Origin of the sequence: Pandoraea horticolens (assembly GCF_902459555.1) — a bacterium.
Classification (GTDB): Bacteria; Pseudomonadota; Gammaproteobacteria; order Burkholderiales; family Burkholderiaceae; genus Pandoraea; species Pandoraea horticolens.
On record NZ_CABPSM010000018.1, the window covers coordinates 1 to 54,695 of the forward strand.

The window sequence follows — 54,695 nt, forward strand, 5'->3', positions numbered from 1 at the left end:
GTCACGCCGTGGACTTTGACCACCTCGTCGGCAACCGACAGCGGGCAGTTACCGCCGCCATTCGCGCCGCGCCCGGCCGCCAGATCGACGATGACCGAGCCCGGCTTCATCGCCTTGACGGTGTCTTCACTGATGAGCGTTGGCGCGGCGCGCCCCGGAATCAGCGCGGTGGAGATCACGATGTCCGCCTGCGTGAGACGGGTGTGCACCAGTTGCGCCTGACGCGCGAGCCACGCGGCGGGCATCGGACGCGCATAGCCGCCCACGCCTTTGGCGATCTCGCGTTCTTCGTCGGTTTCAAAGGGAACGTCGATGAACTTGGCGCCGAGCGATTCGATCTGCTCGCGCACGGCCGGACGCACGTCCGATGCTTCGATCACCGCGCCCAGACGCTTGGCCGTGGCAATGGCCTGCAAGCCCGCAACGCCCGCGCCCAGCACAACCAGCCGGGCGGCCTTGACCGTGCCGGCGGCCGTCATGAGCATGGGCATGAAGCGTTGATAGAGATTGGCGGCGAGCATCACGGCCTTGTAGCCGGCGATGTTGGCTTGCGAGGACAGTACGTCCATGCTTTGCGCACGCGTGGTCCGCGGCGCGGCTTCCAAAGCGAAGCCGACGATGCCGGCCGCCGCCATGCGGGCGTTATTCTCGGCGTCGAAAGGGTTGAGCATGCCGACGACCGCGCTGCCGCGCGGGATCTGCGCCAGTTCGTCCGGCGACGGCGCCCGCACCTTGAGTACGAGTTCCGCACCCAGCGCGTCGGCGGGGCTGCCCAGCGTGGCGCCAGCGGCCTCGAAGGCGGTGTCGGGAACACTGGCGGCGTCTCCTGCACCGCGTCCGATAACGACCTGATGTCCCGACGCGACCAGCTTTTTCACCGTCTCGGGCGTGGCCGCGACACGGGATTCACCGGCAAGCGTCTCGGCGGGGATGCCGATTCTCATTGCGTCTCTCCTTGGGTTTGTGAACTGATCTCATCAGAGGCGATGAACCGCGGGCCAAGGAGCCGCAACACGCACGCCGCCGGGGCAGGCGCATTACCTGTTTCGCCGCTGATGACATTAGTCCTGCACAAACCACTGCATACGAACTACTGCACAAACCGGTGATGCGGTACTGCTACTGCGTGCTGCACATTGCTGGTGCTCGCAGCTTACCCGAAGATTACAAACGCGCCTATTGCACGAAACGACATAGGGATATGCAAATGTGAGCGGATCGTAAGCGTCTGGGCCGACCGACCGGTCGGTTGCCCGAATGCCCCGTCTCCTGCGCCAAACACCGTCAGACGGTAAAATAGCGGTTTTATCGGGGTAACGTCCTGGCGTATCAATGTGCGCGGGGGCCCGCGTCCCGCAAGGAAGCGCCATGAATGCACGCTGGAAGCCCAACGTGACGGTTGCAGCGGTTGTCGAACGTGACGGCCGTTTTCTGTTTGTCGAGGAGCAAAAGCGTGCGGGCCTGTTGATCAATCAACCGGCCGGCCATCTGGAGCCGGGCGAGTCGATCCTTGATGCGGTGCGTCGTGAGGTTCTCGAAGAGACGGCGCATCCGTTCGAGCCGCAGCATCTGCTGGGCATCTATCTGGCCCCCGGCCCGGACGACATCGCCTATCTGCGCTTCGCCTTCACCGGTACGCTGGGGGCGTTCGATGCGTCGCGCACGCTCGACGACGGGATCGTCGGCACGCTCTGGCTCACGCCGGACGAAGTGCGTGCCCAGCGCGTGCGGCACCGCTCACCCATTCTCGAGCGATGCGTGGACGATTACCTGCGGGGGGTGCGTTACGACCTCGCGATACTTCAGACCCATCCGGCCGTTGCCGGTGGGCAAGGCAACACATGAGTCAAAAACGCGTAGTAGTGGGCATGTCGGGCGGCGTGGATTCGTCGGTCACGGCATGGCTGCTCAAACAACAAGGCTACGACGTCGTCGGTCTGTTCATGAAGAACTGGGAAGACGATGACGACAGCGAATACTGTTCGACCCGGCAGGACTGGATCGACGTGGTGTCGGTCGCCGATCTGATCGGCATCGACGTTGAAGCCGTGAACTTCGCCGCCGAGTACAAAGACCGCGTGTTCGCAGAATTCCTGCGCGAGTATTCGGCCGGCCGCACGCCGAATCCGGACGTGCTGTGCAACGCCGAGATCAAGTTCAAGGCGTTTCTGGACCACGCGGTGGCGCTGGGCGGTGAAACCATCGCCACCGGCCACTATGCCCGCGTGCGCGAGCGCGAAGGGCGCTTCGAGCTGCTCAAGGCGTTCGATCACACGAAGGATCAGAGCTACTTCCTGCATCGACTGAATCAGAAGCAACTCTCGCGCACGATGTTCCCGCTCGGCGAAATACCGAAGACCAAGGTTCGCGAGATCGCCGCGCAGATCGGCCTGCCCAACGCGAAGAAAAAAGATTCGACGGGGATCTGCTTTATCGGCGAGCGCCCGTTCCGCGATTTCCTCAATCGCTATCTGCCGACCAAACCGGGGCCGATGAAGACGCCGGACGGCACGATCGTGGGCGAGCATGTGGGTCTGGCGTTCTACACGCTGGGGCAACGCAAGGGCATCGGGCTGGGCGGCAGCCGCGACGGCTCGGGCGAGCCGTGGTTCGTTGCGCGCAAGGACATGGCGAGCAATACACTGTATGTGGTTCAAGGGCACGACCATCCGTGGCTGCTCTCGAGCACGCTCGACGCCGAAGACCTGTCGTGGGTCGCGGGCGAGCCGCCGGCCGAAGGCATGCGCTGCGGTGCGAAGACGCGCTATCGTCAGGCCGACGCCGCATGCGAAGTCGTGCGTACCGGCGCGGGTGCGCTGACGCTCTCGTTCTCCGAGCCGCAGTGGGCCGTCACGCCGGGCCAGTCGGCCGTACTGTATGACGGCGAAATCTGTCTGGGCGGCGGCATCATCGCCGCCACGACGCCCGCCGTGCCAGGGCAGGCCGGTCCTCAGGCCGATACGCAGGCCGATACGCAGGCCGTGGCGGTCGCCAAACACACCATCCTCAACACGCACTGAAGCCGCCAGCGCTCGCCGGGGGCACACCCGGCAACGTGATCGGCGGGTGTCCCCCCAAGCAAGGAGGTTACATGTTTTCGCGCCGATTCCTGGCTCTCTGGCTCGTTGTGGCGTTGCTCGTAGCAGCGCTCGCGTTGGTGCTCTTCGACGGCTGGCATCCGTTCTGGCCGCTGCCGTTTGCGGCGCTGGTCGTTCTTGGGGTGTGGGACGTCGTTCAGCAGCGTCACGCCGTGCTGCGCAACTACCCATTGTGGGGACATCTCCGGTTTCTTTTCGAATTCATCCGGCCGGAGATTCGCCAGTATTTCGTGGAAGACGATACGTCCGAAACGCCGTTCTCGCGCGCCCAGCGCAGCATCGTCTACCAGCGAGCCAAGGGGGATGTCGACAGCCGGCCGTTCGGCACCGAGGTCGACGTCAAGGCGACCGGCTACGAATGGATTGCGCATTCGCTTGCCCCGACCGTTCTGAAGGATCACGACTTTCGCATCACCATTGGCCCGGACCGTGCGCAACCGTATTCGGCGTCGATCTTCAACGTCTCCGCGATGAGCTTCGGCGCGTTGTCGGCGAACGCGATTCGCGCCCTCAATCGCGGGGCGAAGCTCGGTAACTTCATTCACGACACCGGCGAGGGGTCTATCTCGCCGCACCACCGAGAGCAGGGCGGCGATCTGATCTGGGAAGTTGCTTCGGGCTACTTTGGCTGCCGTAACGACGACGGCACATTCAGTGCCGAAAAGTTCGCCGCCCAGGCGACAACACCTCAGGTGAAGATGATCGAGGTGAAGCTCTCGCAAGGCGCGAAACCGGGGCACGGTGGTGTGTTGCCCGCCGCGAAGATCACGCCGGAAATCTCCGCCACGCGTGGGGTGCCGATGGGGCAGGACTGCATTTCGCCGGCGCGCCACAGCGAGTTTTCGACACCGCTCGGTCTGCTGCAGTTCGTCGACCGTCTGCGCACGCTCTCCGGGGGCAAACCGACCGGTTTCAAGCTGTGCGTCGGCCATCCGTGGGAATTCTTCGGCATTGTGAAGGCGATGCTTGAAAGCGGCATCCTGCCCGACTTCATCGTCGTGGATGGCTCGGAAGGCGGCACCGGCGCCGCACCGCTGGAGTTCACCGATCACGTGGGCACGCCGTTGCAGGAAGGGCTGCTGCTCGTGCACAACACGCTCGTGGGCGCTGGGTTGCGCGACAAGATTCGCATCGGCGCATCGGGCAAGATCGTCACTGCATTCGATATCGCACGCACGCTCGCGATCGGCGCCGACTGGTGCAACTCGGCACGTGGCTTCATGTTTGCGATCGGCTGCATTCAATCGCAGAAATGCCACACCGACCGCTGTCCGACAGGCGTCGCAACGCAAGACGCGTTGCGTCAACGCGCACTCGTGGTGCCGGATAAGGCGCAACGTGTCCACCAGTTCCACTCGCATACGTTGCATGCGCTGCAAGAGTTGATTCAGGCGGCGGGGTTGTCGCATCCGTCGGACTTGCGCGCGCATCACATCGTCAAGCGGGTATCGGCCAATGAGATCCGTCTCATGTCGGAGTCTCTGAAGTATCTGGAGCCCGGCGATCTGCTGCGCGGACAGTTCCGATATCAGCTCTACGAGAAATTCTGGCCGATGGCACGCGCCGACAGCTTCTCCCCGGCTCAGGCGATGTGAGCTAACGGCGGCAGGACGCACCTCCCACGAAAACCCGACGCGATGTTGCGTCGGGTTTTTTTACGCTTCCCGACAGTTATCTTCCTAAAAGCGAAAACTCCGGTGCATGGCGGCTCACATTAAGGTGTCCACCGGATGATGCCCGCGCGCGTACTCGCCTATGGTGTGACCTTCGACTTTGTCATCCCGCCGACGAATTATCGTCAGAGGAGGAGCCTATGAGTACGGTGCGATTTCTGATCAGCCGCCACGACGTCAAACTGAATGTGAGCGGTCTCGTGCACACGCTGCCGGCAGGCAGCATGACCGCGACCAGTTCGGATGCGACGATGGACGCCCCAGGGCCTGTGGTGTCACACGACTTTCATGCCTGCGATCTGCAGGCGCTGTACCCGGATGTCGTCGATCTGCTCGATCGCCGCCCCCTTGGCGTCTTCCATCGGCAGGCGGCACGCACGCTGATCCTGGAGCCCAGCATGGTGGACGTGGCGATGACGCTGCAAAACGTCGACCGCATGGCGATGCTGCGTTTCTTCTACGTGTATTGCCTTTGTCGAGACCAGCGTTACTTCTCTGCGATGTTGCGCCAGACGATTGCGGGCAGCCATTCGTTGTTCGATTTCGTCGAAGCGAATTTCCACCGGCCGTGGCCGGTCGGGCGGCTCGCCGAAGAATTCGGCATGCCGCTGCGCAAGTTCCGCTACCTGTTCCAGCAGACGTACGGCATGCCCGCGAAGCAGTGGCTGCTCGAGCGGCGCCTTCGACTGGCGCGAGACCTGCTGCTTTCCACCCGTCATAAGGTGCTCGACATCGCGCTCGAGTGCGGCTTCACCAACCATGCGCATTTCACCGACACCTTCCGCAAACGTTTCGACTGCGCCCCGACCGAGATTCGTCTGGGCACGCCACCGCAGCGAGGCGGGCGTCGCGTTGCCATGCAGCGCGCCGACGCCTATGCGGCCATGCGCGCCGATCTGGTGGCGGGCCACGGGGCCGCGACCGAGGGAGGAGGCGTGCAATGAATGTCGAGGAGATCCATAACGGCATGTCCGAGGGCGTGCGGCGCATGTCGGACGAAGCCACGCAGGCAGTCCGCGCGCGGGAGGTCAACGACCCCCGGCACATGCTCGACGTGCAGTTCAAGTTGCAGCAATTCTCGACGATGGTCGGCCTGCATAGCTCGGCAATCAAGCTCATCAAGGACACGTTGATGGGCATCATCGCCAAAATCGCATGACGCACGCCGAACAGACGCAGACGCCGTGCGACGCCGTTGGCCAATGGCTGGACGCGCCGGTCAGGCAACGCATCGTCGAGTTGGCCATCGCGGGCGCGCATCACGGCATGCGGACGCAGGCGCGCACGATCCTGCGCGCCTTGCCGTCGCTCGTGACGGATCGCGAGACGCGTGCGTGGCTGCATGTGGCGCTTCTCATCGCACTTGACGATACCTGCGCCGCGCGTGCCCATCTGGCGGACGCCTCCGCCACGATGCATGACGACGATGCGGCGGCCGACGTGCTCGCCCGCTGGCTCGAGGCGATGGATGCGCGTCAGCCCGTCTCGTGCGGGAACGCTTCTTCCTCCCCTTCTCCGACTTTTCTGTCATGACGACTCCCTCGATCTCCGATATCGCGGCTCACGTCGCTGAGGTAGTGGCGCCTGCGAAGGCTGCCCCCCCGGTTCCCACTGCCGGCGACAGCGACGCCGTGCGTTTTGGCCAGGCGCTGGTGAGCGCGCCGTCGCTGCCGGAACATCACCTGCTCAGCGCGGCGGGCAAGCTGGCCGGCAACACGGAGCGTCTTGTTGAGCGCGTCGCGCTGGACGACCGCGTGCTGGACGATCCGATCCACATGCTTGCAGCGCAGCGCGTGCTGACCGAGCGCGTGCTGGCGCTGGAATTCGTCGCGAAGACGGCGGGCGCGGCGACGCAGGGTGTGAACAAGCTGGTTCACATGCAATGACGCACGGCATTCGCATCGCTAACGCGACGACGATGCTGGTGGCGTTCGCGAAGGCCGTGGCAACGAGGCGTCTCCTTGGCCGATGGTGGCTCGGTTGCGCGCTCGTGTTCACGCTGGCGGGGTGTAAGGTCGAATTGCATCGCGCGTTGAGCGAGACGGAGGCCAACCAGATGCTGGCGCTGTTGCTCGTCTCCGGATTGCAGGCGGACAAGCGTGCCGACGCCAATGGCATGACGGTTCGCATCGAGCGCGGCGATTTCGTGCGCGGTGTCGAAGTGCTTCGTCAGAACGGGTTGCCGCGTCAGAAGCGGGCTTCGGTCGAGGACGTGTTCCCGCCGGGACAACTGGTCAGCTCACCCGTACAGGAGCAGGCGAAGCTCACCTATCTCAAGGAACAACGGCTTGAGCGCATGCTGGCCGCGCTCGATGGCGTGATGGTGGCCGAGGTGTCCATCGCGCAGGTGCCGGTGGACTCGGCTGGGCGTTCGACCTTGCCGCCAGGTGTCGCTGTCTTCGTGAAGTACAGCCCCGAGGTCAACATGACGCAGCGCATGACCGACATTCGCAGTCTGGTGCATGACAGCGTGCCGGGTGTGTCGCCTGAGCGCATCAGCATCGTATTGCAGCCTTCGGACTATCGTCTGCCGCGTGCGGCCATCCATACCTCGTCGGGGGCGCAAGCCGCCGTATCGGCGCAGGGCGGACGGTGGCGCTCCGCGCTGGGATGGGGCACGTTGGCGGCGGCGAGCGTCGGCTTGATGGCTGCCGGGGCCATGGCGTGGCGACGGCGCGCCGCGTGGGTTCAGCGCTTGCGTGCCAGGGTAGCGAGGGCCTCGTGATCCGTATGCACAACGACACCGTCGCGCGACTCGCCCGTCTGATCTGGCAGCCCGGACTGCACATGGACGATGGCTGGTGGCGCGAGCTCGACATGTTGTCGTGGCGCGAAACCTATCGGCGGCACGCCGTCTGCCGCGCGCACATCGATCGCTTGTTGATTGCGCGCCGGGGATGGCCCGATCTGGCGACGCGCGACTGCGCACCGCCGGAGAGTGACGGCGCGCATGCCGTGTTGCGGCTGATGCCGAGCTTGCGACGGGTTTCGCTGGCCTACGGCTTGCGCGCGCTGGGGTGCCCGGACTACCTATTGCTGGGAGCCTACCGTCGCGCACTGTCGTCATGGCTCGATGCCTGGCAATGCGACCGCTTGCTGCTCACGCGACGTGAGTGGCCGGCGCGTTCCGCGTTTTCGCCCGGCGAGATCGTTGACGCGGCGCTGGCGACTGCCGTCGCATGTCTGGATGATGCCCCGGTGCCGCTGGCGGTGGATATGGCGACGGTCGGCAAAGCTGCACGGATCTTGTTGCCGCCACCGGCAGACGCGGGGCAGATGCCAAGCGGCATGCCGGCGACGGACGACATCTGGTCGCGGCTGGTCGCGTTGGAGAAGATGCTATGTATGTCATCGACTTTGCATTGACGTCTATTGAAACGATCGATGGCCCTGCGCCCGTGGGGCCGGTGATTTCCGGCGAGGCGCTTGATCGGCTTCGCGAGCAGGCGGGCGCGCGTGCCCGGTGGATGGCGCAGGCGCAGGCCGAACGCGCTGCGGCACTGGCGGAGCGCGAGCAGGCGAGCGCCGACGCGCAGATTCTGCGCGACGCGTGGCAGGAAGCCGCGCGTGAGCGCGCGCAGCAGGAGGCGGCGGCGCTGGCCGACGCGGCACATCGCGAGGCAGTCGCGAAGACCGTCGAATGGCTGATTGACGAGGCTTCGCTGGAGCGCGAGATCATTCGCTCACTGGAGCGCCGTGTCGCGGACGCCCTGACCGGTGCGCTGTCGAACTTCGTCGACACGCTGGACGTCGGCGAGCGCTTTGCGCAGCGAGTCGGGCGCGCACTACCGGGATTGGTCCGCGAGGGGGCGCTCGTGTTGCGCGTGCCGCCGGCGCATCTCGACGCCGTGGCCCTCGCCTTGCACAAGGCCGACATCGTACTTGCCTGCACGCCGGACCCAACGCTCGGCGCCCAGCAGGCCCGCCTCGAGAGCGAATGGGTCACCGTATGTCTGGATCTCGAGGCCGATCTGGCGGCGGTGATCGAGCGCTTGCACGTGAGTCCCAGTCTGGAGGTCGCTTATGGTTGAACGTCTGCCGTCGTCCGGCAGCACCCTCGTCCAGACGCCGCGAGAGAATCGACCGCTTGAGCGCATGCTTGCCGACGAGTGGCAAATGCTCGAAGGTGACGGGCGGCCGTCGCGCGCGGGCGGTACCGAGGCGCCGGGACATATTGCGCTGATCGAAGCGGCCATTGCGCAGAACGAAGAGGCGGCCTTCGCAGAGTCGCAGGAGAATCTCAGCTTCGCGCTGGGGGTGCGATTCCGCCGCACGGGCGAACGTGACGTGCGTGACGATAAACAGCGCGCACGCGCCTTGTTCGAGCAGCAGATGCACCGCTTCGCGCGCGTGAACGGTGCACAGTTCGAGACGCTGCGGGGGCAATTGCGCGATCTGCCCTTTGTGCCAGATCCTCACTTGTTGATTCGGCAGACGCAGATGTCGGCAGGGCACGCCGCGCTGGTCGTCGCCGCATGGCTCGCCGACGGCGGGCTCGATGCGGGGACTCGCAAGCGCCTGCGCAAAACGTTGGACGAACTGACGTCATCCGAGACATGGGCCATCGAAGCCTTCGCGGCGCTGGAGTGTGGCGGCGGCCAAAGCCCTGGCATGGCATTGCTGCAACAACTCAAGTCGCTTTTCCGCCAGTCTCGGGGGACACAGCGCTCGCTCACACAATGGTTCGACGAATGCAGGCGTTTTCCGCAGCGCCGCGCGCGGTTGCGTGCGCTCATGCAAGCGCTGGGGCTGGAGTTGGGCGCGCGGCAGGCCGACGCGGACACGCAACGCCTGGCCGCCGTCGTCGACGATCTGCGCCGGGTGGTGTTGTTCCTCACGCTGGAGTCGGCGTGCGAGCAGTCGGCGCAGGCCATGCGCTCGGCCGGTTGTCGCGCCTTCGAGACGGATACGATGATCGGGGAAGTCCTGACGTTGCTGGATCAACCCTGGGCCGGCGCAGAGTGGCTGGCGCAACGCGCAGCGTATCTGGGCATGGTGGCGGTCGACGCCCGCTACGCGCTCGCGCGTGAACTCACGCGGCTGATCAAGGCGGCACACGACGGCTGCTTTCGCGACGAGACGCAACGCGAGACGCTCGGTGAGGCGCTCGATGTCTGGCGCACGGAGATCGCTCAGGAAGGCGACGCGCCCTGACGGTGAAAAGAAGAGGGATGGAGAGAGGCGGGGGGAGGATTGGCGCACATCGAATGCGCCAAGACCTGCCGGAGATGGCGCTCAGGCGCGCAAATGCTCCCGGCAGAGTTTGATACGGTCGTAGAAATCGGTGAGCGCCTGTGCAAACGGTTCGGGTTCGGCAGCGGTTTTTTCTTTGACTTGCGCGTGAAGAATGAGGCGGTTGTCGCGCTCGCTCAACTGCACATGACCCGTGACGGCCCATTCGGCGGGTTCGATGAGGAACTGCAGAAGGCGCTCGCTGTTCGCGCGATGCAGCCGCGCAGCTTCGTCGGTGGCCACCACAGCGTGAATACTGCACGCATTGCCTTCCAGCGTTTCCACAATGATGTTGGGCGAGGCGTTGAACGTCAGCTCGATAGGTGAGTGATTGTCGACGGCATCGATCTTGCCGGGGTCGCAGCCGATCAACTTCAGAGCTTCGACGAGAGTTTGCGCTAGGTCGTAACTTGGCATGATGTACGTGGAGAGTGGAAAAAATCGACATGTACCCGAGCGAGCGTTATCCGGCATGGCCGGAATGCGACCCGTTCGCGCGGGCGCGCGCGATGCCGAAGGTTCCCACGAGCCGACGCCGCAGACTTTGGTCGCGCGGACCAGGTTGTGGCTTCTGCGCACGCTTGATCCGTTATCGGCGGCCATCGTGGCCATCACGGTTGTCCGTACGACGTGTCGTACCGCCGCGCCATGCGGTCGAGAATCGCTGCGGCGGCGTGAACGGCCTGCATCTGCGTTTGCGCCAGTGTGTGCTGTGCGGGCGTGAGCGGCCGGCGCAGCGCTTGCTGCAACGACCGCCGTGCGGCGTCGAGTTGCGTGCCGACCTCGCGGGCGACAGGCCCGGGGGATGCCGCGAGTTGGTCTTCAAGCCGGGTCAGACGAATCGCCATGCAGATTCTCCGAAGTCAGAGGTAAGTAGAAGAGCCGGTCGTGCGCGCGGATCGACACCCCGTCGGGATGGATGGCGAGCACGCGTGTGCCGCCGGGCAAGCGCACGCCTTGCGCGAGACGCGTGCCGTCGGCGAGCGTGAGTTGAGGTGCATCGGGCGATCCGCCGATGCTCACGAGCGGTGCAGAGAATCCCGTGTCGCCCAGAGTCGGTGTCGGTGCGGGCAGCGGTTCGATGCGTATGGGCATCGCGTCAGCCGTCGTATTCCATGCGTCGACGACACCCTTCAACGACGCCAGCCGTCCCGCCGTCAGCGCCCCCGTGAGCCGCCACCCGGTGCGATCGCGCGAGATGTCGATGCCGCGCAACTGGCCGGCGTCTCGCAATATCTTCACCAGTTGCTCGAAGCTCTGCGTGGCGCCTTGCGCGACCCGCCAGCCGTGAGGCAGGGACAGGGCGTCGAGCGCGTCGGACGCGGCGCGCCAGCGGGCGTCGGCGACAAAGGGCCCGCTGATGACGACTTCACCGCCGGGCGCTACATTCACCTGCGCGGTGCCAAAACCATGCAGGCGCAGCAACGTGCTCACCGTCTGCATCGAGTCTTCCGGACACCATGTCTCGTCACTCAGCGCCTTTCCTTGCCAACGCGCTTCAGCCCGCAAACGTGCCCGCGCACCTTCGTCGATGCAGCCCCCCGACAGGCGAACGGCATTGCCCATGGTATTCAACTCGACCTGGGGGGCAATGCGCGCCGCGAGGGTTTTCAAGGCATCGGGCTGAGGTGGCTGAGAGATGACGTTGGCAGTCCCCGTGCGCCAGATCGCCACGCCGGCCGCCACCATCAGCAGCGACATTCCCGTGACGGCGATCCACGCCGCCGGTGCGCGTGCGCGCGATGGGGCAACTGCCGGCGCGTGAGGCGAGGGCGTTGGCACCGCACGGCGCTCGGGACGCTTCGGCGTGGGAACTGGCGGGCTTTGTGTGCCGTTCGCGAGCCAGATGCCCAACCCCGCAAGATCAATCACCGCGTGTAACGGAAGTACGGGGGGGGCGAGCGCGTCGTCGCCGACGGGCGGGAGTGGCGCGAGCGGTGTGCCGTCCACCCAGACTGGCGCTGCGGTGACGAGTCGGACGCCGTCGTCGTCGACGTGAAGCTCGATCCGGGCGTCGTGCTCGAGCGCCATGGCGATGTCGGAATCGCCGTGCCCGATGGTCAGCGTGCCCGGCGGTAACGGCATGGGCCGTCCGGCGAGCGGGCCGTCGAGCAGCGTCAGCGTCAGCATCGTCATGCGCTCGGCACGTCGGCCGCCGGCTCGGCCTTGATCAGGAACAAACGCATGACACTGTCGTTCCGGTTGCTCGTCGAGCTGAACAGGCGGCCGATCAGCGGCAGATCTCCCAATAACGGAATCTTGCGCTCCTGCTCGTGTTGCGTGTCCTGCACGAAGCCGCCCAGCAGCAGGCTTTGCCCCGCCTGTAGCGTGGCGTGCGTCGAAATCGACGAGTTGCGGATCGACGGAACTTCGTTGCGGGAATCACGTTCGCTGCGCACTTCGCCGCCGTCTTCGATATTGAGCGTGAGCATCACTTGCTCGCGACCGGCGTCGTTCCCTTCGTTGGGAATGAGGCGTGGGGTGACGCGCAGCAGTGAGCCCGCCGTCACGCTTTCCAGTTTGGCCACTTTTTCGCCGGAGACCTTCGTGTAGAACGTCACGCTGCGATCGAGCACAGCCTGCATATTGTCGAGCGTGACGATGGACGGCCGGGACAGCACGCGCGCCTTGGAGTTTCGCTCCAGCGCGCTCAGATTGATCATGAACTTGTTGGTGTCGCCGACCACGGTCGTGAACGTGCCGCTGTCGCCGTCGTTCAACTGGCCGTTGAGCGACACGGCGCCGAACCCGCCAAGACGCGCGCTGCCGGAGAAGTCGACGCCAAGCTCGGCAATGTCGCTGGCGTTGACGTCGATGATCGCCACGGAGATGTCGACCAGCCGGGGCCGGATGTCGAGTTGAGCGATCAGGTCGCCATAAATGGGCATATTCTGCCGGCGCTCGCGCACGATGACTGCGTTGCGGCGCGGATCGGCAGAGAAGCGCGGTGTGCCGGTTCGCGTAGCGGGCACGGCGGAGATCGGTGCACCGGATGTTGCAAGTGTGGCCGCTGTGGCAACGAGCGGACCGGCGCCGAGAATCAGATCCTTCAGTACGCTGACGACGCCCGGCACCACCACTTCCTGGCCGCGATAAAAGTACCTTGTGTCGTCCGCAGTGGCGAATTTCAGGGGAAATATCTTGATGGTCTCTTCGCTTTCCTGCTGATCCCGGGCGCCGCGTTCGACGTATTCGGCGAGCATCGACACAGTTTCTATACAGGCCGGAACACCGGCGATCTCGAGCGCGTGTGTTGCCGGAATCGCCCGTGCGACGCAGTGCCGCGGGTGCAGCACGCCGGCATCGCGAAGGTGTCCGAGCAAGTCGCCGGGCGGCGCGTGACGCAGTGACATGACGCGTCGTGTCGCCTCGCTGGACTTATAGATGTTCAGCGTCTGGCCGTTGAAGTACCACGAAAGCCGATAACGTTCCGATAGCGCGTCGAGCGTCGCTTGGGCGGTGCCCGCAGGCAGCGTGCCAATGAAGCGGTCATCGACCTGTGCGCTCACCGCCGTCGGAATGCCGTGATGCGCGCCAAAGTCGCGTAACAACTCCGCAAGTGGCGTGCCAGCGCTCTGAAAGACGAACGGGCCGCCGCGCCACTCGGGCGCGACAGGCGACGTCAGTGGGGAGTGTTCTGCGAACGGCGCAGGCGATGACGCGATGGCCGACGAGTCAGGCAGCAGCCCGGCAAGCGGGGCGACGATGCATAGCGCAAAGCGCGCGAGATGAGACCGCATGGTCAGCAACGGCGCAGCGCGTGAAGGCGCCGGCTGGTGTCCGCGGCGCCGGTGGCGTGGGGCGCTGGCGATACAGACGATACAGACGATGCGGCCTGAGTCCACACGCCTTGCGAGGTCACCATCGTGCACGCCAGGAGCTGGCGTCGAAGTTGCGCCTCCACGCGTGCTGCTGCTTCGTCGCCGTCGAAGCGGTGAACCCACCAGAGGACGTCGTTCGCGATGCACAGACTGTCGTCGCGCAACGACGGTTGACCCGCGATTACGAGCGAGAGACGCATGAGCCAGCGTGAGAGCGCGGTGTCGCCGTCGAGCGCTGTCGTGAGCGACTGGGCGTGCTGCGCTCGCGGATCGTGCGGCAACGCTAGCGCTGTCGCCACGCAGTATCCGCCGCTGGCGGGGCAGGTCCAGCCGCGTTGGCCGTCGAGATCGAGCGCAGTGCGCGCACCTTGTACGTCGCGCGGGGCAATCCAGTCGAGCGCGGCAAGCGCAAATGGCAAACGCATAGGTATCTGAAGGAGGCAATGCAAGGGCACGGGAAACGAGGAGCGTACGGCGTCGAGGAAGTCTCGACGACGCGCGTCATCGCTTGGCGCCGCCGATCGATATGGCGCCGTCCAAGGATCGTCATTATCAAGCGTTGCGTTGGTGCCGCCATCCGGCACAGACCTGAAGTCGACGCCGGAGATCCCGGTTTGCGACGTTTTCCCACGTGTCTTGTCAGGCGATGACACAAGTTTCGAGCGACTGGCTCGGAATCCAAAGAAAGTGAACAAAAATCTGCATGAACGCTAATGACTAACAATCGAGGAGCTGCGAATGACGGGGTGTATCGGTGTCGTCGTTGTGGAGGATCACGAATTGCTGGCCGATGGTCTTTGCCATCTGATCGAGCAGGATCTCGGGTGGTGTGTGCTGGCAAGAGTTGTCAACGGACTTGACGTGTACCGGGCCTGCGTAGTGCATCGACCGGCCTTGATGGTGTTGGATCTGGGACTGCCCGGCATGGATGGGGTGGATGTGATCCGGCAATGCGCGCAGCGTTGGCCGGACTTGCGCATCGTGGTCAATTCCGCGAGCGACGACAGCGAGCGGGCGCGCCAGTCGCTGGAGGCCGGTGCGGTGGCGTTCGTGCTTAAAAGCAGCGCACGCGAGACGTTGATCCACGCGGCGTGTCAGGTGATACGCGGCGAGCGCTTTGTCGATCCCGCCGTGTTCGGTGGCGCGCACAATCCGGCGGGCTTGTCATATGCGCCGCGTCCGTGCGCCGTCGAGATGCCCGAGCGGTTGCTGACGTTGCGCGAGCGGCAGGTACTCAAGCTGGTAGCGGAAGGGCAACGCAACCGCGACATCGCGCAACTGTTGTCGATCAGTGTGAAGACGGTCGAGACGCACCGGCTGAACATGATGCGTAAGCTCGACGCACACAACGTGGCCGATATCGTGAATTGGGCGCATCGCCTGCGAATGATGTTGTGAGGCACGCCGCGAAAATCAGGTCTGCGCCGGATAGCCGCGGCCACCCTGAGTGGGCGACCATGCCCGCTGCCGCTTTCCGAATGCTCTCCAAGCCCGGCCATCCCAGCCAGCAAGATTCCAATGCCAGACCGCCGATGGACACCCAGACCCAACGCAAGCTCGAGCTGCTCTTCGAATTGCTGGCGCTGCCGCCGCAACGCGTCGCGCCGCGCATGCGGATTGCGCTGGCTCCCTGCGTGTTGATGACGGAGGTCGATGCCCACGGTGTGACGCTGGTGTTGACGCTGGCCCACCGCACTGAGCGCGCTCAGCGCTGGTTGCCCTCGCTGATGCAAACCTGCGCCCCGGAATGGAGTCTCGGTATCCCCGTGCGGGCCTGTGTGGCGCAGGGACGTCCGATGCTGATCGCCAGTCCGCCGGCAAGCGCGAATTTTCAGGCGGTCGAATGGTTGTCGTGCGTCACCCGGATGCGCCGGCTGCTCGAGCGAATCGACGCTCAGCAGCAACGGGAGACCCGTCCATGACGCGCCTGCTGGGGTGGCTTCGCCTTGCGGCCGGGCGGCAGGACATTGTTCTGGCCGCGCTGTTGCTGGTCACGGTCCTGATGATCATCATCCCGATGCCGCCATCGGTGATGGATCTGCTCATCGCACTCAATCTCGGCGTGTCGCTGCTGCTCCTGATGGTGGCGCTCTACATCAACGAGCCACTCGACTTCTCGGCGTTTCCTTCCGTGTTGCTGATGACCACGCTGTTCCGGCTGGGACTGACGATCAGCACGAGCCGTTTGATTCTGCTGCACGCCGACGCGGGAGATATCGTCTACACCTTCGGCGATTTCGCGGCCGGAGGAAACATCGTCGTCGGCATGATCGTCTTCCTTATCATCACCGTCGTGAATTTCATCGTGATCACGAAGGGCTCCGAGCGTGTGGCGGAAGTCGGTGCACGCTTCTCGCTCGACGGCATGCCGGGCAAGCAGATGAGCATCGACGGCGATCTGCGCGCGGGCACCATCGACGCCGCCGAGGCCAAGCGACTGCGACGCACGGTGCAAAAGGAGAGCCAGTTCTACGGGGCGATGGATGGAGCGATGAAGTTCGTCAAGGGCGACGCCATTGCCGGGCTCGTCATCATCGTCGTGAATCTGCTCGGCGGCATCGGCGTGGGCGTTTTCATGCGCGGCATGAGTGCGGGCGATGCGGCAGCGATTTACGCGATCCTCTCCATTGGCGACGGCCTTGTGTCGCAGATTCCCGCGCTACTCATTTCAGTCACGGCGGGGATCATCGTTACGCGGGTGCCCGGCGACCAGCGTCGCAATCTGGCGCGAGAGCTTACCGATCAACTCGCGGCACAGCCTCGCTCGCTGACGCTGGCGGCCGTGGTGCTTGTCCTGTTCGGTCTGATTCCCGGCTTTCCGATGCACTACTTCCTGCTGCTGGCGGCGTTGGCAGGTGTCGCCTCGTGGTGGGCGGGCCGTCTCGCACGCGAGGGCAAAGGCGCGAAGGACGCAGCGGGCGCGGACACCGACGATGCCAAGAAGACGAAGGGCGGCCGCCCAGGGGCCCAGCCGCTGCTGGTGCGCGTAAGTGCCACGCTGGCCGAGGCCGATGGCGGTACGACCACGCTCGCCGCGTGCATCGATGCGCTGCGCGAGAAGAAATTCGAGCAGTTCGGCGTGCCGATGCCGGAAGTGAAGGTCGACGTCGACAAGACACTGCCCGCCGGCACGCTGGACATTCAGCTTTATCACGAGAGCGTGATGACCATCGACGTTGCCCCCGACGTTGCGCTGGCCCATCATGACGCCACTCATCCGATACGCAAATTGCGAGGTCTCGACGCCGGAGCGCCGCGAGAAACGCCCCTGCCGTTCGGCGGACAGATTCTGTTCTGGCTCGATGCCGCCCAGCGCGAGGCGTGGCTGGCGCAGGGGGGCGCTGTCATCGACGGCGCAGACCGCGTGGCGCACTGCGTGTCACTCGTCATCGACGCCCACGCTGCCGATTTCCTCGGCGTTCAGGAGGCGCGGTTCCTGATGGATGCCATGGAAGATCGCTACGGCGAACTCGTCAAGGAGCTGCAACGGCAACTGCCGATCAGCCGGACGGCGGAAGTGCTGCAACGGCTGGTGGCCGAAGGGGTGTCGATTCGCGATCTGCGGCGAGTCTTCGAGGCGCTGATCGAATGGGCGCCGCGCGAGCGCGATCAGATCATGCTGACGGAGTATGTGCGGCTGAGTCTGCGGCGTCACATCACGCGACGCTTTCGACGGGGCACCGAGCACATCACGGGATGGAACGTGGGGCGCGGCATCGAAGACGCCGTGCGTGCGGCTGTGCGGCAGACATCGTCGGGGTCTTACGCCGATCTGAATCCCGCGCAGACCGACGCCATCATGGGCGCGATCGACGACGTGCTAAACGCCCACGATGGCACGCCCGTCGTCCTCTTCACGGCGATGGACGTGCGTCGCTTTCTGCGCAAGCTGATCGAGCGCGACCGCGCAGATCTGCCGGTCTTGTCATTCCAGGAAGTGGCTGACGAGCCGCACGTTCGCGTATTGGGCACCATCGACGTGCAAGGCGCGTTCTGAGATGCGCCGCCCGGACGCCGCCCGCATCGCCAATGGACTGCGCCGGACGCTCGACGCGCAGCGCAAAGCTTGTGACGACTGGCGCCGGGTACCGGGCCGGGAGGTCCGCTATGGACGTATCGACAAGATCACCCCGAATGCGATGCGTGCCCGCTTGCCGGGCGCGGCGCTTGGCGAGCAGTGCCGCGTCGTGTCGCCGGAACTGGACGCAGAGGTTATCGCGGTAGAGGGGCGGCACGTGTGGCTGGCGCCGTATGCCGAGCCGAACGGCGTGGCGAACGGCGCGTTGGTGCAGGCGTTGGGAACATCGTCGCGTGTCGCCGTAGGCGACTACATGATCGGAGAAGTGCTGGACGGACTGGGGCGGCTTCTGGTTCCGTTGGCTTCGCCGGATGAGGCACCGCCGCCCGACGTTGCGTGGCGGGCGCTGGACGCGGAGCCGCCGCCCGCCATGACGCGTGCGCTGGTGTCTCGATGCCTGCCCATTGGCATTCGGGCCATCGATGGCATGCTGACCTGCGGGCGCGGCCAGCGGCTCGGCATTTTTGCGGCGGCGGGCGGCGGCAAGAGCACGCTGCTGTCGATGATGTGTCAAGGCGCGCAAGCCGATGTCATTGTGCTCGCGCTGATTGGCGAACGGGGCCGCGAGGTGCGAGAGTTTCTGGAACTGGCGCTCACGCCGCAGGCGCGCGCACGCACCGTGTGTGTGGTGGCGACGTCCGACCGCCCCGCGCTCGAGCGCATGAAGGCCGCCTACACCGCGACGGCGATTGCCGAGGCGTTCCGCGATGAGGGCAAAGACGTTCTGCTGCTCATGGACTCTCTGACGCGGTTCGGGCGTGCGGTGCGCGATATCGGCATGGCCGCAGGTGAACCGCTCGGCGCGACGAGCGGTTTGCCGCCGAGCTTCTATGCGCGTCTGCCACGGCTGCTGGAGCGCGCCGGCACTGCGGCACACGGCAGCATTACCGCGTTTTACACGGTGCTTGTCGAAGGCGACAACCTCGATGAACCGCTGGCAGACGAGGTGCGCTCGATTGTCGATGGTCATATCGTGCTGTCGCGGCGTCTCGCGCAGGAGAATCACTATCCCGCGATCGACGTCGCGAAAAGCCTTTCGCGGGTGATGCCGCAGGTGACCGACGCGAAGCATATCGAAGCCGCTGCCCGTGTCAGGCGTGCCATGGCGCTGGCGGCGGAAGTCGAACTGCTGGTTCGCGTGGGCGAATACCAGGTGGGCAACGACCCCGAGACGGACGATGCCCTCACACGCGCCCCGGATATTCGCGCATTCCTTTGTCAGTCGCAGCACGACGTGGCGCCCTTCGACGATACCCGCACATGGCTCGATCATCTGGTGACGTGAAAGCGCATGAAAGCGCTGCCGCGCTCGCCGCACTCGCGAAACGCCGCGAAGCCGGCCTGCGCGCTGCACTGGCCCGTATGACGGCCGCAGCACGCGACGCCGGTGAGGCGGTTGCCGAGCGAGAGCGCGCTTGCGACACGCAGCGCCGGGCGTGGCAGGAAGCCCTGTCGCGCGGTGGCGTCTATGGGCAACGCGAGGCCGCCGGTGCGACGCGTTCGGTGGAAGCGGAGCGCGTGGCGCTGGGCGAGGCCAAGGCCCGGCACGGCGCCGCGCTCGAACAGGTGCAACAGGCCGAAGCCGCATTGCGGCAGCAGCGCGAACGTTTGCAGGCCAACGCGCGCAAGCAGGAAAAACTGAGGGAGTTGCTGGCGCTTTACCGCAGTTGAATCGGCTGCGAGACCACGGGACATATGCCACCGGGTCGCGCGACGTCGAGAAGCTCGAATCCGCACGTCAATCGAAATGCGTTCATAACCTTCGCCATCACAAGGACTTCACGATGACCACCATTCACCGAAGTGCCCTGTCGGCCGATGCTTTCCTCGGCCTTTCGGATAAATCGGCCTCGCATCGGCGTGACACGGCAACGAGCCATGGCAGGCGCAACGAAGACAACGGCGAGCCGGCGTTCTCGCTGGCATCCGAAACCGCGGCACGCGTGACAGGCCCCGCCGATGTGATGCGCTGGCTGCGTGTCTGGCACGCTCGTCAGGACGCGAACTGGGACGGCGGCAGTTCGCTGCGCGTCATCGTGCATGGGGGGGCGCTCGACACGTTGGTCGTTGAGGCCCGGCGAGGGCGGCAGGGCGTCACGGTGAGTCTGTTGTGCATTCGGCTCACGATGTACCGGCGACTGCTGGCCCATCGCGGTCAACTGTCTCGCGCCCTGACGTCGCGCCTCGGGCTCGCCGTCACCGTCGAAGTCGAGGCGCGATATGCGCCATGAGTCGACCAGCGAGCCGACGGCCTGCTTAGGGCCGTTGGACGATCTGCTCACAGGCGAGGGCAGTCTGACCTTCGTCGAAGGTGATACGCAAGTGCGCGTCGGCTGGCTTCGTGCAGGGGGCGACGGCCTTGTCGTGACCGCACGCGTCGACGAAGGCGTGATCGGCCAGACGCGCTTCTGGTGCGACACGCAGCAGTGGTGCGACTGGCTTGCGGCGAGCCTGCCGGTGCCGTCATGGGACGACCTGCCGCCAGCCTGGCACGCGAGCGCCGCGTCGCTTACGCTGGCGACGGGGGGCGCCGGAGAGATGCGCGATTTGACGGATCTGAGTGGCGGCATGTCGAACGATGCCGTTCGCGAGACGCGGCTCGACGTCTGCGATACATCAATGTGGCCAAGCGCGACGGCCCTGTCGCGCGAACGTGTCGAGACGGCATGGCGCGTCGGCATGGTGTTGCAACGCGAGGGGCGTCGGTTGGCGCTGACCTACCTCGATGGGGTGCACGCGTGGCTGCGCGAGCGCTGCCAACGGGCGACGCCTTGCGATGTGCCGCTGGACCCGGCGGGCTGGCCTGAGCGCCAGTGCGTGCTCGTGGCGGGATGGGTGGCGTTGCCCGCAACGCAATGCGACGACCTGCATGCGGGCGATGCCGTCCTCCTCGACGTGGCGGCCGATATCGGGCGGGGCGAGTACTGGCTGGTGGATGGCGACCACGCTGTCGCCATGTGCGATGGCCTGCCATCCGATCGCCATGTCGTGCAGTTCGATCACACGGACACCGCCCGGTGGTTCGCCGTCGTTGCCGAGAGGCGATTTCCCATTCCGTTGTTGATGGCCTGGCGCTCGGGCGTGCCCGTGGCGTCGCATCGACAGACAGCGGCATGCGCGCTGCATGCCGGACGAGTCACGCTCTGGCACGCCCGCTCACCGTGGGCCAGCGGGCGTTTGCTGCGATTCGAAGACGGGCGGCTCGCGGTGCATATCGACGAAAAAAACGGCGCATAGCGCGGGCGTGGCCTGCCTGCGACGATCCACCCGGCAAGATTTCGGGTCGTGACCCGATGGGCGTGCATCCGGCGGCGACCTAACATCGCTCGTGCTGTCGCCGCGACGCGCGGTCGTGCTGTTGTCTGCGTGGCGCATCGCCGCGCGTTCGCGCGGTGACCTCTTCCAGCCGATTTGCCCTGCTTCGTTCTGCGTCGTCCTGCGTTATCGACACCGACTGGCATGCACATCGGGCAGCCAACAACGCTCATTGGAGTCTGCATGTCCCTGCTCGACCACCCGGTGCAGCTCATCGTGTTGCTGTCGCTGCTATCGATCATGCCGCTGCTGGTGGTGTTGGGGACTGCATTTCTGAAACTGGCCGTCGTGTTCGCGCTGTTGCGCAACGCACTGGGTACGCAGCAGATTCCCCCCAACATCGCCATTTACGGGTTATCGCTCGTGCTCACCTGCTTCATCATGGCCCCGGTGGCGTTCGACATCGAGGCGAATCTCGAGACGCGTCCTGTGGCGCTGTCGTCCAAGAACTTCGTGGCCGATGTCGACGCAAGCATCCTGTCGCCGTACCGCGCGTTTCTCACGCGTCACACCGATGCGAGACAACGCGACTTCTTCGCGAACATCGCGGGCGAGACGTGGCCGGAAGCGCATCGCGACCGTCTGGGGCCGGATTCCCTGCTGGTGCTGATGCCGGCCTTCGCACTGAGCCAACTGGCCGAGGCGTTCAAGATCGGCCTGCTGCTGTATCTGCCCTTCGTCGTGATCGATCTGGTGATCTCGAACATTCTTCTCGCGATGGGGATGATGATGGTCTCGCCGATGACCATCGCGCTGCCGTTCAAGCTGCTGATCTTCGTGATGATGAACGGGTGGGAGCAGTTGGTGCGTCAGTTGATGCTCTCGTACGCATGACGGCCCCGGGAGCGCGCCAATGAGTGAAGCCATCGTTGTCAATCTGACGAGTGAGATGTTGTGGCTCACCTTGCTCATGTCGCTGCCGACCGTGGTTGTGGCGGCGGTGGTCGGCGTGCTCGTTTCGCTGGTGCAGGCGCTCACGCAGGTGCAGGACCAGACCGTGCAGTTCCTCATCAAGCTCATTGCCGTGTCGGTCACGCTCGCCGCCACTTATGCGTGGATGGGCCACGTGCTGCTGCATTACGCGGGCAACGCGTTCGAGCAGATCAGCCGGATGCGGTGAGCGGCATGGCGACTTCCCTCGTGCCGGGCATGGGCCCCGCCGTCGACACGTTGCTCTCGCCGTTGTGGGTCGACCTCTATGGCTGGCTGGTTGCGTGGGGCGTGGCCATGCTGCGCCCGTTGGGCATTGCGATGCTGCTGCCGGTGCTCTCCGTCGGCATGCTCGGGGCCGGCATGTTACGCAATGCGCTGGTGCTCGCCCTCGCATTGCCGGTCGTGTCGCTGGTGCACGCCACGCCGGAAATGCCCGCGCACTGGGGCGCATGGAGCATGCTGATTCTGCGCGAACTGTGTATCGGCGGGCTGCTGGGGTTCGCCGCTGCACTGCCGTTCTGGGCCGTCGATATGACGGGGTATGTGATCGACACGATGCGCGGCGCCTCCATGGCGAGCGTGCTCAATCCGCTGATGGGAGCGCAGTCGTCTGTCTTCGGTATCGCCCTCACGCAGATGCTCTGCGTGCTGTTCTTCGTTACCCCGGCGGCGCATGCGTTGCTCACCGCGCTGTACGCTTCTTACGTCGCGTTGCCGGTGGGGCAGCCATGGCAATGGCACGACGGCAGCGTGGCGTGGCTGCTCGCGCTCTGGCAGGCGATGCAGGTCATGTGCGTGGCCGTCGCGTTGCCCGCGATGGTCGTGATGGTGCTGGTCGACATGTCGATGGGTTTCGTCAACCGCGCGGCACAACAGCTCAACGTGTTCTTCCTCGCCATGCCTGTGAAAAGCGCGATGGCGCTGCTGGTGACCGTGGCAAGCCTGCCGTTTGCCGTCGCCGTTCCCCTCGCGGGCTGGTATCGCTTACCCGATGTGTTCCGCGCCTGGACCGCGCTGACGCTGCCCGCATCGTGAGGTCTGCATGAGCGAGAAGAGTCAGCCGCCTACCCCGAAGAAGATCAAGGACGAACGCGCGAAAGGGCGTGTCGCGAAAAGCGCCGACCTTGCCGTGTGCATGCAGCTCGGCGTGGTGCTCGCATGGCTGACGTTCGAAGGCCCCGCGCTTTACCACGCGATGGAGGGGCTCGTGTCGCGCATGCTGCTCGTGCTGAACGATCCGGTAGACGACGCTGTGCGCGGCATGCTGGGGCCATCGCTGCTGCTCCTGGTGCGTTTCGGCGGCGGGCTCGCGCTGTTGTTGATCGTGACGACGTGGCTTGCGATGGTGTTGCAAGTGGGCGCGCTCGTTGCCCCGGACGTCATTCGTCCCAAGTACGAACGCATCGACCCGATCGCCAAGGCCAAACAGTTGTTCTCGATGCAATCGCTCTTCGAGTTCGGCAAGTCGCTTGTCAAGGTCGGGGTGCTGGGGATGGTCTTCTTTTACCTCATCCGGCAATACACGCCCTCGCTCGCGGCGCTGCCGCAATGCGGCCCCGCCTGCGGCATTGCCCTGACGGCGAAGCTGCTGTTCTGGCTGATGGCCGTGCTTGTCGTCGCCTACGTGGTGTTCGGAGGACTCGACTTCGCGTATCAGAAGTATCAGTTGCACAAGCAGTTGAGGATGTCTCACGACGAGATCAAGCGCGAGTCGAAGGAGGTCGAAGGCAACCGGGATCTCAAGAACAAGCGACGCGACATTCACCGGGAGACGATTGAAAGCGGCAGTCTGTCGAACAACGTGAAGCGCTCGACCGCCGTTGTGCGCAACCCGACGCACATCGCCATCTGCCTGCGCTACGTGCCCGGCGAGACGCCGGTGCCGCTCGTGATCGAGAAGGGCCGCAACGCGCGCGCCCGGACGATTGTCCGGCTCGCCGAGCGCGAAGGTGTACCGGTGGTCGAGCATGTGCCTGTTGCGCGCCGTCTGATGAACGATGTCGAGATCGATGCACCGATTCCCGCCGATCTGTTCGACGCCGTCGCGGCCATTCTGCGCCTCGCCCTCGATTTGCCCTACGAGGTGCAAGCGGCGCGGGACGAGCAGGAAGGGCAGGACGCCGGTGTGAAGTCGATGGAAGACCCTCGCGAAGGGGATGGTGGCGACCCATCGGGCCGTGCCGGCGATGGGAGGCGGGCATGAGCGTTTCTCCTGGCCAGATTTCGCGCCGGCGCTCACCCGGTCGCAAGGCGTTACGACGTGTCTTGATCGTGTTGAGCATGCTGGGTTTGTCGATGCCCGCATTCGCGCTCAACCGGGCATTGCTGCCGCTTCACCCGCGCGTGGCCGATGCTCAGCTTCTGGTGCCCGAGCCACGCGCCGCAGCGAGCCCAGCCCGGCCGCCGGCAGGCGCCGGTGTTGCTCCCGATGTCCGGCTCGCCAGTGAGCCGGAAGCGCCCGGCACGATGCGCGAATCCGCCCCGGCGGCGCCCGCTTCGACTACGGCCTCAGCGTCAGCCTTTGTGCCGGCTCAGGCATCGGCGCGCGCCTCGGCCTTGCCGCCCGCGCAAACCCCCATGCCGGCGACGCAAACGTTACCGTTCGATTCTCTGGTGCGACGCGCGGCCGAGGTGGCGTCGGTCGACGCAGCGCTGCTGCACGCGATTATCGACGTCGAGTCGGGATACGATCCGCAGGCGTTATCCGGGCGTGGCGCGATCGGGTTGATGCAGGTGCTGCCGGGTACGGGAGAGCGCTTCGGCGTTCGACGTCTCGAAGATCCCGCAGAGAACGTGCGCGCCGGGGCGGCCTACATCCGCTGGTTGCTCTCGCGTTTCGACGGCGACCTGTCGCTAGTGTTGGCCGCCTACAACGCGGGAGAAGGCGCTGTGCTGCGTTATGGGCGTCAGATCCCACCGTTTCCCGAGACGCAGAACTACGTTCGCAAGGTGATGGCGGGATACTCGCGTCTGCGCGCCACGAATGCGCCGCAAACAGCCGCCACGCAGCGCGACCCCGTGCCTCCGCGCAGATCGACGCCTCGCCCGGCCGTCCGGGAGATCGCGACCATCGCTGCGGAAGCCGCGCCTCACCCGAAGGCCGTCCGTGCGGAACCGCCGGCCCGGACAGCCGGGACCGACGAGGTCACGGCGGATCGGGCCTGGCACCTGCTGCGAGGCTTGGGAACGTTGCTGACGCGCAGCCCGTCGGTCGAGGCCGCGGGCGGGCACGGACGCGACCGGCCGGCCGTGCTCATGCCGTGAGCCGCGGCCCGGCGGGCGGGCAGCGTAGCTTGTTATGCGGGAACGGTATCGGAGACCGAGGCGCGGGCGGACATGCGCTCGAAGTGTTTGGCGAGGTTCGGATGCGCGTCGCGCCAGAGGATCTCGGGTTGGCGGAAGTCGAGATAGCCGAGGGCGCAGGTGACGGCCACGTCGGCCAGCGTGAGGCGGTTGCTCGCGCACCACTGGCGTTCGTTGAGCCCTTGCTCCATGGCCCGCAAGCCTTCTTCGATCTTGCTGAGCTGCCGCGCGATGAGTGCCAGCGAGCGCGAGGCTTCGTCGTGGAACATCGTCTCGACGCGGATCTGCACGGCGGCGTCCGTCAGGCCGTCGGCGAGCGCCTCCCAGCAGCGCACTTCGGTGCGCTCGCGTCCGGAAGGGGGAATGAGCTTGCCGACTGGCGAAAGCGTGTCGATGTATTCGCAGATCACTCGCGAATCGAACACGGCTTCGCCGTCTTCCATGACCAGACACGGCACTTTCCCGAGCGGGTTGGACTGCTGGATACGGGTGTCGTCGGCCCACACATTCTCCAGCTCGAGCTTGTAATCGAGCTTCTTCTCAGCCAGCACAATGCGGACTTTGCGAACGTAGGGACTGGCGAGGGCACCGATCAACTTCATGTGGATCCTTGAAAAATCGCTGTAGCGCGGGGGAGAGTATAACGTGCGGTCGAGGCCAGCCGGGGCTGGTCGGGGCCGGTCGTGGGCGACGCCGGGAGGATCGGCGCCGGGAATGGTAAAATACTGGCCTTTCCGAGTTGGCGCCTCGCCGGCTCCCCGGTTTTCCTTTTCGGTGCCCAGTGCCATGTCCGACGAATTCTCCCCATTGACCGCGCTTTCCCCGCTCGACGGCCGTTATGCCAGCAAGACCGACGCCCTGCGTCCGTGGCTGTCCGAAGCGGCGTTCATGCGTCATCGCGTGACGGTCGAAATCCATTGGCTGATCGCCCTGTCCAAGGCCGGTTTCGCTGAGATCGCCCCGTTCTCGGCCGGTGCGGAGACGTTCCTGCTGAATCTGGTCACGAACTTCTCGAACGCCGATGCGCAGCGCATCAAGGACATCGAGAAAGTCACCAATCACGACGTGAAAGCGGTCGAGTACTGGCTCAAGGAGAAGGTGCAGGGGCAGGCAGAACTTGAAAAGGCCAGCGAATTCATCCATTTCGCCTGCACGTCGGAAGACATCAACAACACTTCGCACGGCCTGATGATCAAGGGCGCACGCGATACGGTAATCGTGCCCGCGCTCGAATCGCTGGTCACGAAGCTCGGCGAACTGGCACGCGAACATGCGTCGCAGCCGATGCTCTCGCGCACGCATGGTCAGCCGGCATCGCCGACCACGCTCGGCAAGGAGCTGGCCAACGTGGCCGTGCGTCTGGCGCGTGCGCTGGAGCGCGTTCGCCGCGTCGAGCTGCTCGCCAAGATGAACGGTGCGGTCGGTAACTACAACGCCCACCTTTCGGCTTACCCGGAATATGACTGGGAGGCGTTCTCGAAGGCAGTCATCGAGCAACGTCTGGGCCTGACGTTCAACCCGTACACGATCCAGATCGAACCGCACGACTACATGGCCGAGCTGTTCGACGCCGTGGCCCGTGCCAACACCATCCTGCTCGATCTGAACCGCGACATCTGGGGTTACATCTCCGTTGGCTATTTCAAGCAGAAGACGAAGGCCGGCGAGATCGGTTCGTCGACCATGCCGCACAAGGTGAACCCGATCGACTTCGAGAATTCGGAAGGTAACCTCGGGCTGGCCAACGCGGTGCTGCGCCATCTGGCCGACAAACTGCCGGTCTCGCGCTGGCAGCGCGACCTGACGGACTCGACCGTGCTGCGTAACATCGGCGTGGCGTTCGGTTACAGCCTGCTCGCCTATGACTCGTGCCTGCGCGGTCTGGGCAAGCTCGAAGTCAACCCGCAGCGTCTGGACGAAGACCTCGACAACACATGGGAAGTGCTGGCCGAGCCGGTGCAGACCGTGATGCGCCGTTTCGGTATTCCCAACCCGTACGAGCAACTCAAGGAACTCACGCGCGGCAAGGGCATTACGCGTGAAGCGCTGCAAGCCTTCATCGAGAAGCTGGATATTCCGGCAGACGCGAAGGCCCGCCTGCTGGAAATGACGCCGGCGAACTACATCGGTATCGCCGAGTCGCTCGCGAAGCGCGTCTAAGTCCTCTGCGCTTGACCGAAACGGGCCGCAAATGCGGCCCGTTTTGCATGGTGCGTTGCGCACCCGCTCATTCGATACCGTAACGAAAGCGCCACGCCGAGCCCATGTTGTGCATGCGCTGCCACACGAGTTGGTAGATCCGCGCGAGAATGCCCGAACCGAAAAACGACACGGGAAAGCGGCTATCCGGCGGCAAGAACTCGGGGGGAGGGGAAGTCATACAAGGTGCCGGGTTGCTGTGTATCATAGCCGGATAACCCATAAGGAGAACCCCGCAGATGAAGTTCACTTTTGCAGTTGCAGCACTCGTCGCCGCCGTTGTGCCGGCCCTCGCCCAAGCCCAGTTCGCCAAGCCCGACGACGCCGTGGAGTATCGCCAATCGTCTCTCTTCCTGCTCGGCAATCACTTCGGCCGCATCGGTGCCGTTGTCAAGGGCGACGTGCCGTTCAACAAGGACGACGTGGCAAAGAACGCCGAACTCGTCGCCAGCCTGTCGAAGCTGCCGTGGCCGGCGTTCGAAGGCGGCCAGACCACCGCGAAGAGCAAGGCGAAGCCGGAAGTCTTCTCCGACAAGGTGAAGTTCCAGCAAGCCGCCGAGAAGATGGAGACGGCCGTCGCAAAGCTCAACACCGTGGCCAAGGGCGGTGACCTCGCGTCGATCAAGACGGCATTCGGCGAAGCTGCGCAGACCTGCAAGAGCTGCCACGACGGCTTCCGCGCGAAGTAAGCGTCGTCCGCTTTCCGATAAAAAAGCCGGTCGTGTTCAGCGACCGGCTTTTTTTTGACCCGTCCTGAAATGGGCCGGCACTTTTTCGACGCATCGTCCCGTCCGGGGATAAGGAACGGGAGTGTTATCCGAAAGGCGACTGGTCAGAACAGCCCGGGCACGACTCGGTAGCGGACCTTTGAGCGGTACTCGCCATAAGCCGGATCGGAGGCCAGGAAGCGTTCCTCCTGGAGAATGCGCGTGACCTGCAGCGTGAAGAGTCCCCCGTACACCATGACGTTCCACGCGCCGAAGTTGGTCAGCAGGAACCCCATGTCCGCAATCACGTACCCAAGATAGATCGGGTGGCGAACCCATCGATAGGCACCACTGGAAACGATGCCGCGATTGGCCGGAACGATGCCGAACGAGCGTCTTAACGATGCCTTGGCGTACAACTGCCACAGTATCCCCGCGCCGCACAGGAACGCACCGGAGTTCTCCGGAATCAATCGTATGCCGGGATCGAGCCGCACGGCCAGGAAGTAGAACGTGCCGCACACTGATACGATGACCGGCACCAGCCGCCAATCGCGCTTGGACGGTACGCGTGTGAAGAGTGCCAGTCCAACCGTGAGCGACGATGTGGCGACCAGAAGCAGCAAAGTGATGCGCTCCGGCGCCGCGCTCCATTGCAGCCACGCGACGAAAGCAAACGCACCCAACACGAGGCTGCCCGCCAGGCGCACGGAGACTTCCACGGCCATCTCGCGCAGACAGCGGCGATTCGGCAACGAGGGGACCGCCAGGGGCGGAACCATCGGCGCGACGACATAAGTGTTGGGGCGCCAGCCTTCGATCGACGATATGTCAAACTTTTTTTCGCTATGCATGATCACGGTCCTTCCGAGGCTAGAGCGAGCCCGACAGCGTTGGCAGCAGTACGCGGTAAATCTGGATAAATGCCGGTCCGAGTAGCACCAGCAACAGCGTCGGGAAGATGAAGAACACCAGCGGAAACAACAGCTTGAGCGCGATCTTGGCCGCGCGCTCCTCGGCCCGCAAGCGCCGCTTGGTCCGCAGCATCTCGGACAGCACCCGCAACGACGCGCCAACGCTGGTGCCAAAACGCTCCGCTTGGATCAACATCGAGACAAAGGTGTCGATGTCCTCGACGCCGGTGCGCAGGCTCAGGTTGCGCAGCGCCTGCTCCTTGGAGAAGCCTGAACGAAACTCCAGCAGAAGCAGCTCGAACTCGTCGGACAATACCGGGCTGCGTACGTGGATATCGCCAGCCACACGCATGAGCGCGGCATCGAGGCTCAGCCCCGCTTCGACACACACGGTCATGAGGTCGAGCGCGTCGGGAAAGTCCTCGAAGATCACGCCCTGGCGCCACGCGATGCGGCGCGACAGGACCATGTTCGGCAGGTAGTAGCCGACGGCGCCGAGCAGCACCAGCAGCCCCATCAGCAAGTCGCGATGCGTGGCCGCGTAATGCGGACTCGCGACCTCGAAGCCGATGAACGGCAGGGCCAGCGCCAATAATGTCTTGGCCGAGAAGTACAGCGCCGGGGCGGAGGCGTCGCGCCAGCCGGCGTTCACGAACCGGGTGCGCAGCGTCGATGACTCGCTGCCCTCTTTGGGCAGGGACATTTTCGAAATGGGCTTCGACCACTTCGCGAGACGTTCGACCCAGGGGCTGTCACCCGAATCGACGGGTGCGCTCGACGAACCGTGGCTCCCGCTTCCCGCAAGGCCCTCGATGCTCTCGACGCGCCCGCGCGTGCGCCCCGGCGCGAGCAGCAGCGCGAGTGCGAACACGACACCGAACGTCATCAGGAATACCCCCGCCAGCAATGCGATATGTCCTTCGTTCCAAGGCAACATGGCACACTCCCCGAATGATCTATCTGGTTCAATCGCCCGCGTGCGGGCTCACACGTGGATGCGCACGATCCGGCGCATCCAGAGCATCCCAAGTGCCATCAATCCCAGCGCCGTCACGCTGATCTTGATGCCGGCCGGGTCCTTCCACAGCACCTCGAGGAAGGTCGGGTTGACGATCATCAGCAGCCCCGCCGCACCAAACGGCAGGACTTCGAGGATGATCGCCGAGAGCCGGCCCTCGGCCGAAAGCACTCTCACCTTCTGGAGCAGCTTGAGCCGTTCGCGCGTGAGCTCGGCGATATTCGTCATGATTTCGGCGAGATTGCCGCCGCTCTCGCGCTGGATCATCACGGCGGTGATGAAAAAGCGCAGGTCGTCGATCGGCACACGCGTGGCGAGGTTGCGCAAGGCATCGTTGATGCCCACACCGTAGTTGATCTCGTCGAACATGATGCGGAACTCGCCGCCGATGGGATCGGCCATTTCGTTGCCGATCATTTCGATGGCGGCGGGGAAAGCATGGCCGGCACGCAAGGCGCGCGCGATGGTGTCGGCCGTCTCCGGCAACTGCCGCTCGAGTCGTTCGAGCCGCTTGCCGCGCCGGCGACCGACGTATAGCGCAGGCAAGCTTGCGCCGATGAGTCCCACCGGCACGGCCAGGCGCCAGGTCAGCGGCAGCAGCAGGACGACCATGGCGAACCCCAGGCCGTGCAACAGCATCCCCATGAGCAGACGTGCCACGGACCACGACAGGCCCGATTGCTGGATGAACAGGTCGAGCGCGTGCACGCGCGGCATGCGCAGGAGCAGGCGCTCTACGCCCGGCGAACTGCTGAGCAGGCGCGACTTGAGGATCGAGATGTGCTCGCGGTTGACGTTGCCGCCCGCCGACAGGGCACGAATGCGTGCCTTGACGCGCTTGGCCGCAGCGCTGTGCTGGCTGCTCCACCAGTAGTAGATGCCCTCGACGGCAAGCACCACCGCCAGGAACAACAGCACGGCGAAGATGTAGAAAGGCGTATTACCCATGGCTATTTCCCCTGAATACTCCCGTAACTGCCGGAATCCGCTGCGCTCGCCGTGCCTGCGTCGTCACACCTCGTAGCGGCGCGACGGATCGTAGATGGCATCGGGCAAGGCCATACCGTAGGTCTGCAGCCGTTCGGCAAACTTGGGGCGCACGCCGCTCGCGCAGAAGTAGCCGCGCACCGTCCCGTCGCGCTCCACGCCGGTGCGCTTGAAGGTGAAGAGCTCCTGCATCGTGATGACCTCGCCCTCCATGCCGGTGATCTCCTGCAGGCTCGTCAGGCGCCGCCGCCCATCGGTCAAGCGCGCGGTCTGCACGATCACGGTGATCGCTGAGGCAATCTGTTGGCGCATCGCGCGCGCCGGCAGCGGTATGCCCGACATGCTCACCATGTTCTCGAGCCGCGTGAGCGCATCGCGCGGGGAGTTGGCGTGCACCGTGGCGAGCGACCCCTCGTGGCCGGTGTTCATGGCGTTGAGCATGTCGAGCGCCTCGGCGCCGCGCACTTCGCCAAGGATGATGCGGTCCGGGCGCATACGCAGGGCGTTGCGTACGAGGGTGCGTTGGGTGATCTCGCCCTTGCCTTCGATGTTGGGCGGGCGCGTCTCGAGCCGCAGCACGTGGTGCTGGTCGAGCTGCAGTTCGGCGGCGTCCTCGATGGTGACGACGCGCTCGGCATCCGGAATCGAGGCCGACAGGATGTTGAGCAGTGTGGTCTTGCCGCTGCCGGTGCCGCCCGAAACAAGGATGTTGACCTTGGCCGCGACGAGCGCAGTCAGTACCTGTGCCATCGGCTCGGTCAGGGTATCCAGGCGCAGGATATCGGCCATCTGCAGCGGCGTGGCGCCGAAGCGGCGGATCGACAGGAGCGGGCCGTCGATCGCCGAGGGCGGGATGATGGCGTTCACGCGCGAGCCGTCGGGCAGACGCGCGTCGACCATGGGGCTCGATTCGTCGATGCGGCGGCCTACGCGCGAGACGATCTTCTCGATGATCTTCATCAGATGCGCGTCGTCGTAGAAAGTGATGTCGGTCGCCTCGAGGCGGCCGAAGCGCTCGACGAAGGTGCGCCGATGGGTGTTGACGAGGATATCGGAGACGGTCGCATCGCGCAGTAGCGGTTCGAGCGGCCCCAGGCCGAACATCTCGTCGTAGATGTCACTGCCCAACTGGCGCCGTTCGGCTTCGTTGACGAGCACGTTCTGCTCACCCACGACACGGTCGATGAGCAGCGCGAGTTCGGTCTTGACCTGGAGTTCGGTCAGGCGCGCCAGTTTCTCGAGCTCGACGCGCTCGAGCACCATCTCGTGCATGCGGCGCTTGAGTTCGGCGTAGTGCGGGCCGACGCCCGGACTCAGGTTGCTCGCCCGCGCCGTCGTCCGCTCAGGTGCGGCGACGGCGGGCGACAGCGGCAGGGATTGTGTAGTGGCTAGCATTAGGGGCTCCCGGGTAAGGCTGGATTCGATGAGTTAATCGGGTGGTTCGATCTGTCTATCAATCAGTTGGGCTGTTTGTTGACCTGTCGGTCCGTCAATGCGACTCAAACCAACGTCGGCGGCGTCGTACGTTCAGTCGTGCTGGTCTTGCTCCACAACCGCCCGAACAGCGATTCGCCGCCGGGCGGGGCCGCGCGCGGCGTGCCAGCGCGCGCGGCCTGGCGCACGACGAGCGCTGCAAGCGCTCGGGCGATCGCGCTGCGCCTGGCCACCCGCGCGACGGGCACGCCCTGGCTCATGGCGGCCGCCACGGCGGCGCCGTCTTCAGGCAGAACAGCCACCGCTGGCATGCCAAGCGCGCGCTCGAGTTCCTTGTGCGTCACGCTGTCGTGCCGGTTCGATCGGTTGACGAGGTAGCCGACCTTGTCCATCGGTACGCCGAGCCGGCGCAGCAGGTCGAACAGGCGGCAGGCGGCGCGCAGGAACGGCATGCTCGCGCGCAGCACCACGTACACGCGCTCACTGCGTTGCAAAGCCCAGGTCACGCCCACGTTGACGGTGCGGCCCGCGTCGAACACGACGAGGTCGTAGCGCTGCGTAGCGGCAGCAAGAATGCGCTTGAGGCTCGCCTCGGTCACGTCGAGGCTGCTCACGGGGTCGCCCGCGCCGGCCAGGGCGTCGAAGCCGTCTTCGACACGGGTGACGCAGCTCTCAAGGAACGAGGCATCGATGCGCTCGGCTTGCGCGCAGACTTGGGGCAGCGTGGCCGGCGGTGTCTTGTCGGTGACGAGGAACGCTGCGTCGCCGAAATCGGGATCGAGGTCGACGAGCAGTACGCGCTCGCCGGTGTGTGCGGCGTGCTCGCGCGCGAAGTTGGCGGCGAGAAAACTCGTGCCGGCCCCGCCCTTGCATGACATGAACGCGATTGACGGCAGCGGGCGGGGGGCATCCTGCCCGTGCTGCGACTGCACGCGGGCGAGCGCATCGTCAAGGCCGTGCTGCTCGAGCGGCCAGGGCAGCACGTCGCGCGCGCCGGCGCGCATCGCGGCAATGAGCAGTGCCGGCGTGGCCTCGTGCATCACCAGGATGCATACGAGCTTCGGCCATTGCTGGCACATGACCTGTACATCGTACAGTTCGTCGTGCTGGGTGCCTGGCAGGTCGACCACGGCAGCGTCGAATTCGTCCAGCCGAGCGTCGGCGTTGAGCAGTTGCGCGGGTGCCGCGTCCAGCGTCGCGACATCGTATTCGGGATGATCGCGCACGAGCCTGGCCAGCAATGCGAGGCGCTCGGGTGCATGTGAGGCAAGCAGGACTTTCAACATGATGGCCTCTGGGGTCGTTGTCGATTGGGGGGGGGATATGGCCGTTCAACTGCAAACGTTGTTGCCCGTCGCGCTGGAGAGGCTCTCGCGCGGCAGCGTCGTGGCAAACGCAGGCAGCGGCAGGCTCAGGGGCACGAAGGGAACGAAGGTCTTGAAGGTCAGTCCCGTGTAGCTCACGGTCACCAGCGTGCAGGACGTGGCGTCGCAGCCGGCCGGCACGTAGCTGATCTGGATGTTCGCGTCGGCGAGCTGCGGCATGAGGTTCGTCATGCGGTTCTTGACCGCCGCGGCGTTCACGTCGCACACGACTGCCACGCGTGCACCGAGGCGTGCCGCCTCGACGGCCGTATTCCAGTAGAACAGAATGCGCGCGAACTCCATGATGCCGATCAGCAGCGTGATGAACAGCGCCGCCACCAGCGCGAACTCGACCACGGCCGCACCGCGCTGGCGATGGCGCCCGGCACCGGTGCAAAGGAAATTGGCGGGTTTCATAGCACTTGCCTCATGACGGTCGCGATGTTGCCGAACACCAGGCCGGTGACGTCCAGGATCGCCTGGATCGGCGTGTACTCGTAGTTGACGATCTTCACCGCGATGAGGTTGATTGCGCCGACCGAACTGCCGGAGGCCCCGTTGTTGTCGGTGGCGTCGTAGACCGTGTAGTTGCCATACACGAGGTCCTGGCAGTTGGCGTCCGTCGGGTTGCTGCGGTCGCAGATCACGACGTTGGCGGTACTCAGGTTCGGCGCCAGCACTGTGCCCGAACAGTCCGTGGTGCCATACACCGTCAGGCACTTGGCAGCACCGATCGGATAGGTCGGATCCGACGGCGAATACTCCGACAGGTAGCGCGCGGCATTGCGCGAGGCCTTGGTTAGCGTGTCGTATTCGTAGAGCGCATGCCCCATCTCGACCATGCCGCCGAACAGGATCAGGAGCACCGGCAGCAGCAGTCCGAACTCGACTGCCACGGCGCCGGTCTGGTGGCGAAGGGGGCGGCGTGAGGTGCGGGAGGGGCGGCGCGCTTGCGCGGGATGGGTCATGATGGCCTCCGGTCCTATTGCACGAGCACCGGCACGAGCGGCCCGACCGAGGTCGACGGCCCCGGCGTACCCTGCGTCGCGCAGGGACTGTCCGGGTCGCTGGCCAGGCCACGGTACTCGAGATGGACCGCGTTGATGTCGCCGCCCTGTTGCATCGGGTCGAGCATCAGCACGCAGGCCCATTTGGTGACAGGCGCCCCGGTGGACGATGCGAGCTTGCTGCAGTCGATCATCGGCGCGATCGGCAAGCGGCGGTCGGCGCCGCTCCTGTAGACAGAGCCGGCCGCAGCAGTACCGCTGAGCTTCACGCCGGGGATGTTCTGATACGGCGTGTAGCTCTTGCGCTGGTTGACGAAATCGCTGTAGGCGTTGGCGCCCGCCGCCCAGGTCGAACCCGTGTACGCATAGCCTGTGAAATCGGTCACCGAGGTGCCGTCGCCGGGTGGCGTGCCTTTCTTGTAGATTCCGAAGCGCGTGTTGTAAGCATCGTCGAGCGACGACTTGTTGCCGGGCGTGCCGATGTTGGTGCCGATGGCAGGCAGATTGCACTGGCCGCTGCCGGTCAATTGCCCGGCCAGGTCTGGCGTGCCACTGCTGCCGGTGCCGTTCAGGTTGGCCCAGCCGAAGTCGCCCTGATTGTAGGTCCCGGTGCGGCTGTCGCCCTTGCCCTGCAGCCACTGCCCCTGGAGGTAACTGGCCGCCGGCGAGAACTTCGACGGGTCGCAGATGAACACGGGAATGGCGCAGGAGGTCTGCGCGGAGGTGGTGCTCGCCACCGCCCGCGCCGAGACCGAACTCGGGCCGATGTTGATGCCAGGCAAGACGTTGAGCACGCTGATGAGCCATGGCACGATGCCGCTTATCGAGGTCGTGCACTGTACGTACTTGATCGTATTGATGTTGCCGGTCACGTTGTCCTTGGTCAGGAACGGGCCGCTCGACGAGGGGCTGTAGGCGACACTGCTGTTGACGTTCATGCTGACGTTGGTCGACTGGAACAGGGCGCGGTTGGCATAGCCTGTGGCGATGCCGGCGGCCTCGGAGACCGCCAGCGCCGTGGCGCCCGTGAGGTCACGCGCGGCGGACAGCGCACAGGCGTCGGCACTGTTCTGCAGTTCGCTGCGTGCGACGTAGAGCTTGCCCAGGTCGAGCGCCAGACCGGCGAAGCCGATCAGCACCGCCAGCACAAGCGCTACCACGATGGTGATCGCGCCGTCTTCGCGCCGTGGTCTGGCGGCGCGCGAGCGTTGGGGATTCACAGAGTTACGCATTGCGGTTTGCCTCGTTCGATCGGAGCCTGTCAATGCACTACTGATTCATGCCCGGGCCGCCGCTCGGGGCAAGTGGCGCACCGCCCTGACTGACACCGATCACGTACGGGTTGGAATTCGGCACGGGCGAGCGCATCGACTTGTCGTAGCTGTTCAGCGCCGAGACGGCCGCGCGGCCGTCGGTGCTCATGGGCCCGGTGTCGTCCGGCGGGCCGGGATGAATGATCTGCGCCTTCATGACCTTGTGCATGGCCTCGCCCATGTGGGCGTCCCAGATTGGCGACGAACTCATGCAGGCCACCAGCGGCAGGCAGGCCGCGCACAGCGACGCCAGGGCACCGGCGCGGGACAAGATAGCGGTAAGCGTTTTCATGGCAGTTCCCCCGAAACACGAGAGTCAATGGAGATAGGGCGAGCCCGCATCGGCGAACACGGGCAAGGACGGCGCTTGGGTGTGCGCTTCAGTACGCACCGCGCGGAGCGCTGCCGGTGCTGGCGCCGTCGCAGCAGGTGTACTTGCTGCGGCACCGGTCGACGACGTTGGCGCGTTGGCCGGGTTGGGCGTGCTCGACGGCGCCGACGATGAGGGGCGCGCCGGTTGCGGGCCGGGTGCTGCGGCGGGCTGCGGCGCAGGTGCGTTGGGGGCTGACGGCGCAGACTTCTGGCCGCGGCCTTCCATGTTGCCCGTGGCGTAGATGTCGATGGCGCTGGGCGTTGTGAAGCTGTCGGTCGGCATCGGCAGCTCCGAGGCGGCCGTCTGCAGCGGCTTGACAAGGTGCGGGGTGATGATGAACACAAGCTCCGTCAGGTCGTTCTGGAACGACGTACTGCGCATGAGTGTGCCGAGCACCGGCACTTCGCCCAGGCCCGGGAACGCCTTGAGCGCGCCGGAGATGTTGTTCTTGACTAGGCCGCCGATGGCAAAAGTCTCGCCGTCTCGCATCTGCACCGTGGTCGAGGCGCGCCGCGTGGTGATCAGCGGCAGGATGTTCACGCCGTTGATGTTGGTCGCCGTGAGCGTGACACCGGTGGGCGAGAGTTCCGAGACCTCGGGCGCGACGCGCAGATTGATGCGTCCGCCGTCGAGCACGGTTGGCAGGAACTTGAGCGCAACGCCGAACTCCTCCTGCTGCAGCGTGATGACTGTGGTCGAGCCATTGGATTGCGGCACCGGGATGAAGATCTTGCCGCCCGACAGGAAGCTCGCTTCCTGCCCCGAGAGCGTGACGAGGTTCGGCTCGGCGAGGATTTTCACGAGGTTGTCTGTCTTCTGCGCGTCGAGCGCGAACTGCAGCGGCAGCCGGTTCGCCTTGGACGCCGTCAGCGCCGTGGCCGCGCCCGAGAGCAGGTTGCTGACCAGGGCGCCGGTCCATGTGCCGAAGCCGCCCTGCAGGTTCAGGGCCGAGCCGAGCTGGTTGATGAGTGTCTTGGACACTTCGGCGACCTTGACCTCGAGCATGACCTGCTGCGGGGTGTCGACCGACATCATGTTGAGCACCGTGCCGTCGGCATTGCCGCGCTTGGCGTACGCTTTGGCGATCTCCACGGCCTGCTGCGCGGCTATCGCGCTCGATACCCGCCCGGCCAGAACGAGGTTGGCGCCCGCACTCGTCACGCGAATACTGCGCTCCTCGGGCATGAGTTGCGCAAGAGAGGCCTGCACGCCGCCGGCGTCGCCGTTGACCACTACGTTCACGATCTCGCAAGCGCCGCTGCGGCCCTGCACGATCATATTGGTGGTGCCCACCGACAGGCCGAGCAGGTACATGGCGCGTGGCGAGACCATGGCGGCCTGCGCCACTGACGGATCGCCCAGGGTGCGGTTGCGCACGGGCTCTTCAAGCTGCAGCACGGTGGACTTGCCGATCGGCACGACGACCGTGCGCTCGTTGCGCAACTCGCCCGTGCAGTTCGGTCCGCGCACACTGCCCGGCGCGGACGCCGCAGCGGCGTTGGCTGGCGGCGCGGATGGCGTCATGCTGATGGTCATCTGCATCGGTGCGCTGCCCCTCGCGGCCGCAGCGCCCGGCTTGCCCGGCGCGCCATTGGCGACAGCACCGTATTCGACGGCGGTCTGCGCCCCGGCCGGCGCCGTCGCTGCCAGCATGCCGCAGGCGGCCACGGCCAGCGCGGCCAGCGTGAAGGCGTGAGTTCTACTCGATTGACGTGTCCTATTCATGGCATTTCCCCGGCTGATCCTGTTCGTTCCGGCCGCGAGGCCTGGCTGCTGCGCAACCCCCTCGCGGCGTCTCATCGACGACTTGCTGTCGTGTCCTTGTTGTCGTTCGCTTCGTGCGATGTGCTTAGAAGCACTCGACGCCGCCGTGCGCGCCGGTCAACACGCCAACGCAATCCCCCTGGCGTGCCGCCACATGCGGCGCGGGCTTGCGCACCACAACGCTCTTGACGGCCGGCTTGACAGGTACCGGTACTGGGGCCGCCGGCGCGTTGAGCAGCGTGTTCTTGGTGGCGCCGAGCGTGGCGAACTGTGCGCCGTCGACCTGGTTGCGCAGCACGAGCGAGAGCGTGCCCACACTGCGTGCGAGGTCTAGTTTCTCGGCCTGCTCGGGCGTGACCTCGAGCGTCACCGCGTTGACGACTTTCGGCTGAGTGTCGTCCCGACTGACCTGTTGAGCCACGGCGAGCACGAGGATCTTCTCGAGCACGATCTTCGAGATGCTCTGCTCCGCGCTCTTCTTCTCGGCATCTGTTGTATTGACGATCACGTCGACGTAGTTGCCCGGCAAGGCAAAGCCCGCCACGCCGACGACGTCGTTCACGCGTACCGTGATCGCGCGCTTGCCTTCGCCGATGACGGCCGACAGCCCACCTTTGGTGCCTTGCGGCGCGAGCTTCGACTCGAGGATTGGCTCGCCGCGCTGCAGCCCCACGCGCGCCACGCGGCCCTGGAGGAGCTGCGCGTCGGCAAACGCGCCGGGAGGAATGCTGTCGGCAGGCCAGTTGACCACCTTCACGAATTCGGTGGTCAGCGGCTGGCCCAGGTTGACGTCGTTGGCGGCCACGACCACGGTAGTCACCGAGGCCGAGGACTGGCGCGAGAGCCATTGCGCGGCAAAGACCACCGACGCCAGTCCGGCCAACACGGCCACCAGCAGCATCGAGATTGCCTTCGGGTTTTTCATGATGTGCTCCTCAGTGACGATCGAATGGTTTGGCGTGGGCCGCGTCTTCGGTGCCCGGGCGCAGGGCCGGTTCCGGCGGAGTGCCGGCGTGCGCGGGGCGGTGAGTCATGTCGAAATAGCGCCGCCACGCCTCGTCGAGCCGGTCGGCCGTGACAACCTTCGGATAATCCTTGTAGCGGCATTCGGCATCGACCAGCGCCAGCAGGTCGCGCGGATAGCAAGCCATGAGCGGCGTGGTCGACAGGCCGTGCAGCGTGGACGCCAGGTGGGCGAAGGCATCCACTTCGGCCGACATCCCGAAGCGATGGCATTCCGCATCGAAGATGCGGCGGTATGCGGCAACGTCCACCGGGCCGACGAAGAGCTTGCAGCCCAGGCGGCGCAGGAACGCTTCGTCGCAGGCCTCCCAGGGGTTGAGATTCGACGAGAACACGGTCCAGACGTCGAACGGCACGGTAAAGCGCCGCCCGGTATGCAGCGTGTAGACGTCGACGTTGCGATCGAGCGGCATGATCCAGCGGTTGGCCAGCGCCTGCGGCGACGCCAACTGGCGGCCGAAGTCGTCGATGATGTAGATGCCGCCGTTGGCCTTCAGGTGCGGCGGCGCCTGATAGAAACCGGCGGCCGCGTCGAACGACACTTCGAGCATGTCGAGCGTGAGTTCGCCGCCGGAGACCACGACTGGGCGCTTGCACCACTGCCAGCGGCGGTCGCGCACGCTGGGGGTCCCCGCCGCATCGACCCTGGCGCGCGCACGCGTGGTGTCAAGGACGTTTTGATGAGCGCCTTGACGAGTGACCGGGCGTCCGTTCATGCCGACGCACACGGCGGCCAGCGACTCGCCCTCGAGCGCCTCGTGGATCAGCGGGTCGAACACCTGGATGATCTCGCTGTCGACGCAGACCGCGAACGGCACTGGCACGAGGCCTTCGAGCAGCAGTCCGAGGCGCTCGGCCAGATAGGTCTTGCCGCTGCCTGCCGGGCCGAACAGCATGAGCGGACGCCCGGCGTTGAGCGACGAGGCGACCTCGTCGAGCAGGCGGGTGTCGAGTGTGGTGTCGCGAAAAATGTCCTTCACGAAAGCGTGGTTGACATGCTGGTGCTGCACGGACACCGCGTGCACGGCCTGTACGTAATCTTCCAGCGTGACCGGGGCGGGCCCCGCGTAGCTGCAGCGCGCCATAGACTCTCGCGCACGGGCCGTGCCGGCGTCGGTCAGGCGCAGAGACACGTCGGCGTCGAGCGCGCCGCGACGCGTGATTTCCATCAGGCGCTCGCGCACCGCGAACGCTACGACCTCGTCGAGCACGCTGAGCGGCAGTCTGAGCACCCCCATCAGGTCGAGCATGCAGATCGAGCCGCGCTGCAGGCTCGCCTTGCCGACCAGGTCGACGAGCAGCGCCAGCGGGATCCCGGTGTCGGCGACCGAGCGAATCGACTGCACGCCGGCGCCGTCACCCACGTGGCTGGCGCCGTGGTTCCACGGCGTAGTGGCCGCCACGCTTGCCGAGTCCGTTTGCCTACTTGTCATGGTCAGTTCCCCGTGTGAGCGCAATGGTGTGAATGAATATGAGAACGAGCGTCCGAAGTCAGGCCTGCGCGAACAACACGCCGATCGTGCCGAGCGCGATGGCCACGCCGTACGGCAGGGCGCCGATCGGGCTGCGGACGGCCGCGGTGTCGGCCGCTGTAGCACTCGACTCAGCGGCCGATGCACTCGCCCCGTCGGCGCCGCCGGCATGCGGGACCTGCCATGCCTGACCGCGCACGACGGCGCAGGCGCTCGCCAGCAGGTCGCGTGTCCGGCCCCGGTACATGGCAAGGGCCACGCTGCCGATGCCGCCAAGCACGAACGTCGCAAGCCCCGCGTCGAACGCCAGCGATGTGCCGAGCCAGGCGCCCGCACCGGCCATTAGCTTGACGTCGCCGGCGGCCATGCCGCGCAGCAGATAGAACGGCAGCAGCATCGCGAATCCAGTCAGCCACCCGGCCAGCCAGGCCAGTGCCCCGGCCGCCGCGCCATGCGCGGCACACTGCGCGGGCAATGCCGCGAGCCAGCCGGCCAGCACCAGGCGGTTCGGGATGCGGCGCGCGCGTACGTCGCACACGGCCGCAGCGATGACCAGCGTTACGGCGCCGATGGCGATGTAGTTCGGTGCGGCGACTGTGCTTGCATTCATCGCTGTGTCTCCTTCGTGTCCGTTCATTCCGCGTAGCTACTGTCTAAAGGGCTGCGGCCCCTCGAATCGTCGCCGGGGCGACGCGACTGCGCTGCCCCTGGCATCGCCTGTCGACAGCGAACCGGCCAGGCCGGCCCGCCATCACCAGGTGAAACCGACCACACGCTCAGGCGTTGGCCGAAGTCAAAGCCGACCCGATCTTGCTGAACGTGGAGTTCAACTGCGTGCCGACCGTGGTTACGGCGGTGATGATGACCACAGCGATCAGTGCCGCGATCAGGCCGTACTCGACCGCGGTGACACCGCTTTCGTCCCGAAAAAAACGCTTACCGAAAGTCAGAATGGCTTGCATGACACACTCCTTCATGAGATTGCAGGGGCTATCTGCCGCAGGAGGCGGCAGATTCTGGATGCGACGTGGCGGCGCCACTGGCGTGCCGCGACGCAAAGACGGGCTGGCCGCAGCGCGCGCGGCGACGTGAATCGGAAGGGGATGGCACCGGCTCGCGCGGCGCGATGCCGCGCGGCACCGGCAATGCCGTGGAGAGGTTGCGCTGGGAACGCATGTCTGGCTGCTGCACTGCGTCGTGCGTTCCCAGCGTACCTAGTCCGCGAATGTCGTGGTGTCGACATTTCATTCCCCCGGTTGGCCTGCCGTGCTCCTGTCGGATGCAGCGGCTAAGCCGTGTGGCCGTTCGATCATGCGAAACCCTCGTTTCGCCCGGACGGATCGAATGCGCGTGACGCAGCGTTGTTCTCGACCCGTCCGCCCCGTGACTTGGCGGCACGCCCCGGGTCGAGCAAGAGGCGGGCCAGCTTCATGTGAAAAGCCGTGGGCATGCGGGTTTGGACGTGCCAGCCATCCCCGTCGGCAACGGCCAATCCGGTCGGGTACGGCAAAGCGTTTCAGAAATGAAACATCAGGCCGCGCGACAGGCAATTTCAATCGACCCACGTATCGCCGCAGGCATCCCGTAAATCGATTTAATTTAAAAATTAATTCTGGATATCCGCTTTCGTCAGGGAAAAGCCGTACTTGAGATTTAAAGGATTACCCTTGATCGGCATACGTGACGCTGCGGGTTTTCGCTAACAGGGTCTGCGCCGAGATTGCCTCTGCTTCCTTCGCCCATCGCGCTGCATAGGTTCGCCGGAGTCCCGCCAGATAACGACTTTCGGTATGCAGAGAATATTGATGGAGAGTCGCTGTCACCTTGCTGAGATGTTCGGGATCGCAATGGCCGGGTATGGCATGCAAAGGCAAAAAAGCGTTGCATCGACAAATGAAGTAATCCGTAACATTTCTGAAACGCGTGAAAAGTACTGGCGAAAAAATTCGATTGATTGCGGATAAACACCTAGTCGATTAATTTCGGATAAACACCTAGTTGTATTTTTAAAAAGGTGTGCCAACAATGCTCAGCATGAGGTGCCGCCACGCAACGCGTCTATGCAGTCGGCGCACCAAGACCGCCCCGGGGGATCGCGCCCGATCGCGATGGAACATCGAGGCGGCAGCCACGACAATGATTCGGGGACCGCGACATGAAGACGAGCGACACGGGCGACGTCGTGCACGCGCGCCAACCGCCGGGGAACGAGCAGCGTCCACAGACAGCGCACTGGCTCACGCTCGAGTGTGTGCGCCTGTATGCCATCGCCGCGCTCGTGTGCCAGGTCATCGTCGGCATCTGCTGGATTGCGCACATTCACTTCGACACGACGGACAGGCTCAACCCCCTCGCACTCGATTTCCTGCCGTTCCGGAGCGGCGCATGGATGGCCTTGCAGGGCCACGCCGCCAACGTCTACAACGTGGTCGCGCCGACCTGCGTCGAGATCATGGCCGAGCCCGCCATGGCGCATGCGCCGCTGTGGCGCGCTTGGACGCTGCTCTTGGCCGCGTTGCCGATGAGTCCCTATGTCCGTGACTACGATAGGACATGGTTCGGCATCCTGATCGCCTGGCCGTGCGCGCACGGCCAGGCGCATGGCTGGCGCACCGGCGAGCGCGAATGGCTGGTGCTGCTTTGGCTCACGTCGCTGGCGGGAGTGATGGTCGTCTCGTTCGTCGGCTTCCAGTTCATGCCGTTCATCACGATCGCCACCCTGGCCGGGGCGCTGCGCAGGCTACGTCTCGATAGCCCCCCCGGTTCCGCCTGCGCGATGGTCCCCCTGGCCAACGGTGGCGATGGTGACGGTGACAGCATGTATGCGGTGTCGCCATGAACTGGCTGCGGATCAACCTGACCACCGTGGCACTCGCCGCCCTGGCGCTCGGCTGGCTCGGCATGGGCGTCGCGCTGGCGAGCCTCGCCATGCCGGGACTCGCTTGCCTGGCGCTGGCGTGCCTTTGGGCCGTCTACACGTGGTGCCGGCCCGATGCTCGCATCGGTGCCGCGGCGGGCCACGTCATCGGCCTTATCGTCTTCACGCACGCGGCCGCCGCGCTCGACTACGCCGTGGTTGCCACCGGCGCGCCGCTCGTCGATCAGATGCTGGCCGCCCTGGACGGGCATCTCGGCTTCGACTGGGCAGCATGGCACGCCACCGTGCGCGGCTCGCACACGCTCTCGCTCGTGTTGCGGCTCGCCTATGACAGTGGCATGCCGCAGATCGCGCTGGTGGTCCTGCTGCTGTCGTTCACCGGACGCTTCGCCGACCTGCGCCAGTTTGCCAATGCAATGACCGGCGCGTGCCTGGCGACCATCGCGATCTCAGGACTCATCCCTGCGGCCGGTGCCTTCGTCCATTTCGGGGGCTCGCCGGGCGAGCTGGCTACGCTGTCGCATTTTGCGCCGCTACGTGCCCACACCCTGACCGTAGTCGACCTGTCGGCCTTGCAGGGCCTGATCTCGATGCCGTCGTTCCATGCCGTCATGGCTGTGCTGCTCGCCTACGCGGTGCGCCGCTGCCGGGCGGCATTCGCCGTGCTTGCACCGCTCAACGCGCTAGTACTGCTCTCGACGCTCAGCGAAGGCGGCCACTACCTCGTCGACGTGCTCGCCGGGGTTGTCCTAGCTATCGTTGCCATCAAACTTGCGCGTCGGCATGGCGCCGCTTTGAAGAACACCTCACTGCCCACACCGGCGCTCGTGTCCGAGCCCGTGCATGAGCGGGGGCTTGCAGCCACGCGTCAAGTTTCCGGGGAAACATCATGAGCAAACCCATCTATATCAAGCGCCTGTCCCTCGTGGTGCCGTGCTTCAACGAAAGCGAGTCGCTCGACGCCTTCTTCGGCACCGTCGTGCCGATTCTCGAGGCGGTGCCCGACACGCGCTTTGAGATCGTGTGCGTGAACGACGGGAGTACCGACGACACGCTCGGGCGCCTCATCTCGCACCGTCGCCGCGACGCGCGCATCCGGGTGCTCGACCTCACGCGCAACTTCGGCAAGGAAGCCGCGCTCACGGCCGGCATCGACGAAGCGCGCGGCGACGCCGTGATCCCCATGGACGTCGACTTGCAGGATCCGCCGCAGTTGATCCCGCGGATGGTCGAGCTATGGCGTGACGGCGCCGAAGTCGTGCTCGCGCAGCGCAGCAGCCGCGTCTGCGACTCGTGGGCCAAGCGCGTCGCGGCGGGCCTTTACTATCGTGTGCACAATCGACTCTCGGACGTGAAGTTGCCGGAGAACGTGGGCGACTACCGCCTCATGGACCGGCGCGTGGTCGATGCGCTCAAGCGCCTGCCCGAGCGGCACCGATTCATGAAGGGGTTGTTCGCCTGGGTCGGCTACCGCACCGCCGTGCTGCGCTACGAGCGGCAGCCGCGCTGCGCGGGGCAATCCAAGTTCTCCGGCTGGCGCCTGTGGAATTTCGCGCTCGAAGGCATCACGAGCTTCAGCTCGCTGCCGTTGCGCTGCTGGACCTACATCGGCCTGTCAATCGCCTTCGTTGCCTTCCTCTATGGCTCGTTCATTGTCGGGCGCACGCTCGTGCTCGGCATCGACGTGCCCGGCTACGCCTCGCTGCTGAGCGCGCTGCTCTTCCTGGGTGGCCTTCAGCTCGTCGGCATCGGCGTGGTCGGCGAATATGTCGGACGCATCTACGACGAGGCGAAGGGGCGGCCCGTCTACCTCTTGCGGCGCCGGTACGAGGACAGTGGCAAGGTCAGCCAGTTGCCGCTCCAGTCGCTGCAACCCGGCACGCGGCGCACCGAGAAGCTCCACAGAGTGTTGAGCAAATAGGAACAGGTCGTGGCCACGCGGAGGGCGATCGCATTGACTAGCTTCGGAGACCGGCAACGGTCGCGGCGAGCCGAGTGGCAGCCACGCTCATGTGCACGCCGGAATTCTAGGACTGGACAGCGACGCTTCTCGCCGACGTACCTTCAATCGGCGCCGTCAATACGACGGCAGCGCTGCCACGGCCGGTGTCAGGTGCACGATCCGGTACACCAGCGCCGAGGCCAGCACGATCAGCACCAGTGCCCCCGCGCGCACTCGCCAGTCATCGCGTGCCGGATGCACCGGTGCGGCGAGCCGCTTGTCGCCCACGAGCATCGGCTTGATCAGATCTTTCTTGCGCGCGATGCGATAGTAGAGAATCGCAAGCACATGTAACGCCACCAGCGCCACCAGTACCCATTGGTTGCGCAGGTGCCAGCCGGTGAGCATGTCGCTCGTGTCCTTGTCGATGAATTTGACGAGGGGGCCGTCGTTGAAGATGTCGTCGTTCGAGAACAGGCCGAGCACGACCTGAATGCCGAAGAACAGCAGCATGGCGATGACCGACAGGCCACCCAGCGGTGTGTGGCCGGCGAAGCGCGCGTCGGTGTCCGGCGCGTTGCGTAATGATCGGACGAACGCCCGCGGCCCGGTGATGAACGCGCTGAAGCGCGCATAGCGCGGTCCCGTGATGCCCCACACCAGCCGGAAGAGTAACAACGCGAGGACCGCGTAACCGCACCAGAAGTGGTAGACCATCGCGTTGCCACCGGTCTTGGCGGTGACGTAAGCGGCGACGGCGAGCACGACGAATGACCAGTGGAACAGACGTGTGGGCAGGTCCCAGATGCGGATCGGTTTCATTGGTGTGACGTTTGTCATTGACGAATTCCGCGAGATTACCGTAAGCCCGCTATGGCTGCACGTTCGGATGTAAGCCGCGAGCCGAACCAAACGCGCGCGCACAACGGCGCATCGGACGAACTACGGGCGAAAAAAACCGCCGGACATGCCGACGGCCTTTCTGACTGACGATGCGTTGCGAGCCGGTCAGACTCGTGCGCCGAAGTTCGGGTCGTTGCGATCGACGCCTTCTTCCTCGTCGTTGTTGCTGTGCTTGATGAGGTCTTCACGCTTCACGCCGAGCCACATCGCGAGTGCCGCGGCCACGAACACCGACGAGTAGATCCCGAACAGAATACCCACGGTCAGGGCAAGCGCGAAGTAGTGCAGCGTCTGACCGCCGAAGAAGAACATCGACAGCACCATCATTTCCGTGCTCGCGTGCGTGATGATCGTACGCGACATGGTGGTCGTGATGGCGTGATCGATCACTTCCTGCACGGTCGCCTTGCGCATCCTGCGGAACGTTTCGCGAATCCGGTCGAAGATCACGACCGACTCGTTCACCGAGTAACCGAGCACGGCGAGCACCCCCGCCAGCACCGCCAGCGAGAATTCCCACTGGAAGTACGCGAAGAAACCCAGAATGATCACCACGTCGTGCAAGTTGGCGATCACGCCGGCGACGGCGAATTTCCATTCGAAGCGGAACGACAGGTAGATGATGATGCCGACGACCACAAAGGTCAGGGCCAGCAGACCGTCCGTGAACAACTCGTGGCCGATCTGCGGACCGACAAATTCCACACGGCGCAACTGCACGTCGGGGGCGTCGGCCTTCAGCGCGGTCATCACCGCGTCGCTTTGCTGCGCGCTGGTGACCTGCTTGCCGTCCGAACCGGTCTGAATCGGCAGGCGGACCATCACGTCGCGCGAGGTGCCGAAGCTCTGCACCTGCACGTCGCGATAGCCGAGCTTGCCGACTTCGCTACGGATCTTCTCGAGATCGGCCGCCTGCGTGTAGGCCACTTCCATGACCGTACCGCCGGTGAACTCGATCGACAGGTGCAGGCCCCGCGTGAGCAGGAAGAACACCGCCGCCACGAACGTGAGCGCCGAGATGATGTTGAAGATCAGGGCGTGCCGCATGAACGGCACGTCTTTCTTGATGCGGAAAAATTCCATGACTGTTTCCTCTCGCGCCTGCGGTTATTGCTCGCCTGCGTCGGGTGCGTTCGTCGCACCATCCGGGCGCCACACCTGACCGATCGCCAGCGTCTTGAGCTTGCGACGGCCGCCGTACCACAGGTTGACCAGACCGCGCGAGAAGAACACGGCCGAGAACATCGAGGTCAGGATACCCAGGCAGTGCACCACGGCGAATGCGCGCACCGGGCCCGAACCGAACGCCAGCAACGCCAGGCCGGCGATGAGTGTCGTCACGTTCGAGTCCAGAATCGTTGCCCAGGCGTGCTCGAAGCCCAGCGAAATCGCCTTCTGGGCCGACGCTCCCGCGCGCAGTTCTTCACGGATACGTTCGTTGATCAGCACGTTGGCGTCGATGGCCATACCGAGCGTAAGCGCGATAGCGGCAATGCCCGGCAGCGTGAGCGTGGCCTGCATCATCGAGAGCACGGCGACGAGCAGCAACAGGTTGAACAGCAGGGCGATCACCGAGAAGACGCCGAACAGCATGTAGTACAGCATCATGAACACCGCGATGGCGATCAGGCCGTACATCACCGAGTCGACACCCTTTTGCACGTTATCTGCACCGAGGCTCGGGCCGATCGTGCGTTCTTCGATGATCTCCATCGGGGCGGCGAGCGAACCGGCGCGCAACAGCAGCGCCAGATCGTTGGCGCCTTGCGCCGAGCCCATGCCGGTGATCTGGAAGCTCTGGCCCAGTTCGCTGCGGATGTTGGCCACCGTCAGCACTTCGCCCTTGCCCTTCTCGAACAGCACGATGGCCATCGGCTTGCCGATGTTGTCGCGCGAGACATCACGCAACACACGGCCGCCTGCGGCGTCGAGCTTGATGTTGACGGACGGCTGCTGGTGATCGTCGAAGCCTGCCGAAGCGCTCGTGATGCGATCGCCGCTGAAGATCACCTGACGCTTGAGCATCACCGGTGCGCCATTGCCGTGCAGGAACAGCTCGTCCTGCGGCGGCACCGGCGTGTTGGCCGACACCAGACGCGGCGCATCCGGGTCGGCCAGACGTGCTTCGAGCGTTGCCGTACGGCCGATGATGTCCTTCGCCTTGGCGGTGTCTTGCACGCCGGGCAACTGCACCACGATGCGATCCGGGCCTTCCTGCTGAATCACCGGTTCGGACACACCGAGTTCGTTCACCCGGTTATGCAGCGTGACGATGTTCTGCTTGACGGCGTTGTCCTGCACGGCGCGGCGCGCCGCTTCCGTGAACGCACCCACCACCTTGAACGTGCCGTTCGGGCCGGCTTGCGTGGTGTAGGTGAGATCGGGCAAACCATCGGTGAGGGCGGTGCGGGCGCGGTCCGCGTCGTCCTGGCTGCTGAAGACGGCTTCGATACCGGTATCCGTGCGCGTCACGCCGTTATGGCGGATGTTCTTGTCGCGCAGCAGCGTCCGGGCATCGGCTGCGGCAGCATCCAGACGCTTGGTGATGGCGCCGGCCATGTCGACTTGCAGCAGGAAGTGGACCCCGCCGCGCAGGTCGAGGCCGAGGTACATCGGCAGCGCGTGGATTCGGGAGAGCCACGCTGGCGAGGCCGAGAGCAGGTTGAGCGCGACGACATAGGTCGGATCGGTCGGATCGGTGTTCAGCGACGACTGAAGCAGATCCTTGGCGCGAAGCTGCGTGTCGGTATCGGCGAAGCGAATGCGTACGCTCGGGTTGGCGCCCGTGTTGTCGAACACGGCGCCGTTATAGACAATGTTCTGTGCCTTGAGCGCGTCTTCGGCGCGCGAAAGCGTCGAGGGATCGACCTTGACGGTCGCCTTGACGCTGGAAATCTGTACTGCCGGTGTTTCACCGAACAGGTTCGGCAGTGTATAGAGCACCCCGATGGCAAGTGCCACCAGAATGACGACGTATTTCCAGAGAGGATAGCGATTCATAGCAGCGGGCTAGGGTGATGCCTCGTGGCAAACCGTGCTTCGGACCGGCCGGCATGGCGACGCAGATCGCCACGATCGGCGTCGCCATGCACTGCGGCCGCCGGTAAGGGCGGCCGCGTACGGATGCGCGAAGGATCAGAGCGCCTTGATGGTGCCCTTCGGCAGCAGGGTGGTGATAGCGCCCTTCTGCACGTTGATCTCGACGTTCTCGGCGATCTCCACGGTCACGAAGGTCTCGCCGACCTTCGAGATGCGTCCGGCCAGGCCGCCCGAGGTTACGACTTCGTCGCCCTTGGTGAGGGCCGCCAGCATGTTGCGGGTCTCTTTCTGACGCTTCATTTGCGGACGAATCATGATGAAGTACAACACCACGAACATCAGCACGAGCGGCAGGAAGCTCATCAGGTTGCTGGTCGGACTGGCAGCGCCAGCCGTCTGAGCGAAGGCTTCGGAAATCAGCACGTTCGGTTCTCCTTATGTAAGACGTGTAAAAGCCGCGTGTGGCCGGGTCTCCGGACACGCGCGGCGTGTGTTTCGGTACGAGGACGCACGATCCAAGCCCGGCATTTTACCACTGCCCGACCCCGTTCCCCCGGGGGATTCGGTACCCGCTGCCGGGCCCCGGCCACTTACTGCACGCCGCGCGCGCGATCGGCCCGGAACCGGGCGACGAATGCGTCGAAGGCGTGGGCTTCAATGGCATCCCGGATTTCCTGCATCAGCGTGAGATAGTAATGCAGGTTGTGGATGGTGTTGAGCCGCGCGCCAAGAATCTCCCCGGCTCGTTGCAAGTGGTGCAGATAGGCGCGCGAGAAGTTTCGACAGGTGTAACAGCCGCAAGTTTCGTCCAGCGGGCGCGTGTCGCTCTTGTGCGAGGCGTTGCGGATCTTCAGATCGCCAAACCGCGTGAAGAGCCAGCCATTGCGGGCGTTGCGCGTGGGCATCACGCAGTCGAACATGTCCACGCCCGCGGCCACACCGGCCACGAGGTCTTCCGGCGTGCCCACGCCCATCAGGTAGTGCGGTTTGTTCACAGGCAGACGTGGCGCCACGTGTTCAAGCACGCGCATCATGTCTTCCTTCGGTTCGCCGACCGACAGCCCGCCGATCGCATATCCGTGGAAGTCCAGCTCGGACAGCCCGGCGAGCGACTCGTCGCGCAAATGTTCGTACATGCCGCCTTGCACGATCCCGAACAGCGCATTCGGGTTCTCGAGGCGGTTGAATTCGTCGATGGAGCGCTTGGCCCAGCGCAGCGACATGCGCATCGACTGACCGGCCTCGACCTCTGTGGCGGGACGGCCGTCGATCTCGTACGGCGTGCATTCGTCGAACTGCATGACGACGTCCGAATTGAGCACGCGCTGGATCTGCATCGAGATTTCCGGCGAGAGGAAGAGGCGGTCGCCATTCACCGGCGAGGCAAATTTCACGCCGTCTTCGCTGATCTTGCGCAGTTCGCCGAGGCTGAATACCTGAAAACCGCCGGAATCCGTGAGAATCGGACGGTCCCAGCCCATGAAGCGGTGCAGGCCGCCATGCGCGGCGATCGTCTCCAACCCCGGGCGCAGCCAGAGGTGGAAGGTGTTGCCGAGGATGATCTGAGCGTTGTTTTCGACGAGTTCGGCCGGCGACATCGCCTTGACCGAACCGTAGGTGCCGACCGGCATGAAGATGGGCGTCTCGACCACGCCGTGGTTGAGCGTGACGCGCCCCCGGCGGGCCTGCCCGTCGGTGGTGATGAGTTCGAACTTGAGCATGTGTCGTGCGCCCCGGCACCACCGGCAACACAAGCCGGCGCCCGCGCGGGACGTCAAAAAAGCGGCCAGCGCCCCATGCGCGGCCAGGACGCCATTGTACCGGGTCGCATGGCCGTCGGACGCGGATCAGACGACCATGCGACTTCAGGCGGCGGCTTTCGGTGCGTCGTGCAGCGCCACGCGCGAGAGGATCATGGCGTCGCCGTAGCTGAAGAAGCGGTAACGCTGCTCGATGGCGTGCCGGTAGGCCGCGCGGATCGTCTCAACGCCCGAGAATGCCGACACGAGCATGAGCAGCGTCGATTTGGGCAAATGGAAGTTGGTGACGAGACGGTCGACCAACTGGAAACGATAGCCTGGCGTAATGAAAATGTTCGTCTCGGCGCTCCCGGCGTGCAGGGTGCCCGGCGTGCCGCCGGCTGCCAGCGTGGCCTGTGCCGCGGACTCCAACGCCCGCATCGACGTCGTGCCCACCGCGATCACGCGCCCGCCGCGCGCCCGTGTGGCGGCCACGGCGTCCACCAGCGAGGGCGTGATCTCGTACCACTCCGAATGCATCTTGTGCTCGTCGATGTTCTCCACGCGTACCGGCTGGAACGTGCCCGCGCCGACATGCAGCGTGAGCGCGGCGCGCTGGACGCCCAGCGCGTCGAGGCGGGCGAAAAGAGCGTCGTCGAAGTGAAGGCCGGCCGTCGGCGCGGCCACCGCGCCCGGATTGCGGGCATAGACAGTCTGGTAGCGTGTTTCGTCGGCTGCGTCGGCGTCGTGCTCGATGTACGGCGGCAGCGGCAAGCGGCCGTAGGTCTCGAGCAGCGTGTAGCAGTCGTCAGGGAAATGCAGTGTGTAGAACGGCTCGACGCGCTCGCCGACCGTCACCTCGAAGGCATCGGCCAGACGCAGCACGGTGCCGGGCGCCGGGCTTTTGCTTGCGCGAATCTGGGCGAGGGCCGTCCGGTCGTCGATCACGCGCTCGACGAGCACTTCGATCTTGCCGCCGCTCGCCTTCTGGCCGAACAGACGGGCCTTGATGACGCGCGTGTCGTTGAACACGAGCAGGTCGCCAGGCGCTAGCAGGTTGGGCAGATCGGTGAAGTGCCGGTCGTACAGATGAGGGGGCGCGACGCTGCCGTCGACCTCCAGCAGGCGGCTGGCCGTGCGCTCGGTGAGCGCGGTCTGTGCGATCAGATCGGGCGGCAGGTCGAAATCGAAATCGGAAAGGGTATACATCAGCGTTTACAATGCGTAGCAACCGACATTTTACTTGGTTCGTCCGAAGGCCTGCCGGCACGGTGTGCGCCGCACGGGCGAACACCCCCGAACTCGCGACTGCATGACCGAACGCAGAATGCCCGCCACCGCGCCTGACGACGCCCCTGCCGACCTTGTGGATCTTGCCGATGCCGCAGGTGCACAGGCAGACGCCGCGCCACGCCCCGCTGCGAAACGCGCGCGACGTACGTCCTCGCCAGCCGAGGCGCAGACTGGCATCGACGCGCCGGTTCCCGCCAAATCGGAGAAGTCCTCCAAATCCGCCAAAGCCTCGAAAGAGGCCAAGCCGGCCGCACGCAAGACGGCCGGCTCCGGCACTGCCGACAAGCTCGCCAAGCTCGGCCTGAAGCGCGACATCGATCTGATACTGCATCTGCCGATGCGCTACGAGGACGAAACCACGTTGCGCAAGATCGGCGACGTGCTGCCCAGCGAACTGGCGCAGGTCGAAGGCGTTGTCACGTCGAGCGAAGTGGCTTACCGGCCGCGCCGTCAGTGGGTGGTACGCATCGCTGACGAAGGTCACGAACTCGTGCTGCGTTTTCTGAATTTCTACGGCAGCCAGCAGAAACAGCTCGCCATCGGCACCCGCGTGCGAGTGCGCGGCGAAGTGCGTGGCGGCTTTTTCGGATTGGAGATGGTGCATCCCGCGTATCGCGTCGTGCAGGACGCCGCGACACCGTTGCCGGAGGCCCTCACGCCGGTGTACCCGAGCGCGGCGGGACTCTCGCAAGCCTATCTGCGTAAAGCGATTCACAACGCCATGGAGCGTACTCCGCTGCCGGAGTTGCTGCCTCAGGGGCTGCTTCAGCACGCCATCGGCCCCGATCACCCGCTCCCGGCACTGGCCGATGCCGTGCGTCTGCTGCATGCGCCACCGCCCGAGGTGTCGGAGACGGCGCTCATCGAGCGTTCGCATCCGGCGTGGTTGCGCATCAAGTGCGAGGAACTGCTCGCGCAGCAACTCTCGCTCAAGCGGGCGCAGGCGGCGCGCCGGCGTCTGGCGGCGCCGTCCTTTGGCAAATCCGTGCCGGGCGGTTTGCTCGCGCGCTTCGAAGCGGCGCTGCCGTTCCGGCTGACGGGTGCGCAGCAGCGTGTGTGGGCGGAGATCCAAGCCGATCTGGCCGAACCGCATCCGATGCAGCGTCTGTTGCAGGGCGACGTGGGCAGCGGCAAGACGATCATTGCTGCGCTGGCGGCCGCGCAGGCCATCGACGCCGGTTTCCAGGCGGCCATCATGGCGCCGACCGAAATTCTCGCGGAACAGCATCTGCGTAAGCTCTCGGCGTGGCTCGTGCCACTGGGCGTCGACGTCGCGTGGCTGGCGGGCAGCATGAAGGCGAAGGAAAAGCGCGAAGCCCTTGCCCGTGTGGCGAGCGGCGAAGCGCAACTCGTCATCGGTACGCACGCCATCATTCAGGACACGGTCACGTTCGCGCGACTGGGCATGGCGGTGGTCGACGAGCAACACCGGTTCGGGGTCGCGCAACGTCTGGCCCTGCGCAGCAAGATGCAGACGGCAGGCATGGGCGAGCGCGCGATGCCGCATCAGTTGATGATGAGCGCGACGCCCATTCCGCGCACGCTCGCCATGACGTACTACGCCGATCTCGACGTCTCTGTGATCGACGAGTTGCCACCGGGCCGCAGCCCGGTCGTCACGAAATTGATCAGCGACACACGCCGGCCCGAAGTGATCGACCGTGTTCGCGCGGCGGCGCTTGCCGGACGTCAGGTGTACTGGGTTTGCCCGCTGATCGAGGAGAGCGAAGCGCTGCAATTGCAGACGGCCGTCGATACCCACGCGCAATTGGTGGCGGCGCTGCCCGAACTGCGCGTGGGGCTCGTTCACGGACGACTCTCCCCTGCGGAAAAGGCCGCCGTGATGGAAGACTTCACGCGCGGCGACACGCAT

At 65.1% G+C, this 54,695-nt stretch carries 57 protein-coding genes (1 of these 57 running past the window's edge); 29 read left to right on the forward strand and 28 right to left on the reverse strand.

Translation table 11 applies throughout. The features are described from left to right. Positions 1 to 944 (reverse strand): NAD(P) transhydrogenase subunit alpha (locus PHO31112_RS22555; protein WP_150623292.1); only part of this gene is annotated, 944 nt, incomplete at its 3' end. A gap of 424 nt (positions 945 to 1,368) precedes the next feature. Here PHO31112_RS22555 and PHO31112_RS22560 point away from each other — a divergent pair. The 11 genes from PHO31112_RS22560 (at position 1,369) to PHO31112_RS22610 (ending at position 9,925) form a co-directional block, all read left to right on the forward strand. Beyond that, positions 1,369 to 1,845, forward strand: a complete 477-nt coding sequence (locus tag PHO31112_RS22560; RefSeq protein ID WP_150623294.1) for an NUDIX hydrolase — start codon at positions 1,369 to 1,371, stop codon at positions 1,843 to 1,845. Then, positions 1,842 to 3,020 carry a tRNA 2-thiouridine(34) synthase MnmA gene (gene mnmA, locus PHO31112_RS22565; protein ID WP_150623296.1) on the forward strand — a complete coding sequence of 393 codons (1,179 nt, stop codon included), beginning with the start codon at positions 1,842 to 1,844 and terminating at the stop codon, positions 3,018 to 3,020. The genes PHO31112_RS22560 and mnmA overlap by 4 nt, the downstream gene beginning before the upstream one ends. Before the next feature lie 71 nt (positions 3,021 to 3,091). Continuing rightward, a complete protein-coding gene (locus PHO31112_RS22570; protein WP_150623298.1) occupies positions 3,092 to 4,693 on the forward strand; it encodes an FMN-binding glutamate synthase family protein in 1,602 nt (533 codons plus the stop codon). 218 nt (positions 4,694 to 4,911) lie between these two features. Then, positions 4,912 to 5,715: a helix-turn-helix transcriptional regulator gene (locus tag PHO31112_RS22575; protein ID WP_246178473.1), complete on the forward strand. Its 804-nt coding sequence runs from the start codon at positions 4,912 to 4,914 to the stop codon at positions 5,713 to 5,715. Beyond that, on the forward strand, positions 5,712 to 5,930 hold the full coding sequence (sctF, locus tag PHO31112_RS22580; protein WP_150623300.1) for a type III secretion system needle filament subunit SctF: 219 nt from the start codon (positions 5,712 to 5,714) through the stop codon (positions 5,928 to 5,930). Before PHO31112_RS22575 ends, sctF begins: the two co-directional genes overlap by 4 nt. Continuing rightward, the gene (locus PHO31112_RS22585; RefSeq protein WP_150623302.1) at positions 5,927 to 6,304 is read left to right on the forward strand and encodes a DUF1039 domain-containing protein; all 378 of its coding nucleotides are present in this window, start codon (positions 5,927 to 5,929) and stop codon (positions 6,302 to 6,304) included. The genes sctF and PHO31112_RS22585 overlap by 4 nt, the downstream gene beginning before the upstream one ends. Further along, the gene (gene sctI / locus PHO31112_RS22590) at positions 6,301 to 6,657 is read left to right on the forward strand and encodes a type III secretion system inner rod subunit SctI (RefSeq protein ID WP_150623304.1); all 357 of its coding nucleotides are present in this window, start codon (positions 6,301 to 6,303) and stop codon (positions 6,655 to 6,657) included. Before PHO31112_RS22585 ends, sctI begins: the two co-directional genes overlap by 4 nt. Further along, positions 6,654 to 7,496 carry a type III secretion system inner membrane ring lipoprotein SctJ gene (sctJ, locus tag PHO31112_RS22595; RefSeq protein WP_174995839.1) on the forward strand — a complete coding sequence of 281 codons (843 nt, stop codon included), beginning with the start codon at positions 6,654 to 6,656 and terminating at the stop codon, positions 7,494 to 7,496. The genes sctI and sctJ overlap by 4 nt, the downstream gene beginning before the upstream one ends. A 5-nt stretch (positions 7,497 to 7,501) precedes the next feature. Next, positions 7,502 to 8,137 (forward strand): type III secretion system domain-containing protein, encoded by a 636-nt coding sequence (locus tag PHO31112_RS22600; RefSeq protein ID WP_174995840.1) that lies wholly within the window; start codon positions 7,502 to 7,504, stop codon positions 8,135 to 8,137. Continuing rightward, a complete protein-coding gene (locus tag PHO31112_RS22605; RefSeq protein ID WP_150623308.1) occupies positions 8,113 to 8,802 on the forward strand; it encodes a hypothetical protein in 690 nt (229 codons plus the stop codon). The genes PHO31112_RS22600 and PHO31112_RS22605 overlap by 25 nt, the downstream gene beginning before the upstream one ends. Further along, entirely contained in the window at positions 8,795 to 9,925 is a 1,131-nt protein-coding gene (locus tag PHO31112_RS22610; RefSeq protein ID WP_150623310.1) for a TyeA family type III secretion system gatekeeper subunit, read from the forward strand. Before PHO31112_RS22605 ends, PHO31112_RS22610 begins: the two co-directional genes overlap by 8 nt. An 81-nt stretch (positions 9,926 to 10,006) precedes the next feature. Here the strand turns inward: PHO31112_RS22610 and PHO31112_RS22615 are convergent, their stop codons facing one another. The 5 genes from PHO31112_RS22615 to PHO31112_RS22635 form a co-directional block, all read right to left on the reverse strand. Then, on the reverse strand, positions 10,007 to 10,420 hold the full coding sequence (locus PHO31112_RS22615; RefSeq protein WP_174995841.1) for an InvB/SpaK family type III secretion system chaperone: 414 nt from the start codon (positions 10,418 to 10,420) through the stop codon (positions 10,007 to 10,009). A 194-nt stretch (positions 10,421 to 10,614) separates the two neighbouring features. Then, a complete protein-coding gene (locus PHO31112_RS22620; RefSeq protein WP_150623314.1) occupies positions 10,615 to 10,851 on the reverse strand; it encodes an EscE/YscE/SsaE family type III secretion system needle protein co-chaperone in 237 nt (78 codons plus the stop codon). Beyond that, entirely contained in the window at positions 10,826 to 12,139 is a 1,314-nt protein-coding gene (gene sctD / locus PHO31112_RS22625) for a type III secretion system inner membrane ring subunit SctD (protein WP_150623316.1), read from the reverse strand. The genes PHO31112_RS22620 and sctD overlap by 26 nt, the downstream gene beginning before the upstream one ends. After that, positions 12,136 to 13,743: an EscC/YscC/HrcC family type III secretion system outer membrane ring protein gene (locus tag PHO31112_RS22630; protein ID WP_150623318.1), complete on the reverse strand. Its 1,608-nt coding sequence runs from the start codon at positions 13,741 to 13,743 to the stop codon at positions 12,136 to 12,138. Before PHO31112_RS22630 ends, sctD begins: the two co-directional genes overlap by 4 nt. 2 nt (positions 13,744 to 13,745) lie before the next feature. Continuing rightward, positions 13,746 to 14,249 (reverse strand): hypothetical protein, encoded by a 504-nt coding sequence (locus tag PHO31112_RS22635; protein WP_150623320.1) that lies wholly within the window; start codon positions 14,247 to 14,249, stop codon positions 13,746 to 13,748. 313 nt (positions 14,250 to 14,562) lie between these two features. On the opposite strand from PHO31112_RS22635, the gene PHO31112_RS22640 reads away from it, so the two are divergent. The 12 genes from PHO31112_RS22640 to PHO31112_RS22695 all read left to right on the forward strand — a co-directional run bounded on the left by PHO31112_RS22640 (position 14,563) and on the right by PHO31112_RS22695 (position 25,414). Continuing rightward, entirely contained in the window at positions 14,563 to 15,222 is a 660-nt protein-coding gene (locus tag PHO31112_RS22640; protein WP_150623322.1) for a two component system response regulator, read from the forward strand. Positions 15,223 to 15,356: 134 nt separating this feature from the next. Further along, positions 15,357 to 15,746, forward strand: coding sequence for a hypothetical protein (locus tag PHO31112_RS22645; RefSeq protein ID WP_010805692.1), 390 nt, complete (start codon positions 15,357 to 15,359; stop codon positions 15,744 to 15,746). Continuing rightward, on the forward strand, positions 15,743 to 17,821 hold the full coding sequence (sctV, locus tag PHO31112_RS22650; RefSeq protein ID WP_150623324.1) for a type III secretion system export apparatus subunit SctV: 2,079 nt from the start codon (positions 15,743 to 15,745) through the stop codon (positions 17,819 to 17,821). The genes PHO31112_RS22645 and sctV overlap by 4 nt, the downstream gene beginning before the upstream one ends. A 1-nt stretch (position 17,822) precedes the next feature. Further along, a complete protein-coding gene (locus PHO31112_RS22655) occupies positions 17,823 to 19,187 on the forward strand; it encodes a FliI/YscN family ATPase (RefSeq protein ID WP_150623326.1) in 1,365 nt (454 codons plus the stop codon). Next, positions 19,163 to 19,573: a hypothetical protein gene (locus tag PHO31112_RS22660; RefSeq protein ID WP_150623328.1), complete on the forward strand. Its 411-nt coding sequence runs from the start codon at positions 19,163 to 19,165 to the stop codon at positions 19,571 to 19,573. Before PHO31112_RS22655 ends, PHO31112_RS22660 begins: the two co-directional genes overlap by 25 nt. Positions 19,574 to 19,686: 113 nt before the next feature. Beyond that, positions 19,687 to 20,133, forward strand: coding sequence for a hypothetical protein (locus tag PHO31112_RS22665; RefSeq protein ID WP_150623330.1), 447 nt, complete (start codon positions 19,687 to 19,689; stop codon positions 20,131 to 20,133). Then, entirely contained in the window at positions 20,123 to 21,139 is a 1,017-nt protein-coding gene (locus tag PHO31112_RS22670; RefSeq protein ID WP_150623332.1) for a hypothetical protein, read from the forward strand. The genes PHO31112_RS22665 and PHO31112_RS22670 overlap by 11 nt, the downstream gene beginning before the upstream one ends. Positions 21,140 to 21,400: 261 nt before the next feature. Next, positions 21,401 to 22,051 (forward strand): type III secretion system export apparatus subunit SctR, encoded by a 651-nt coding sequence (gene sctR / locus PHO31112_RS22675; protein ID WP_150623334.1) that lies wholly within the window; start codon positions 21,401 to 21,403, stop codon positions 22,049 to 22,051. 19 nt (positions 22,052 to 22,070) lie between these two features. Continuing rightward, positions 22,071 to 22,337 carry a type III secretion system export apparatus subunit SctS gene (gene sctS / locus PHO31112_RS22680; RefSeq protein WP_150586623.1) on the forward strand — a complete coding sequence of 89 codons (267 nt, stop codon included), beginning with the start codon at positions 22,071 to 22,073 and terminating at the stop codon, positions 22,335 to 22,337. A 5-nt stretch (positions 22,338 to 22,342) separates the two neighbouring features. Next, positions 22,343 to 23,185: a type III secretion system export apparatus subunit SctT gene (gene sctT, locus PHO31112_RS22685; protein ID WP_150623336.1), complete on the forward strand. Its 843-nt coding sequence runs from the start codon at positions 22,343 to 22,345 to the stop codon at positions 23,183 to 23,185. A gap of 7 nt (positions 23,186 to 23,192) precedes the next feature. After that, positions 23,193 to 24,353 carry an EscU/YscU/HrcU family type III secretion system export apparatus switch protein gene (locus PHO31112_RS22690; protein ID WP_150623338.1) on the forward strand — a complete coding sequence of 387 codons (1,161 nt, stop codon included), beginning with the start codon at positions 23,193 to 23,195 and terminating at the stop codon, positions 24,351 to 24,353. Continuing rightward, on the forward strand, positions 24,350 to 25,414 hold the full coding sequence (locus tag PHO31112_RS22695; RefSeq protein ID WP_246178474.1) for a lytic transglycosylase domain-containing protein: 1,065 nt from the start codon (positions 24,350 to 24,352) through the stop codon (positions 25,412 to 25,414). Before PHO31112_RS22690 ends, PHO31112_RS22695 begins: the two co-directional genes overlap by 4 nt. Before the next feature lie 32 nt (positions 25,415 to 25,446). Here PHO31112_RS22695 and PHO31112_RS22700 read toward each other — a convergent pair whose 3' ends face one another. Beyond that, complete coding sequence (locus tag PHO31112_RS22700) at positions 25,447 to 26,055, reverse strand: glutathione S-transferase family protein (RefSeq protein ID WP_150623340.1); 609 nt, start codon at positions 26,053 to 26,055, stop codon at positions 25,447 to 25,449. Positions 26,056 to 26,239: 184 nt separating this feature from the next. Between PHO31112_RS22700 and purB the strand changes: the two genes are divergently transcribed. After that, positions 26,240 to 27,613 (forward strand): adenylosuccinate lyase, encoded by a 1,374-nt coding sequence (gene purB, locus PHO31112_RS22705; RefSeq protein ID WP_150623342.1) that lies wholly within the window; start codon positions 26,240 to 26,242, stop codon positions 27,611 to 27,613. A 67-nt stretch (positions 27,614 to 27,680) separates the two neighbouring features. Here purB and PHO31112_RS27245 read toward each other — a convergent pair whose 3' ends face one another. Continuing rightward, complete coding sequence (locus PHO31112_RS27245; protein ID WP_174995842.1) at positions 27,681 to 27,833, reverse strand: hypothetical protein; 153 nt, start codon at positions 27,831 to 27,833, stop codon at positions 27,681 to 27,683. Between the two features lie 58 nt (positions 27,834 to 27,891). Between PHO31112_RS27245 and PHO31112_RS22710 the strand changes: the two genes are divergently transcribed. Continuing rightward, positions 27,892 to 28,341 carry a c-type cytochrome gene (locus tag PHO31112_RS22710; protein ID WP_150623344.1) on the forward strand — a complete coding sequence of 150 codons (450 nt, stop codon included), beginning with the start codon at positions 27,892 to 27,894 and terminating at the stop codon, positions 28,339 to 28,341. 143 nt (positions 28,342 to 28,484) lie between these two features. On the opposite strand, the gene PHO31112_RS22715 is transcribed toward PHO31112_RS22710, so the two are convergent. From PHO31112_RS22715 to PHO31112_RS22780, 14 genes are all read right to left on the reverse strand, one after another. Beyond that, on the reverse strand, positions 28,485 to 29,213 hold the full coding sequence (locus PHO31112_RS22715) for a methyltransferase family protein (protein ID WP_246178475.1): 729 nt from the start codon (positions 29,211 to 29,213) through the stop codon (positions 28,485 to 28,487). Positions 29,214 to 29,232: 19 nt separating this feature from the next. After that, entirely contained in the window at positions 29,233 to 30,210 is a 978-nt protein-coding gene (locus PHO31112_RS22720) for a type II secretion system F family protein (RefSeq protein ID WP_150623346.1), read from the reverse strand. 48 nt (positions 30,211 to 30,258) lie between these two features. Continuing rightward, positions 30,259 to 31,239 carry a type II secretion system F family protein gene (locus PHO31112_RS22725; protein ID WP_150623348.1) on the reverse strand — a complete coding sequence of 327 codons (981 nt, stop codon included), beginning with the start codon at positions 31,237 to 31,239 and terminating at the stop codon, positions 30,259 to 30,261. A gap of 63 nt (positions 31,240 to 31,302) precedes the next feature. Continuing rightward, on the reverse strand, positions 31,303 to 32,673 hold the full coding sequence (locus PHO31112_RS22730) for a TadA family conjugal transfer-associated ATPase (protein ID WP_150623350.1): 1,371 nt from the start codon (positions 32,671 to 32,673) through the stop codon (positions 31,303 to 31,305). A gap of 104 nt (positions 32,674 to 32,777) precedes the next feature. Next, positions 32,778 to 33,998 (reverse strand): CpaE/TadZ family protein, encoded by a 1,221-nt coding sequence (locus PHO31112_RS22735; RefSeq protein ID WP_150623352.1) that lies wholly within the window; start codon positions 33,996 to 33,998, stop codon positions 32,778 to 32,780. 45 nt (positions 33,999 to 34,043) lie between these two features. Next, positions 34,044 to 34,493 carry a TadE/TadG family type IV pilus assembly protein gene (locus tag PHO31112_RS22740; protein ID WP_150623354.1) on the reverse strand — a complete coding sequence of 150 codons (450 nt, stop codon included), beginning with the start codon at positions 34,491 to 34,493 and terminating at the stop codon, positions 34,044 to 34,046. Continuing rightward, the gene (locus tag PHO31112_RS22745; protein WP_150623356.1) at positions 34,490 to 35,044 is read right to left on the reverse strand and encodes a TadE/TadG family type IV pilus assembly protein; all 555 of its coding nucleotides are present in this window, start codon (positions 35,042 to 35,044) and stop codon (positions 34,490 to 34,492) included. The genes PHO31112_RS22740 and PHO31112_RS22745 overlap by 4 nt, the downstream gene beginning before the upstream one ends. A gap of 14 nt (positions 35,045 to 35,058) precedes the next feature. After that, positions 35,059 to 36,315, reverse strand: a complete 1,257-nt coding sequence (locus PHO31112_RS22750; protein WP_150623358.1) for a pilus assembly protein TadG-related protein — start codon at positions 36,313 to 36,315, stop codon at positions 35,059 to 35,061. A gap of 37 nt (positions 36,316 to 36,352) precedes the next feature. Beyond that, positions 36,353 to 36,688: a hypothetical protein gene (locus PHO31112_RS22755; protein WP_150623360.1), complete on the reverse strand. Its 336-nt coding sequence runs from the start codon at positions 36,686 to 36,688 to the stop codon at positions 36,353 to 36,355. Between the two features lie 24 nt (positions 36,689 to 36,712). After that, the gene (locus PHO31112_RS22760) at positions 36,713 to 38,494 is read right to left on the reverse strand and encodes a type II and III secretion system protein family protein (RefSeq protein WP_150623362.1); all 1,782 of its coding nucleotides are present in this window, start codon (positions 38,492 to 38,494) and stop codon (positions 36,713 to 36,715) included. A 124-nt stretch (positions 38,495 to 38,618) separates the two neighbouring features. Beyond that, positions 38,619 to 39,458, reverse strand: coding sequence for a Flp pilus assembly protein CpaB (cpaB, locus tag PHO31112_RS22765; RefSeq protein WP_150623363.1), 840 nt, complete (start codon positions 39,456 to 39,458; stop codon positions 38,619 to 38,621). A gap of 10 nt (positions 39,459 to 39,468) precedes the next feature. Further along, positions 39,469 to 40,989, reverse strand: a complete 1,521-nt coding sequence (locus PHO31112_RS22770) for an ATP-binding protein (RefSeq protein ID WP_150623365.1) — start codon at positions 40,987 to 40,989, stop codon at positions 39,469 to 39,471. 58 nt (positions 40,990 to 41,047) lie between these two features. Continuing rightward, entirely contained in the window at positions 41,048 to 41,638 is a 591-nt protein-coding gene (locus PHO31112_RS22775; RefSeq protein ID WP_150623367.1) for an A24 family peptidase, read from the reverse strand. A 166-nt stretch (positions 41,639 to 41,804) separates the two neighbouring features. Beyond that, positions 41,805 to 41,990, reverse strand: coding sequence for a Flp family type IVb pilin (locus PHO31112_RS22780; RefSeq protein WP_150623368.1), 186 nt, complete (start codon positions 41,988 to 41,990; stop codon positions 41,805 to 41,807). 1,193 nt (positions 41,991 to 43,183) lie between these two features. On the opposite strand from PHO31112_RS22780, the gene PHO31112_RS22785 reads away from it, so the two are divergent. The 3 genes from PHO31112_RS22785 to PHO31112_RS22795 are packed head-to-tail and all read left to right on the forward strand — an operon-like array spanning position 43,184 to position 45,827. Continuing rightward, complete coding sequence (locus PHO31112_RS22785; RefSeq protein WP_150623370.1) at positions 43,184 to 43,867, forward strand: hypothetical protein; 684 nt, start codon at positions 43,184 to 43,186, stop codon at positions 43,865 to 43,867. Continuing rightward, positions 43,864 to 44,799: a phosphatase PAP2 family protein gene (locus tag PHO31112_RS22790; RefSeq protein ID WP_150623372.1), complete on the forward strand. Its 936-nt coding sequence runs from the start codon at positions 43,864 to 43,866 to the stop codon at positions 44,797 to 44,799. Before PHO31112_RS22785 ends, PHO31112_RS22790 begins: the two co-directional genes overlap by 4 nt. After that, positions 44,796 to 45,827, forward strand: a complete 1,032-nt coding sequence (locus PHO31112_RS22795; RefSeq protein WP_150623374.1) for a glycosyltransferase family 2 protein — start codon at positions 44,796 to 44,798, stop codon at positions 45,825 to 45,827. The genes PHO31112_RS22790 and PHO31112_RS22795 overlap by 4 nt, the downstream gene beginning before the upstream one ends. A gap of 156 nt (positions 45,828 to 45,983) precedes the next feature. On the opposite strand, the gene PHO31112_RS22800 is transcribed toward PHO31112_RS22795, so the two are convergent. From PHO31112_RS22800 to queA, 6 genes are all read right to left on the reverse strand, one after another. Beyond that, entirely contained in the window at positions 45,984 to 46,688 is a 705-nt protein-coding gene (locus PHO31112_RS22800; RefSeq protein WP_217427064.1) for a cytochrome b/b6 domain-containing protein, read from the reverse strand. 168 nt (positions 46,689 to 46,856) lie between these two features. Continuing rightward, positions 46,857 to 47,834, reverse strand: a complete 978-nt coding sequence (gene secF / locus PHO31112_RS22805; RefSeq protein WP_150623376.1) for a protein translocase subunit SecF — start codon at positions 47,832 to 47,834, stop codon at positions 46,857 to 46,859. A gap of 24 nt (positions 47,835 to 47,858) precedes the next feature. Next, entirely contained in the window at positions 47,859 to 49,751 is a 1,893-nt protein-coding gene (secD, locus tag PHO31112_RS22810) for a protein translocase subunit SecD (RefSeq protein WP_150623378.1), read from the reverse strand. 135 nt (positions 49,752 to 49,886) lie between these two features. Beyond that, entirely contained in the window at positions 49,887 to 50,153 is a 267-nt protein-coding gene (gene yajC, locus PHO31112_RS22815; RefSeq protein WP_237165309.1) for a preprotein translocase subunit YajC, read from the reverse strand. 227 nt (positions 50,154 to 50,380) lie between these two features. Continuing rightward, positions 50,381 to 51,511, reverse strand: a complete 1,131-nt coding sequence (gene tgt / locus PHO31112_RS22820; protein ID WP_150623380.1) for a tRNA guanosine(34) transglycosylase Tgt — start codon at positions 51,509 to 51,511, stop codon at positions 50,381 to 50,383. Positions 51,512 to 51,655: 144 nt separating this feature from the next. Further along, complete coding sequence (gene queA / locus PHO31112_RS22825) at positions 51,656 to 52,738, reverse strand: tRNA preQ1(34) S-adenosylmethionine ribosyltransferase-isomerase QueA (protein ID WP_150623383.1); 1,083 nt, start codon at positions 52,736 to 52,738, stop codon at positions 51,656 to 51,658. A gap of 103 nt (positions 52,739 to 52,841) precedes the next feature. Here queA and recG point away from each other — a divergent pair, with 103 nt between their 5' ends. Beyond that, a protein-coding gene (recG, locus tag PHO31112_RS22830; RefSeq protein WP_150623385.1) for an ATP-dependent DNA helicase RecG crosses the window boundary here: on the forward strand, positions 52,842 to 54,695 show its 5' portion. It continues 447 nt past the right edge of the window; only the first 1,854 of its 2,301 coding nucleotides appear in the window; it begins with the start codon at positions 52,842 to 52,844; its stop codon lies off the right edge, out of view.

Excerpts from the sequence above, each read along its gene's own strand:
- PHO31112_RS22620 (WP_150623314.1), bottom strand. The coding sequence starts at position 10,851 with ATGGCGATTCGTCTGACCCGGCTTGAAGACCAACTCGCGGCATCCCCC.
- PHO31112_RS22710 (WP_150623344.1), top strand. The coding sequence starts at position 27,892 with ATGAAGTTCACTTTTGCAGTTGCAGCACTCGTCGCCGCCGTTGTGCCG.
- purB (WP_150623342.1), top strand. The coding sequence starts at position 26,240 with ATGTCCGACGAATTCTCCCCATTGACCGCGCTTTCCCCGCTCGACGGC.
- PHO31112_RS22715 (WP_246178475.1), bottom strand. The coding sequence starts at position 29,213 with ATGCATAGCGAAAAAAAGTTTGACATATCGTCGATCGAAGGCTGGCGC.
- PHO31112_RS22615 (WP_174995841.1), bottom strand. The coding sequence starts at position 10,420 with ATGCCAAGTTACGACCTAGCGCAAACTCTCGTCGAAGCTCTGAAGTTG.
- queA (WP_150623383.1), bottom strand. The coding sequence starts at position 52,738 with ATGTATACCCTTTCCGATTTCGATTTCGACCTGCCGCCCGATCTGATC.
- PHO31112_RS22760 (WP_150623362.1), bottom strand. The coding sequence starts at position 38,494 with ATGAATAGGACACGTCAATCGAGTAGAACTCACGCCTTCACGCTGGCC.
- PHO31112_RS22640 (WP_150623322.1), top strand. The coding sequence starts at position 14,563 with ATGACGGGGTGTATCGGTGTCGTCGTTGTGGAGGATCACGAATTGCTG.
- PHO31112_RS27245 (WP_174995842.1), bottom strand. The coding sequence starts at position 27,833 with ATGACTTCCCCTCCCCCCGAGTTCTTGCCGCCGGATAGCCGCTTTCCC.
- sctI (WP_150623304.1), top strand. The coding sequence starts at position 6,301 with ATGACGACTCCCTCGATCTCCGATATCGCGGCTCACGTCGCTGAGGTA.
- PHO31112_RS22770 (WP_150623365.1), bottom strand. The coding sequence starts at position 40,989 with ATGACAAGTAGGCAAACGGACTCGGCAAGCGTGGCGGCCACTACGCCG.
- sctF (WP_150623300.1), top strand. The coding sequence starts at position 5,712 with ATGAATGTCGAGGAGATCCATAACGGCATGTCCGAGGGCGTGCGGCGC.
- PHO31112_RS22665 (WP_150623330.1), top strand. The coding sequence starts at position 19,687 with ATGACCACCATTCACCGAAGTGCCCTGTCGGCCGATGCTTTCCTCGGC.
- sctV (WP_150623324.1), top strand. The coding sequence starts at position 15,743 with ATGACGCGCCTGCTGGGGTGGCTTCGCCTTGCGGCCGGGCGGCAGGAC.
- secF (WP_150623376.1), bottom strand. The coding sequence starts at position 47,834 with ATGGAATTTTTCCGCATCAAGAAAGACGTGCCGTTCATGCGGCACGCC.
- PHO31112_RS22575 (WP_246178473.1), top strand. The coding sequence starts at position 4,912 with ATGAGTACGGTGCGATTTCTGATCAGCCGCCACGACGTCAAACTGAAT.
- PHO31112_RS22645 (WP_010805692.1), top strand. The coding sequence starts at position 15,357 with ATGGACACCCAGACCCAACGCAAGCTCGAGCTGCTCTTCGAATTGCTG.
- sctJ (WP_174995839.1), top strand. The coding sequence starts at position 6,654 with ATGACGCACGGCATTCGCATCGCTAACGCGACGACGATGCTGGTGGCG.
- PHO31112_RS22745 (WP_150623356.1), bottom strand. The coding sequence starts at position 35,044 with ATGACCCATCCCGCGCAAGCGCGCCGCCCCTCCCGCACCTCACGCCGC.
- PHO31112_RS22610 (WP_150623310.1), top strand. The coding sequence starts at position 8,795 with ATGGTTGAACGTCTGCCGTCGTCCGGCAGCACCCTCGTCCAGACGCCG.
- yajC (WP_237165309.1), bottom strand. The coding sequence starts at position 50,153 with ATGAGCTTCCTGCCGCTCGTGCTGATGTTCGTGGTGTTGTACTTCATC.
- PHO31112_RS22655 (WP_150623326.1), top strand. The coding sequence starts at position 17,823 with ATGCGCCGCCCGGACGCCGCCCGCATCGCCAATGGACTGCGCCGGACG.
- PHO31112_RS22690 (WP_150623338.1), top strand. The coding sequence starts at position 23,193 with ATGAGCGAGAAGAGTCAGCCGCCTACCCCGAAGAAGATCAAGGACGAA.
- PHO31112_RS22730 (WP_150623350.1), bottom strand. The coding sequence starts at position 32,673 with ATGCTAGCCACTACACAATCCCTGCCGCTGTCGCCCGCCGTCGCCGCA.
- PHO31112_RS22585 (WP_150623302.1), top strand. The coding sequence starts at position 5,927 with ATGACGCACGCCGAACAGACGCAGACGCCGTGCGACGCCGTTGGCCAA.
- PHO31112_RS22785 (WP_150623370.1), top strand. The coding sequence starts at position 43,184 with ATGAAGACGAGCGACACGGGCGACGTCGTGCACGCGCGCCAACCGCCG.
- sctS (WP_150586623.1), top strand. The coding sequence starts at position 22,071 with ATGAGTGAAGCCATCGTTGTCAATCTGACGAGTGAGATGTTGTGGCTC.
- PHO31112_RS22790 (WP_150623372.1), top strand. The coding sequence starts at position 43,864 with ATGAACTGGCTGCGGATCAACCTGACCACCGTGGCACTCGCCGCCCTG.
- tgt (WP_150623380.1), bottom strand. The coding sequence starts at position 51,511 with ATGCTCAAGTTCGAACTCATCACCACCGACGGGCAGGCCCGCCGGGGG.
- PHO31112_RS22570 (WP_150623298.1), top strand. The coding sequence starts at position 3,092 with ATGTTTTCGCGCCGATTCCTGGCTCTCTGGCTCGTTGTGGCGTTGCTC.
- PHO31112_RS22775 (WP_150623367.1), bottom strand. The coding sequence starts at position 41,638 with ATGAATGCAAGCACAGTCGCCGCACCGAACTACATCGCCATCGGCGCC.
- PHO31112_RS22750 (WP_150623358.1), bottom strand. The coding sequence starts at position 36,315 with ATGCGTAACTCTGTGAATCCCCAACGCTCGCGCGCCGCCAGACCACGG.
- PHO31112_RS22695 (WP_246178474.1), top strand. The coding sequence starts at position 24,350 with ATGAGCGTTTCTCCTGGCCAGATTTCGCGCCGGCGCTCACCCGGTCGC.
- PHO31112_RS22630 (WP_150623318.1), bottom strand. The coding sequence starts at position 13,743 with ATGCGGTCTCATCTCGCGCGCTTTGCGCTATGCATCGTCGCCCCGCTT.
- PHO31112_RS22700 (WP_150623340.1), bottom strand. The coding sequence starts at position 26,055 with ATGAAGTTGATCGGTGCCCTCGCCAGTCCCTACGTTCGCAAAGTCCGC.
- PHO31112_RS22740 (WP_150623354.1), bottom strand. The coding sequence starts at position 34,493 with ATGAAACCCGCCAATTTCCTTTGCACCGGTGCCGGGCGCCATCGCCAG.
- PHO31112_RS22720 (WP_150623346.1), bottom strand. The coding sequence starts at position 30,210 with ATGTTGCCTTGGAACGAAGGACATATCGCATTGCTGGCGGGGGTATTC.
- PHO31112_RS22660 (WP_150623328.1), top strand. The coding sequence starts at position 19,163 with ATGGCTCGATCATCTGGTGACGTGAAAGCGCATGAAAGCGCTGCCGCG.
- PHO31112_RS22795 (WP_150623374.1), top strand. The coding sequence starts at position 44,796 with ATGAGCAAACCCATCTATATCAAGCGCCTGTCCCTCGTGGTGCCGTGC.
- PHO31112_RS22755 (WP_150623360.1), bottom strand. The coding sequence starts at position 36,688 with ATGAAAACGCTTACCGCTATCTTGTCCCGCGCCGGTGCCCTGGCGTCG.
- PHO31112_RS22780 (WP_150623368.1), bottom strand. The coding sequence starts at position 41,990 with ATGCAAGCCATTCTGACTTTCGGTAAGCGTTTTTTTCGGGACGAAAGC.
- PHO31112_RS22600 (WP_174995840.1), top strand. The coding sequence starts at position 7,502 with ATGCACAACGACACCGTCGCGCGACTCGCCCGTCTGATCTGGCAGCCC.
- PHO31112_RS22735 (WP_150623352.1), bottom strand. The coding sequence starts at position 33,998 with ATGTTGAAAGTCCTGCTTGCCTCACATGCACCCGAGCGCCTCGCATTG.
- secD (WP_150623378.1), bottom strand. The coding sequence starts at position 49,751 with ATGAATCGCTATCCTCTCTGGAAATACGTCGTCATTCTGGTGGCACTT.
- PHO31112_RS22800 (WP_217427064.1), bottom strand. The coding sequence starts at position 46,688 with ATGACAAACGTCACACCAATGAAACCGATCCGCATCTGGGACCTGCCC.
- mnmA (WP_150623296.1), top strand. The coding sequence starts at position 1,842 with ATGAGTCAAAAACGCGTAGTAGTGGGCATGTCGGGCGGCGTGGATTCG.
- PHO31112_RS22635 (WP_150623320.1), bottom strand. The coding sequence starts at position 14,249 with ATGCGTTTGCCATTTGCGCTTGCCGCGCTCGACTGGATTGCCCCGCGC.
- PHO31112_RS22670 (WP_150623332.1), top strand. The coding sequence starts at position 20,123 with ATGCGCCATGAGTCGACCAGCGAGCCGACGGCCTGCTTAGGGCCGTTG.
- sctT (WP_150623336.1), top strand. The coding sequence starts at position 22,343 with ATGGCGACTTCCCTCGTGCCGGGCATGGGCCCCGCCGTCGACACGTTG.
- cpaB (WP_150623363.1), bottom strand. The coding sequence starts at position 39,458 with ATGAAAAACCCGAAGGCAATCTCGATGCTGCTGGTGGCCGTGTTGGCC.
- PHO31112_RS22725 (WP_150623348.1), bottom strand. The coding sequence starts at position 31,239 with ATGGGTAATACGCCTTTCTACATCTTCGCCGTGCTGTTGTTCCTGGCG.
- PHO31112_RS22560 (WP_150623294.1), top strand. The coding sequence starts at position 1,369 with ATGAATGCACGCTGGAAGCCCAACGTGACGGTTGCAGCGGTTGTCGAA.
- PHO31112_RS22605 (WP_150623308.1), top strand. The coding sequence starts at position 8,113 with ATGTATGTCATCGACTTTGCATTGACGTCTATTGAAACGATCGATGGC.
- sctD (WP_150623316.1), bottom strand. The coding sequence starts at position 12,139 with ATGACGATGCTGACGCTGACGCTGCTCGACGGCCCGCTCGCCGGACGG.
- sctR (WP_150623334.1), top strand. The coding sequence starts at position 21,401 with ATGTCCCTGCTCGACCACCCGGTGCAGCTCATCGTGTTGCTGTCGCTG.